Raw genomic sequence first — 57,671 nt, 5'->3', positions numbered from 1 at the left:
CTGCCGGAAGCAGGTACAGCTGGAAGAAATAGATTCCGGCGAGAAACGCAAGACTGGTATAAAACAGCCATCGGATGATGACCAGGTCAGTCCCGGGCCAATCGGATGCGTTGACGACCGTATGCGAGGCATCGCCGGTACTGCCGCCGCCTGTTCCAATTTGAAACGAAAAGGTGCCTTCCACCGGATGACCGTCCGCAGAGACGGCTTTCCATTGAACAGCATAGACGCCTTTTTGCAGATCCGGCTGCAGGTCGGCCTCAAGAACAGAATTTTCTCCTTCCGGAATCCGGCTTTCACTGAGATTTACCGTTTTTCCGGATGAGTTTGTGACCTTTATCGAATGAAAGGCTTTTTGCAGAGGCTCATTAAAATGTATAACTGCTTTGGCTGGCGGCTGGGCCAGCACTTCATTCTCGGCCGGAGAAGACTTGACGATATAAGCATGGGCCGAAGCGAATCCCGGAAAGAGCAGCAAAGCTGCAAGCATCACCGTCATGAATCCCGGAAGAAACCCTAATTTCTTTATCAATCCATCACCTTCTATGCGGAGCTTTGCAAATAGCGAACAGAGTTAAAGCCTCAATTGCAAACATCCTGAGTTGTCTTTAGTGTGCACGCTTTGGCACAGGGTTAGGCGTGAGCGAGCGTAGTATTCAGTGTATTGCCTGAGCCCCAAAATTATTTTATAGCTGCTGCCCGCGGATGGAAATGACCCGAGTGGGCTATTCGGCATGAAGAGAAGTGCAACACTTCCCTGGCGTGGACGTTCAAACAGATGGTTTGGCGGTATAATAGGATCAGGACAATCATTGCGAAAAAAAGGAGAGGGTGGACCGATGCGTTTATGGCATGAGGCGTTGATTTCCAGGCTGCCACGCCCGCAGTTGCTTGGCCAACACCGGGAATGCTGCGCGCTACGCGGCAACGGTTGGGGCAAAAAACACGCTACCGTAAACTATGTTTTTGAACACAATCCGATGATGTTGGTTCGCTATCATGTGCTGATTATGAATGAAATGAAGAGCAGATCTTATCATGTGGACAATTTGTGGCAAAATTCACTTTATCGTGGTAAGTCCTGCGAACCATGGTCGGAAGCAGAGCTTGTTGCACTGGATGAAGCATCATCTTATCCCGAGCATGATGAGGCATATCTGCAGGAATGTCTGGATAATCTGGCGCAAAAAGGCCTTGTCATTGCCCTTTTATAGATGAATAAGGGATTTTTTAGTAGGTAATTTGCTGAATGAGGTGGTATACCGGAGGATTCGGGAGTATCTTTTCGGCTGATACCGCTGCAGCAACCCTCCTGCAAGCTCAGCTGGGTCAGGGGATGATCAGGCTTTTTCTGAACATTTTCAATATTTTTCATAACGCTTTATAATGATAAAGAACTTCCCGGTAAGTTCAAAAAACGATCCAGGAGTGATTTAATTTTATGAGTCAAGCTGTATTGGAACGCCGTAGTGAACTGCTGAAGAAAAACATTCAACAACTGCTCATTCAGGATAACCAACACGGAATCAGCCGTCAGGAAAACATGTTTCTGCAGCAAATGATTAAAGAGCTGCATCAAACTTCCCACGAAATGAACGGCCACAAGTAGACTCTTTTGCAAACATCTTGATTATTTTCATAGTAAATAGACAAGGGCTGTCCACCGCTGAATCCTTCTGCGGTGGTACAGCCCTTTTGAATTATAAGCTGGATTCGGCCTGAGCCGGTTCCAGTCCGGTTTTGCCTTCAATATAGGCAATGAACAGTTCGGACAGCTCTGGATCAAACTGGGTTCCGGAACAAAGCCGGAGCTCCTCGATGGCTTCCTTGATGGATTTCGTAGCCTGATATGGCCGTTCTGAGGTCATCGCGTCGAAGGAGTCAATAATGGTGAGCATCCGGCAAAGCAGGGGGATTTCTGCGCCTTTGTAGCCATGGGGATAGCCGTGTCCGTCATATCTTTCATGGTGAAGCTCAATGTAAGGGGCAAGCCCCTTGAATTTGTCGTTGGTCATGGCCATTTCCTTGCCCCAGTTCACATGCTTCTTAATCGCTTCCCATTCTACAGGAGTCAGGGCATCCTTTTTGTTCAGGATTTCCCAGGGGATTTCGAGCTTTCCGATATCATGGATCAAGGCGCCAAGCACGAACTGCTTGCGGGTGTTTGCATCGAGCTTCAGGAGAAGGCTCATATCCATGGCATAACGGAATACGCGTTTGGAATGCTTGAACGTATTGATATCCTTGTAGAGAAATAAATTGAGCAGCTGCTCGATGTCCCGCACATCCTGGGCGATTTCGATTTCCTGTTCGATCGGGACGGAACTTCCAAAGATGTAGGCAATGTTTTTACCCTGCTTTTTGGCATCATACAGTGCCTGATCCGCTTGGAGCACAAGGAGTGATTTATCATGGATGTCAATGTGATATGAGGAAATGCCCGCCGAGAAGGAAAGACATGCATGCGGAAGGATCTCTACCCCTTCAAACGCGGTGTCATTAACCATTTTACGTAGTCGGTTGACGAGAATCAGCGCCTCTTGTTCCGTATATCCCGGCATCAGCAGCGTAAATTCCTCGCCGCCGTAACGTGCAGCCGTCACCCCGGCCCGGGCAGCCTCCTCTTGCAGAATTGATCCGAGTAAACCGAGCAGCTTATCTCCTTGTAAATGGCCAAAATGATCGTTATAGCGCTTGAAATCGTCAATGTCGATCATGGCGAGTGAGAGCGGGGTAGATTCACTGCGGGCATACCTGATTTCCTTTTCGAGAAGGTTTTCAAAATAGCTGTGATTGAAGAGACCCGTACGCTGATCGCGAATGGCCCGTTCCTGAAGCTGCATGTACATGTCAAACAGCTTTTTAAAAAGATGAGAAAGGAATATGCTGATCCCGAGGAACAAAACAAGTCCGGTAATCCCGTTGTTTACGATCAGGATGGTCAGCACAAGCGACAAAATCAGAATGCACAGGTAGACCAGTACCGATTCCTGAAGAAGTCCTTTTACCATGCGGTAAATATCGCTTCGGTCGATCATATAGTAGTAAATTCCGATGCATAGCACGTTGATGGCGAAGTATATGATCAAGGCTCCTACATAAGACAGTAGATGTACATTTTGCAGCTGTCCTTGCTGTCCGCCAAGCCCCTGGAAAACCGTCCCGGCTCCAAAGATCATGATGGTATATATCGCAAAGTTGGTTAAATGCTTCCACCATGAAACTTTTCGTTCCAAAAGCGCAAAAAGCAGCGAACTCAGAAGCAGAAGTGCCAGCGCAGCCGGAGTTCCGAAAATGAAGAGACAGGCCAGGTAAACGGCTGAATCCATCGACTGTTTGCTGCCTTCAGGAGGGATCTGAAAAGTATAAAAATAAAGGATCAGCGACGCGCAGAACATGGAACCCAACAGCAGCCATTGGTCGGATGAATAGTGGAGGGACAGATGTCTAATACTGAACAAAAACAGGAAGGTGCCGAGCAAGCTGAACAAGAGGGCATTCATATTCCTTGATATCAAGGAATTCGTAAAAGGGCGTTTTCTAAACATGGCATCTTCTCCTGTCGTTCATGATGTGTTCTGAAGCTGAAGCCCGTATGTATGATGAATACATGTATCAGTATGGAAGAGGGCGCGCTAAATCAATATAAGTGAAACGGTTTCCACACGCAAATATCCCTGAGAATTACATTGAATTTTAATTCCTCTGCATTCATATTCTCTTAAAAGGGATGCTTATCTAATCGTATTATTTTATCTGAGTGAACCCATAGCGATAAGGTGAATTATTCGACCCATGAATTGGCAATTCCTTCTAGGTGGGAGGTTTTTTTAAAAAGGTTAAAGGGCGGAGCGAATGTTCTGTTTTATGTCTCTTGCATACCTAGAGGGGGTATAGTATAATGTTGTTGTGGCTTCGATCAAAGGAGGAGTGGATTGAGATGATTGCTGAGACAAATCAGAATGACCATGTTCAGGCCAGCCCGGACAATGCAGCTGCCCTGCAGAATGAAACCGAAACCTGTGAGGCTGGATGCAGCGAGCGGCATAGCCATCATTCCCAGCAAACGAAGAATAATCTCATAACCCGTCTGAATCGCATCGAAGGGCAAATCCGCGGCATCAAGGGATTGATCGAAAGAGATACCTACTGCGATGATGTCCTGAATCAGATTGCAGCCATCCAGGCCGCTCTGAATGGGGTCGGCAAGCTGCTTCTGGAGAATCACATGCGAAGCTGCGTGGTGGAGCGAATTGAGTCCGGTGATCATGCCGTGATTGATGAATTGTTGGTTACGGTGAAGAAGTTGATGAAATAATATTCCCTATATAAAATGAAATATGGCTTGTTCTGCCATCTCATGAGCGGCTATTGCTTCCGATGAGAGGATGATTCTTTTCTTTATTTCAATTTATATAGCAGGGATTGTACAATTAGAGGAGGAATATATCATGAAAAGCGTAACGTTGAATGTTCAGGGAATGTCTTGCAATCATTGTGTAAATGCTGTTGAAGGTGCTGTGAAAAATGCAGGTGCAACCGGCAAAGTGGATCTGTCTGGAAACAAGGTTACTGTGGATTATGACGAAAACAAAGTAAGCCTCGACACCATTAAAGCAGCCATCGAAGACCAAGGCTACGATGTAGTAGTCTAAGCTTAACAGCTTAAGATATCCCGTAACGAATACCGGGCAGCCCCAGATCCGATGAGGTCTGAAGTCGCTGCCCTTTTTTATAGAAAGTATATACCCCGTAAGGGTATATTTCTGGAAAGGAGCCGAGGTCATGGAACAAAATACGGGAAACCGGGAGAACGAACATCAGGCGACGCTGCAGATTACCGGAATGACGTGTGCAGCCTGCGCGACCCGGATTGAAAAGGGACTGGGCCGAATGGAAGGCGTCAGCTCGGCCAACGTCAATCTGGCGCTGGAGCAGGCCACCGTCACGTATGATCCGAAGCAGTCGGATTTACGGAAGATGGAAGAGAAAATCGAGTCTCTCGGCTATGGCACGATGAAGGAAACGATGGATTTTGAAATTACCGGTATGACCTGCGCAGCCTGCGCCACGCGGATTGAGAAAGGGCTCAGCAGAATGCCGGGCATATCCCAGGCGAATGTCAATTTGGCCCTCGAAACCGCCCATGTGGAATATGCGGCAGGCATGGTTACCGTTAAAGATATGATGAAGAAGGTCGAGCAGCTGGGCTACAAGGCTCTCCCGAAGCAGGAAGCCAAGGACAGCGCGGAGCTGCGCCGGCAGGAGATCAATCATAAAAGGTTCAAATGGATGATGGCGGCCATTCTCTCGCTGCCGTTGCTATGGGCGATGGTAGGGCATTTCTCTTTTACTTCTTGGATTCCGGTACCGTCGCTGTTTATGAATCCATGGTTCCAGCTGGTGCTGGCGACACCGGTTCAGTTTTTGATCGGCGGCCAGTTCTATGTCGGAGCGTACAAGGCGCTGCGCAACAAGAGCGCAAATATGGACGTGCTGGTCGCGCTCGGGACATCAGCAGCGTACTTTTACAGCTTGTACCTGACGATTCGCTCTATTGGGATGGAAATGCATCATCCGGTAGAGATGTACTATGAAACCAGCAGCATTCTGATTACGCTGATCCTGGTCGGCAAATGGTTTGAGGCGCTCGCGAAAGGCCGCTCTTCCGAAGCCATTAAGAGCCTGATGGGTCTGCAGGCCAAGACTGCGCTTGTTCTTAGGGACGGCCAGGAGGTCAGCATTCCGGTTGAAGACGTGGAAGTGGGCGATACGGTCATCGTCAAGCCGGGAGAAAAAATCCCGGTGGATGGAAAGGTGCTCCAGGGGCTGTCTTCCGTGGACGAGTCCATGCTGACAGGTGAAAGCCTTCCTGTCGAAAAGCGTGAGGGCGATGCAGTGGTAGGGGCTACACTGAATAAAAACGGGATGCTGCGCGTCCAGGCAACCAAGGTCGGCAGTGAAACCGCATTAGCGCAGATCATCAAGGTCGTGGAGGAAGCACAGGGCTCCAAGGCTCCCATCCAGCGGATTGCCGACGTCATCTCCGGCATTTTCGTCCCGATTGTGGTCGGCATCGCGGTCGTGACGTTCCTGATCTGGTATTTCGGCGTGGAACCGGGACAATTTGCATCGGCACTCGAAAAGGCCATCGCAGTACTCGTCATTGCATGTCCATGTGCGCTGGGTCTCGCGACTCCAACATCGATCATGGCCGGATCGGGCCGGGCGGCCGAGTTCGGCATTCTGTTCAAAGGCGGAGAACATCTGGAATCGGCACAGGCAATTGAAGTCGTCGTGCTCGATAAAACAGGTACAGTCACGAGCGGCAAGCCAGTTCTGACCGATGTCATTCCCGCGCCGCTGATGACGGAGCAGTCCTTGCTCCGCACGACGGCTGCCGTGGAGCGCCAGTCTGAACATCCGCTCGCGGATGCCATTGTCGCAGGGGCGCTTGACCGTAGCAAGTCCCTGCCGCTGCCTGAAGCGAAGGATTTCGAGAACCTGCCGGGCTATGGTGTCTCTGCTAGAGTAGACGGCAGGCTGGTACTCGTCGGCACACGTAAGCTGATGGCGGAGCGGGGCGTTCCGGTAGAGGCTGCCCTGAACGCGATGCGTCAGCTGGAGGACGCAGGCAAGACGGCCATGCTGGTAGCCGTGGACGGCAAGTATGCCGGTATGGTCGCCGTCGCGGATACGATCAAGGAAACCTCCCGTGAAGCGGTATCCCGTCTGCAGGAGATGGGGATCGAGGTCATCATGATCACTGGCGACAATGAACGCACGGCGAAGGCCATTGCGGCACAGGCTGGCATCCATCAGGTTCTGGCCGAAGTGCTGCCAGAAGGCAAGGCAGAGGAAGTGAAGAAGCTGCAGCAATCCGGCAAGCGCATCGCGATGGTTGGCGACGGCATCAACGACGCGCCGGCGCTGGCCACTGCCGATATCGGCATGGCCATTGGTACCGGGACGGATGTCGCCATGGAGGCGGCGGATGTGACGCTGATGCGCGGCGATCTGAACGCGATCGCCGACGCGATCCTGATGAGCCGCCGCACGATGGGGAATATCAAGCAGAATCTGTTCTGGGCACTGGCGTATAACACGATCGGTATCCCGATCGCCGCGATCGGCTTCCTCGCCCCTTGGCTGGCCGGTGCGGCCATGGCCTTCAGCTCGGTGTCGGTGGTGTTGAATGCGCTGCGGCTGCAGCGGGTGAAACTGTGAATTCATAAAAAATAGTCAGCAGTCTTGGACAAGTCGCGAGTCGAACTCGCTTCCTGTTCCAAGGCTGTTTTTTTATTGTAGAATATGATTTGTGATGCCAGAGCTTCTTTTATCTCTCCATTTGTAAATTCCGCTAAAGTATAATATTCATATGGGGTAATACTACGATGGGGAGAATTACATAAGAATTCATCCATTGTGACAGCTATGAGAAGGAGGAGATTTCCAAATGAATGATACGTTGACCCTACTTATGAATCACCGCTCGATTCGTAAATTCACAGATGCACCGGTTTCCGGGGAGCAGCTGCATGCGATCGTCTCTGCGGCGCAAATGGCCTCTACGTCAAGCAATGTCCAGGCTTACAGCGTTATCGCCGCTACCGATCCTGAGCTGAAAAAGCAGCTGGCCGTACTGGCAGGCAATCAGGCTTACATCGAGGAATGCCCGGTATTTCTCGTATGGTGCGCGGATTTGTACCGCTTGAAGCAGGTAACGGCAGAGCCCCTGCAGGAGCGGGAATCCTATGAAACGACAACGGAAAATTTTGTTGTGGCGACAGTGGATGCCGCGCTCGCTGCCCAAAACGCGGCCATTGCCGCAGAATCTATGGGACTTGGCATCGTTTATATCGGAGGCGTACGCAACCGCATCGCTGAATTGTCCAAGCTGTTGGATCTGCGGAGCTCGTTTATCCGGTATTCGGCATGTGCATCGGCGTGCCCGACCAGGAGCCTGGACAGCGTCCGCGCCTTCCGCTGGAATCCGTGCTGCACATGAATGGCTATTCCGAAGAGCAGAGCGTGGGGCCGGTGAAGGATTATGACGCGACCATGAAGGCTTATCTGAGTGAACGTACAGGCGGCAAAAAGGATACGCCTTGGACGCAGGTGATGGCCGACAGGCTGGCGGAACCGATCCGCATGCATATGAAAGAATTTTTGGACGACAAGGGCTTCATGAAAAAATAACAAGGTATAGCGAAAACGGCTCGAACACTTCCATCTCGCGTTGGATGTGGCTCGGCCGTTTTCATATTTTAGATGCCGTAAAAGCGTTTGGCATTGTCATACAGCAGACGGCGCGCTTCAGGCAGAGGCAATCCCTGAATACGGCCCCAGGCTTCAGCCACATCGGCCGTCATCCGTGGATGCGTCATTTGCCCGGCAAAAGGTCCCTCGAAAGGCCAAGGTCCGTCGGTTTCCGACATGACGAGAGAACGAGGATATACGCTTGCCAGCTCCTGAATCTCTTTTTCATATACAATATCGGGTGTGAAAGATACATAGTAGCCTTGCTGCGCCATATGCTGCAAGGTTTCAGCCGGACCCTTGAACCAGTGGAAATGGGCACGCTTGATCTTATACTGTGCAAGCAGGCGGCAGGCGATAGCGGCATCCTCATAGACGGCATGAAGCACGATGGGTTTGTCGTGATGCTGGGCAAAGGCTACGAATCGCTCAAGCAGCTCCTCATAGGGACGGGAGTCAAAAGGGTGGCCTGCCTCTTCGGCTTCCATACGGGTGTAATAAGGTAAGCCAACCTCGCCGACGGCAATCATGTCCCCGCTATGATAGTCCATCCAGGCGAAGAGCTTATCCATCTCGGCTTCATCAGGAAGCGGCTGCTCGGGATGGAACCCGAAGGCTGGATGGATGTGGGACGGATAACGCTGAGCCAACTTCAGATGGGTACGGGCGGAATCCAGGTGCATGGAGACGGCAATGACGCTTTCCACACCGGTATCTTTAAGCTCGGACATGATTTGCTGCTGCTGGGCTTCTTCATAAGAGTCGAGGTGAATATGCGCATCGATCAGCGGTGGAAGGGATTCAGTCATATCTAATGCATGAGCTGTTCCCTTGCTGTGAATGTTGGTATGTGTGTTGTTCTTGTCATCGGTTTCTGGCGAAAAGCTCATAGTAAGGCACCTCCGGATGCAGATGTGTGTTGAAGTGAATCGCGCTTATATAAAATTTAACAGTTCATCGTTTGCTGATCAACGCCTCATATGCTACAGTAATACTCAAGTGACTACATAGAATTTCTATATAGATAATTTGCAAAGCATTAGGCAGGTGAAAGAGGTTGTTTAATCGGGATTTGGTTAAAGGAAGCATATCGCTGGCACTGCTGCAGCTGCTGAGCGAGCAGGACATGTATGGTTATGCCTTGTCCAAGGAAATGGAGAAGCGGAGCGACTCGCATTTGTTGTTGAAAGAGGGAACGTTGTATCCTGCATTGCAAAAACTGGAACAACAGGGCTTCATCTCATCCTACTGGAGTGCGCAGTCCAAGGGGCCTGACCGTAAATACTATAACATTACAGCTGAAGGCAGGGAGATGTTGGAGGACAAGAGCCGGGAGTGGAGCCGCTTTGTTGCCGTGATGTCCAAGGTGCTGGGGGGAAGCGCGGATGAACGCTGAGCTGGAAAGCTATCTGGAAGTTGTTTATCGTCATCTGCCCAGGTCGATCAACCGGGAAGACGTGGTAGCGGAGCTTCGTGCACATTTGGAGGAAGCTGCCATGGAGCTGCGGGCGACAGGCATGGGTACGGCAGAGGCTGTAAATTTGGCCCTAAGCCAAATGCCGCATCCGCGAAAGCTGGCCTTGGCATACAGGAGCGGGAGGCCTTTACCGGCAGCGGTATGGAGCGCAGCGCTGCTGTCGGTCAACGGTTTATGCTTTGCAGCGGGTACGTGGTTTATCATTAGTCATCGCTTAGGATCAACTCCTGCTTCGTATGGATTCCAGCTGCTGGCGGCTCAGAAGGAATGGGTGCTCCTTATGTATACGCTGATTTGGCTGCTTTCGGGATTTATGCTTGGACGCAAATATGGGGCTCAGGCAGAGAAGTGCATCCGGCGTATTATAATCCTTCCACTGTTGCCTAATTATTTGTTCATGCTTCTAGTCTTATTTCGAATAATACCGGAGTATTGGTTTGACTCCCTGTTAAGTCTGCCGTTTATCCTGCTGTGCGTTGGTGCTACATTCATGTTCGGCCATTTAGTCCGCATGGGCTGCAAATGGGGGAAATCGGCTGCACTGAATCATGGATGATGCTCTTTTTCCCGCGAATGCACGCAAGTTCTTTCCATAGCTTATCTGCGGACTGTTGTGGAATGGACTCGCTACGAGTAAGTACATAGAATATCTACTTAGAATGGAGTGAGCACAACCATGAATCCGCGATACCAGGTTCATCTGATCACGGCCGAGTCCGAGGATTCCCGGCGTGTACGGCACCGGAGAATCATCCGTTTTCCGCAGCTGACCATGCCGCTGCTTGCGGCATATACGCCGGATCATTGGGAAGTGACGCATACGGATGAGATTGTACAGAAGGTCCGGTTCGACCGTCCCTACGATGTTGTGGGCATTACGGCGAATACCCCCGCTGCGCCACATGCATATGAGTTAGCGGCAGCGTATCGCAAACGGGGCGTCAAGGTCGTTATTGGTGGACCGCACGCGACATTAATGCCTGAAGAAGTTCAGCTTCATGCCGACGCGGTGGTGGTCGGAGAAGGGGAGTTGGTCTGGCCGCAGCTGCTGGCGGATGTGGAAGCAGGCTGCCTAAAGCCTGTATACCGCTCCTGCCAGCTTCCTGATCTGAAGAATATGCCTGCGCCTCGCTGGGATCTGATCAAGGGAAGAGTCTACGGCAAGGGCGTTACCATTGCGACAAGAGGTTGTCCTTTTGGATGCGAATACTGCACCATTCCCCAAATGTATCAGCGCCGGATGCGTTACCGTCCGGTTGCGGACATCGTTGAACATATGAAGCGGATGCCCGGAAGGGCCCTGATCTTCTGGGATGATAATATCGGCGCGAACAAGGCCTATGCCAAGGAGTTGTTTAAGGCGATTGCGCCTTACAAACGCTGGTGGACAAGCCAGGCCACAGCAGACGTGGCTTTTGACGATGAATTCATGGAGCTGGCTGCGCAAAGCGGCTGCAAGGCGCTTTTTCTGGGCCTCGAAACCATCTCGCAGCAAAGTCTCGATTCCGCGAACAAGGCGCATAATCATGTGGACCGCTATCGAGAGATTATCCGGCGGTTTCATGATTACAGCATTGCCGTTCAAGCTGGAACGGTATTTGGGTTTGATCATGACGATAAGTCCATTTTCCGTACAACCGTGGAATTTTACCGCGAGGTTGGTCTCGACTCGGCAACCATCAGCGTGCTGATTCCTTTTCCCAATACTCCGCTGTTCAACCGGCTGGACGCAGAAGGACGGATTTTGACCCGGGACTGGTCCAAATACAACGGTAAGAAGGATGTCGTGTACCAGCCAGCCCTGATGTCTCCCGAAGAACTGCTCATGGGGATGGAATGGGCGGCAAGGCAGTTCTACTCGGTACCTTCGATTATCGAACGGATGTGGAAGTCGAGAACAGGGCTCTGGTGGAATATCATCCGCAATGCCGGATACCATCTGGCCCTGCGGAATTTCGGCCGCGTCGGCTGGAACCCGGAAACGAAAGAACCTTAGGAGCTGGAATGCCGATCACGGTGTTCCGTTCGTACTCTTCAGCATCTCCTGCAGATTCGGAGGCAGCTCGAAGGTCTGCAGATGCCTGAAGGCAATCAGTTTGACTTTATCGGGGAAGAGAGGGGAGACTTCAAAGGTCATCCGGTCTTTTCCGACCGCAATATGAGGCCCGAGGACAGGCGTGGTCTCCAGCGTAATGGAAAAGTGAAAGCCGCGGTCTCCCGGCCCACCGTTGACTCTTTTGGCCTGCTTGATCTCGATTTGATACGGATACACGAGCGGATTGTCAGGAAGCCGGTTCTGATAATAGTCGTTAACGGCTTGTTGAACGTCAGGAAGAAGAAACTCCATCACCATGTCTTGGTACAGCAGCAATTTTGGCTCTTTGGACTGAATAACGGAGGCTTCAGCATTAAGTGGAATGAAGAATAGAAGAATGGACATCAGCAGCAGAACCGATCGTAATCGGGTTTTCATAGATTCACCTCGTATACAACGATCCCCAGCTTTGCGCGAAATTATTCTGCGAAGTAAAAAATGATATATATCCTGTGAACAAAAAATGAAACTTAGCCATTAGGAGCGGAAAAGCTGCACCTGTGGTATCGATCTCTCTTCTAAAGTGCTATAGTACTTAGATCAAGATGCTTGCCATATTTGCCATAGCAGATGATTAAAATAGGGTTTGCATCCGTTTTAGAGGAGGAAAGAGCAGTGAAGATTCATTTATATGGACAAATCAGCGGACTTATCGAGGGCATGGCAGAGCTGTCGGAAATATTACATATAGAGCTGCATGAGAATGGGCTTCCGGTTGAAGTGGTACAGGCGCCTGGAGCGCTTCAGGCTAAACTTCAGGGCGGCAAAGGCATCATTCGCTATCAGGATAAAATACACTTTTTCCGAGCGCTGGGCCTGTTTGTGCAGCATGCTGCGGAGAAAGATCAATTCGAAGTAGCCGAAGAGCCGAGTTTTAGCTTTAACGGTACCATGCTGGACGTTTCCCGCAATGGCGTGCTGACGGTTCCGATGGTCAAGCGGTTCATTCGCTATATGGCTTTGATGGGACTGAACGGACTGATGATGTATACCGAGGATACATTCGAAGTTGAGGAGCAGCCTTATTTTGGCTACATGCGGGGACGGTATACAGTGGAAGAGCTGCAAGAGTGCGACACGTATGCGGACATGCTTGGCGTTGAAATGATTCCCTGCATCCAAACGCTTGGCCACCTGGCTCAAGCGCTGAAATGGGGTTATGCAGCGGGCATGAAGGATCATCAGGATATTTTGCTGGTCGGCGAGCCGAAGACCTATGAGTTCATTGAGCAAATGATCGCATCCGCCGCCAAAACCTACCGTACGAAGCGTATCCACATCGGCATGGACGAAGCGTTCCAGGTCGGGCTCGGAAATTATTTGCGGAAGCACGGTTACCACAACCGCTTCGAGTTGATGAACGAGCATGTGGCGAAGGTGCTGGAGATTACGGAGCGCTACGGCCTGAAGCCGATGATCTGGAGCGATATGTACTTCAATCTGCTGTCGAATGATACACAGGGCGGATTGTACAACATTAATGCCGACTTTTCCGAGGATAAAATGGACCAGATCCCGAAAGGCGTCCAGTTTGTATACTGGGATTATGGCAAGGCGGATGAAGAAGGCTACGGACTCATGTATGACAAACACCTGAAATTCGGTTCCAAGCCGATTTTTGCAGGGGGTATCCACATCTGGAACAACATCGTTCCAAACTACGGCAAGACGTGGAATATCAGCCATCCAGCGCTGCGTGCGGCCAAAACCAAGCAGCTGGACGAAGTGCTTGCGACTGCATGGGCAGATAACGGGAATGAAAATAACCATCTCACCATTCTGCCGGGACTTCAGCTGTTCGCCGAGCATGGATATGGCCATGAAGCGGATGAAGAGAGCCTGCGGGACCGTCTTCGTATCTGCACGGGCCTCGACCTGTTCAAGCCGGTGGTTGCGCTCAGCAGGATGGATGAAGCGCCTGGCGTCCTACCGGAGAACTACTGGATGGCTAATCCGTCCAAATACCTGCTGTGGCAGGATCTACTGATCGGCTTGTTCGACAAGCATATCGAGCCAGATACGGAAGCGGTTCTGCCGGATTATTACGAGGAGATGGCGAAGGAGCTGGGCGGTTACCGCGTTGCCCTGGACGCACCTTTCGATCAACTATTCGAGATGTACGAGAAGCTGGCGCGCGTGCTTGCGCTGAAGAGCACGATGGGCGTGCAGCTCAAGCGCTTCTATGACAAAGGACAGAAGGACGAGCTGCGCCGTCTGGCGGAAAAGGCGCTGCCTGAGCTGTATCGCCGTGCGGATGAGCTGCGCGTCGCGCACCGCCGCATGTGGATGCAGACGTATAAGCCATTCGGCTGGGAAGTGCTCGATATCCGCTATGGCGGCCTGCTAGCCCGGATTCGTTCGGCGGAGGACCGCGTATTGGATTATATCGATGGACATGTGGACAAGCTCGAAGAGTTGGACGCGGAGCGGCTGCTCTACGACCAGACCGGCGTGCCGGAAGCGGGTCCGCTGAACGTCAATGCGACGTATCAGAGTATCGTGACGGCGGGAGCGTTTGTGTAGAAGAGAATCACATCAAAGAGGGGTGCTACAGGTTAATGAACCTGTAGCACCCCTCTTTTTGGACTTTATCGCTCGAAGCAGTATTATTTCTTCGACCTAGAGCCCTGCATCTTCTGCTGCTCCTCGCGCATCCAGCCGGAGAGTTCCCGTCTGAGCTTGATAAAATCCGGATGCTCGATGATTTCCTCCCGGCGCGGGCGTGGAAACGGCACATCAACGACCTGAAGCACCGAGGCCGGACGGCCGGAGAAGACATAGATACGGCTGGAGAGCAGGAGGGCTTCTTCAATATTATGCGTGATAAAAAGCACGGAGCGCCGGCTTTCCTCCCAGATATCCAGCAGCCAGCGCTGCATGTCGCTCCGCGTCAGCGCATCGAGCGCGCTGAACGGCTCATCCAGGCACATCAGCTCCTGCGGGCTGAGCAGAGCGCGCAGAAAGGCCGCCCGCTGCTGCATACCGCCTGACAGCGTATGGGGATGGGCTTTCTCGAACCCGCCTAAGCCGACCTTATCCAGCCAGTAGCGGGCATTTTCCCGGGCGGCCTGGTCGACGCTGCCCTGCACCTCTTGCGAGAGCAGCACGTTATCTTCAATGGTCCGCCATGGGAAGAGCGCGGGCTGCTGGGGCATATAGCTGATATGCCCCTGCTCTCCGGTCACATCCGTCCCGTTCATCCGCACGGTTCCGGCATCCGGCTTCACAAGGCCGCCAATGATATGGAACAGCGTGCTTTTGCCGCTGCCGGACGGGCCAACGATGGACACGAACTCACCCTTCCGGACGGTCAGCGTGATATCGTCGAGCACCTGCAGGCTGCTGCGCTTGGCACGGAAGGACTTGCTGATGCCCGATGCTTCAAGGGCAGGCGGGAGCTCTGTCTCCGCTGTAGCGGGTTTGGCATCCGACCGTATTTCTTCAGTAATTGACATGGGTTACAGCTCCTTTCTTCATCCCGGGCATCAGCTTTCCTGCTTCGGCTTCCAGCGTACGAGCCATTTCTCGAGCAGGGCGATCAGCCCGAACATCAGCAGGCTTAGCAAGACAATGATCATAATGGCGACAAACATGCGGTCGGTGCGGTAACCGGCCTTTTGCAGCATCATATAGTAACCGATGCCTTTATCGGCTCCAATCCATTCCGCAATGACAGCACCCATGACGCTGTACGTAGCCGCGATTTTAATGCCCGAAAAGATCGAAGGCAAGGCATGCGGCAGCTCGAGCTTGGCAAAGATCTGTCTTTTATTTGCCCCAATCATCTGCATGTAGTTCAGCATGATTCGGTCTGTTTGCTTCAGCCCGCCCATCGTTGCGACGGCAACGGGGAAGAAGCAGACGAGCGTGATCACGATAATCTTAGGCAGCAGGCCAAAACCGAACCAAATCATCAGGAGCGGTGCAAGGGCGATGGTCGGAATATTCTGGCTTAAGATCAGCAGCGGATACAGCGCCGACTTCAGGAAAGGAACCATATGAAGAATCAGTGCAATTACGAGTCCGACCAGCGTTCCGATGATAAAGCCCTCCAGCGTCAGCCTGACTGTGGCCAAGACATGACCCCATAAATCGGCTCCGCCGCCAGTGGTCTGCTCAGCAATATCTCCCGGAGAAGGCAAAATCCATTTTTCAATATGAAACAGCGATGTACACAGCTGCCATACGATCAAAAAGAAGAGGACCGCCACGACGGGCGGCCACACCTGACTCCACCAGCGTCTCATGGACGGTATTTCTCCGTGAGACGCTCCATGCTGATACCGCTGGGATTATGGGCGATTTTGATCTGGGAGATAATGCTCTTGCTGCCTGCTTCCACAAGAGCCGTATGCATGTTGCGTACAACCTCCAGCAGTTCTTCCAACTCGCCTTCCATCGTCGTCTCTAGCGGATGAACCTCGTATTTCACACCGGATTGTTGAATAACTTCGATCGCGCGGTCTACGTAAGGAATGGAATCTTCATTATTAGGGGTCTTTGGAATGACCTGAATGCTGAGCAGAGTATGTGCCATAATGAATCACGTCCTTCTGATAAAATGTATTACTCGATAACTTGAGTGAATCATGGGGTGTGACTAGCTGCGAAAGGTAGCGGAGGGGGCGGAATCGTTCTGGAGAAGCGCAGCGGTCGCCTTTGTCTCCGAATTTCTACCTTACAGATAATATAATCAGGAAATTTGGAGACAACAGCGATTGGAAGAATGATCCGCCACCGGAGCGGCCTCGGGTCTCCATACACCTTAAGGCAAGAAGCCATTTGTATATGCGCTGCTGACATCCAACTGCTTGTCGAGCAACTTATGCTCATACATCCAATCGGAATAACCTTGCCATACTTGTTCCTTCTGCTCGCCCCAACGCGCTGCATCGTCCTTGTATTTCGGACTGAGCCATTTCTGGCTGGCCATAACCAGATCCTTATCAAGCTCAGGCACGGCTTTGATCAGAATGTTAGCTGCATCCTCCGGATGGTCGATCGCATACTGATATCCCTTGGAAGTAGCGCTCATAAAGGCTTTGACAAGCTCCGGATCGTCCTTGATCTGCTTCTCGTTCGTTACGAGCACCGGTGTGTAATAATCCAGCTTGTCGGAGAAATCCTTCACGTACAGCATATCAAGCGGCTGTTTTCGCAGCTCGGCTTCAATGCCGGTCCATCCGTAAAAGATCCAGGCAAAATCAATATCACGCTTCACGGCTGTAAAATAATCCGCTTCACCCATATTGACGATTTTAACTTTGCTCACATCGGCCTTGTCGATGTCCATAATGGAATCGATCACCGCTTGCTCGACAGGAGAGCCCCAGCCGCCGTAGGTCTTGCCTTCAAAATCCTTCGGCTTCTTGATGTTCCGGTCCACCGGCGCAGCAAACCCGGAAGTATTATGCTGGATGACGGCCGCGATGGACACGAGCGGTACCCCTTGCGTCCGCGCCTGGGTCACGTTCTCCTGAACGCTGACGCCAAAGGGCACTTTGCCGGATGCTACCATGGCATCTGCTCCACCGGAGCCAGGCTGCACGATTTCGACATTCAGGCCTTCTTCTTCGTAGTAGCCTTGGTCCTTAGCCACATACAGTCCGGTATGGTTCGTATTTGGCGTCCAGTCGAGGACAACCTTTACATCCTTGAGCTTCTTGGTTTCAGTTCCATCCGCAGCAGAGGATGATTCACCGGATGGTTTGCCCGCATCCGTCGTTTGGGTGTTCTTGCTTCCGCAGCCGGCAGCAACCAGCATGAGCAGGAAGGCTAGTAGAAGCAGCCCGATCTTCTTCGTTTTCATTGTTTCTCTCTCCTTACCAGTTTTCTCCCCTTCATTGCAGTAGAATCGTTTCTTTCCATATCTGAGAGATGAATAACAGGATCATGACGGATATGTATTCCGATGACTCTATCATTCAACAAAAAAGCGCCCCGTATACGGGACGCTTAAGTAGCGCAAGATGGGCATGGCGAAGCGCCATGACGATGCTTTCCTACGCTGGCATTACCCAGATCAGGTTTAAGGGTCAGTATCTTGAAGGGATACAATCTCAGCCGGCCAATTCCAGCACCCCGGATTCTTATGAAGTTACGGGTATATCAATGAGTATTATAGTCTTATCTCTGGAGGAATTCAATCCATTCCCGCTACGCCCCTAAAAGAAGGCGTATAAAGCATCAGAAAAATGCCATTATAAGGATGGAGGAGAGGGCTGGTCTATTTAGGAGGATGAGGAAAATAAAAGCACCCATTTCGTTTGCGCAATCCATCATGATCATTATGCTAAGTACAGGCCTTCTGAATCATGTTATTATCCTTCCTATTATGCTGGATGCAGCTAAGCGAGACGCCTGGATTTCAGTGCTGCTGGCTGGCGCATGTGCGCTGGTTTGGATTTTTATCCTGCAAATCAGCAGCACCAAAATCAATAAGCAGCACCTGTTTGAATGGCTTTCGAAAGCTTACCATCCCATTGTAGGGCGCATGTTTGCAGGGATCGCTGGCGTATATCTATTTGCCATATGTATGCTCACAACCAGAGACACGGTGTACTGGATCCATCTGACCTTCTCTCCGGAGACGCCCATTGTGGTTTTCACCTTCTTGTTCCTTTTGATTTCGGCGATAAACGCTTATTTGGGTATTCATTCCCTGGCCCATACCGCCGGCATCCTGCTGCCGATTGTGGTTGTTTTGGGCTTTTTTGTAACGTTATCGAACACACCTCATAAGGATTATTCCTTATTACAGCCGATGCTGGAACACGGCATCCAGCCGGTTTGGAACGGGGCTGTATACGCAGGAGCCGGTTTTGTTGAGGTTATCATGCTTCTGTTTTTGCAGCATCACATCAAGTCGCGACTGACATATTTATCCTTTATGATCATGATTCTGCTTCTCTTGGGTCTCACGATCGGTCCGATTATCGGCGCGATTGTTGAATTTGGTGCCGATGAAGCCGATAAGCTCCGCTTCCCCGCGTATGAGGAATGGAGATTGCTGATGATTGGCCGCTACATCGAGCATCTGGACTTTTTCAGCGTGTACCAGTGGTTCAGCGGTGCATTTCTGCGGATTTCCCTGGCCATGTTCCTCATTCTCGATGTATTTCAAATTAAGAGCAAAAAGGGGAAGCTATGGGTGCTTGGCTGCATATTTTTGGCCATTATCGTGTTCTCGACCATTCCTTTGAGCGATCAATTTTTCTTGAAAATGTTGTCTTATTACGTGCTTCCATTTTCTTTATGGGGAATGCTGATATTTTCAGTGATTATTGCCGGGCTGATCGGGTTGGCCCACCGAAAGGGGAAGGTGACGTCATGAAAGAGCTTGATCAAAAGAAAACCCAAACGCTTGAGGATACAGCTTCACGGTTATTCAGTTCAAGCGCAGATATTCAGAGAAGGACAATCTCCCTGTCGAATTCGGACTATACCGTACACCTGGTTTATTGCGAGGGAATGTGCGATGTCAATAAAGTGGAGCAATACATCATACCTGAATTAAAAAATATTCCAGAGGATATTTTCCAGACGAGTGATATGGATTTGGAGCAAAAAATTCCATTTCATATGAATCCCCTTCAAACGGATCAGGTGGAAGCATCCATGAAAGAAACCGTGCTAAACGGTGATCTCCTACTGATCTTTAAGCCTTCGAATCAACTCTTCTCCGTGACCTTGTCCAATCCACCCAAACGGACGCCGGAGGAACCGAATACGGAAGTGTCAACAAGAGGACCCAGAGATGGCTTTACGGAAGATTCATTCACCAATATTGCTCTGATTCGGAAAAGAATCAAGACCGACTTACTGGCGGTTGAAGAATTCACGATTGGGTCCCAGACGGCTACGAAAGTTCATCTGTTATACCTCAAAGACACGATCCAGCCGCATGTTCTTGATGAGATTAAGACAAAACTGTCCCGCGTACAAATCAAAGGACTCATCAGCTGTACCCAGCTGGAAGAAAATCTGATGGGGTTCTCTTTTTTTCCGCTGATGTCTTATACGGGAAGGCCGGACTATGCCGTCAGTTCGCTGCTTCACGGCAAGTTTCTGCTGGTGATGGGTGGTGCACCGACTGTGATTATTGGACCGGCGACTTTTAATTTTCTGCTCAATACTTCGGAGGATGCCCATTACGTTAATATCTTTGTTTCATTCACGAGGTTTTTAAGGATATGCGGAGTGCTGCTCTCCATATTTCTACCCGGGTTTTGGACGGCGATCACGACGTTCCACCAAGACCAGATTCCTTTTACATTACTGGCAACCATAGTAAATTCCAGACAAGGCGTGCCTCTTCCAACTCCTTTGGAAGCCGTGGTCAGTCTCCTTTTGTTCGAGATATTCCGGGAGGCGGGAATGAGATTGCCCTCTTCGTTCGGACAGACGCTTTCGGTTGTGGGCGGGTTAATTATCGGTCAAGCAGCCATCAGCGCCGGCATTGCTGCTCCCGGCACCATTGTGATTACAGCGATTTCTGTACTCGCCACATTTACGCTTGTGAATCAGCCTTTGGTCAGCGTTGTCAGCTTGGTTCGTATTGCCGTACTCTTAATCAGCGGAATTCTAGGGCTGTTTGGTACGTTAATAAGTCTGTTGGCTCTGGTCCTCTTTCTGGTTAATCTACGTTCTTTCGGCACCTATTATCTGTCTCCTATATCTCCGCCGCGCTTTAAGGACATATATAAAGTGTTTTTCAGAATGCCATGGGGCAAGGGGAAATTCACCGACAACTCGGAAAATAAAGGATGAGAATGAGCATGAAAATAATTCGATGCATTCTTGTCACCGCGCTTTTCTCCATGCTGCTTACGGGCTGCTGGGGTGCAAGGGAAATCGAGCATATGATTTACGTCAATACAATCGGTGTCGATTATGTAAAGGGCAAAGTCGTGGTTTATATCCAAATGGTTAACTTCAGCGGTATTGCCAAGAAAGAGTCGGGGCAGACCCAGGCGCAGAAAACGTCCCTAGGGAGAGCGGAAGGCGATTCGTTTGATACCGCGATCTTTAATTTGTACAGTTCAAGCCCGCAAAGGATTGTCTGGAGCAATGTGAAAACGATCGTATTTAGTGAGGCAGCCCTGAAGAATGGCGTGATCAAACAGGTTATGGAAGTGTGGGACCGGTATTATGAATTTCGTTATACTGTTTGGACCATGGGGACCAAGGAACCTATCGAAAAAGTACTCAATACGGCGTCAATCAGTGATTTATCCGTGATTTACTCGCAGCTTAATAGCCCCATGCATACGTATGAACAGAGCTCAATCATTGCTCCGATGTATCTGTACAACTTTATAAGAAAGTGGAAAGAGAAAGGCGAGACGGTGCTATTGCCTTATCTGGAGATTAAGCCAGGCTGGTACGATAACAAACAGCCATCTCCCAACATTAGCATGACCGGAGTCTGTTTTTTGGATAATCAGCAATACCGGGGCTGTCTGGAGGGCAATGATATTTTGGGGCTTCGATGGCTGGAAAAAAAGACGCAAAGAACGCCCCTGGTGCTCAAGGAAGGTAATAAAGTAAAGGCATTGATGGTCATGAACAAGCTTAAATCATCCATACATCCAAAGCTGAAACAGGGCAAGCCCGCGTTCGACATCAAAATATCCATGCAGGCTACGCTCCCTCAATTAAACACAAGTCTTCATAAGAAACAGCTTGAACTGCAAGCGACAAAGGAAATAAAAGATGAAATTATGGAGACTTACTTGAAGGGCTTGAATATGGAGGTAGATGCTTATGGGCTATCGGCACAATTCTATCGCAGTATGCCAAAGAAATGGCACAAGCTGAACACCAAGGAAAAAATCGCTCTGGATCCAAGCAGTATCGATAACATTGATATTAAGGTGAATCTCATCAGCGGTGGAATATCCAAGATGAGGTAAGGGTTCTTCAGTAAAAAAAGCGTCCCGGACCCGGGACGCTTTCTTATCTCTGGAAGAATTCAATCCATTCGCGCTCCGGACCGTAAATGAAGAAGTAGCGGTACTCGTTGGATGGCAAAATGATGAACGGTTCCTTCTGCCGGAAGGGTATCACTGTAGCCTTGCATCAGCTCGATTTCCGTTTCGTCGCTGTCTCCGAAGCCGAGGAATGCGAGCTGGAATACGCCATTATCCGTCTACAAGCCAGCCTGAATCACTTGCTGCTCTTTATATCCGCGCTGTTTGCGCTGAATCTGGAAGGCCGCGAAGCTTAAAATGACCATGAAGAGCGTAAACAGTGCTAGCATCCAAGAGGTTTGATTTACCTTCAAATGATCCATGCTCCAGCCGGTTAGCAGCGGAATCAATGCTCCCCCAACGCCTCCGGAAGCAATCAGAATGCTAGGCGTGGACTCTTCGCTTCCTGCAAGCATTTTGCTGGCAAACACGAGTGCAATCGAGAAAATGCCAGACATGAACAGGCCGAGCAGGAGGATAACGACGAAAGAAGACCAGATGCTGGCGGTAAAAGGAAAAATCGCGAGCAGGATCAGCGCCGCTATGCAGCTGACAAATACATACACACGGTAGTGAATGCGCTCAGCGATGGTTCCCGCAAAGATCCGGCCAATGGACATGGCGACCCAGAAGCAGGTTACGCTGAGTGCGGCTCCGGCTTCCTTCATGCCGATTTTTTCAATTAAAATGGCAGGCATGAAATTGGCCAGGCTCATCTCGGTGCCGACATAAATGAAGAAGAACAGCATGAACATCAACAGAATCCATAAGGACTTGCCCTGATAGGGGAAAGCCTTCTTGGGCATGGAGTCCGAGCCGCTGAGACTAGCGGTTGCCTTCTTGACACCAAGCTCGGCATTGATGGTTTCGCCGAAGGAGCTCTTGGACCAGAACAGTAAGGTAACCAGGGCGAATAGGGATATGACGAGAAATGAAAAACGCCACAAGCCCTGCGTAATCATTCCGCTGGCAATCAGCGGCATAACCATAGCCCCGACACCGAAAAGGACCTCAAGACGGCTCATGGCGACAGCTGTTTTTTCTTTGATGGCTGCAATGATAATGGTTCCAATGACCGCTTCAATCATGCCGAAACCAAAGCCCGCGCATGCGGCAATCGGGTACAGCCATTCCCAAGGCAGGAGGAGCATGTAAGCCAGTTCGGCAGCGCAGAGCATCGAGACCGCGATCAGCAGACCGCCTCTTTTGCCGAATTTCTTGTTCAGTATAGGGGAGACAAGGACTCCACCCAGAAAGCCGGCGAATTGCGTGAAAATAAGCGTTCCGCCTTCGCTGTATTCACGCCCGTAATGCTCGAGAAGCACGGGAAGAACCGAGCCGAGCACGACATGGGCCAGACCAATCAAAAAGTAGGATAAGCATCCTATCCATATTAAGCGTTTCATGATGAACTCCTTTACCTATATAGTATGCTGAGATCGTATCATCTTTCATCATACCAAGCTGCCGCTTCGGCGTATATCGATTCATAAAAAAATTTCCTGTACGGTTCATCCAATTTCGGAAAGGGTACACTACATATACGCGCGTTATGCTAATCAACAACGGATAGGAGCAGATAGAGATGGAAGCTAAAATTGTTATGGAACAGAATCTTGCGAAAGTCCTGGATCACAATGAATTCTGCGCATTTGCCACCATTGAAGGAAATCGGCCCAAGCAGCGCTACATGGCGCTTTACAATCAGGGGCTCAGCATACATTTGGTTTCAGACCGGAAAACTCATAAGGTGGAGGAGCTCCAGGAGAATCCGCATGTCTCCTTGCTGCTGGGATATGAGAAGGGCGGAACCAAGGATGTCGTGGAAATTGAGGGTACTTGCACCGTTTCGGATAACAACGAGCTCCGCAAGCAGGTGTGGAAGCCGGAATTCGAGAAGATGTTTTCCGGTCCGGACGACCCCGATTATGTGATTCTCCAGGTCAAGCCGGTGCGTATCGAATTTACCTCAAGCAGCGGCGAAAAGCACGAATGGGTCGAGTAAAAAGCGCATCTGCGAATAGGGTTTTTAGGCCTATAAATAGTATGTAAGATCTTATATAATACCTGGGACAGGGTCCCAGGTATTATTTTTTAATAAATGGGTGTATTTGTCTTTATTTCAGCATGAAATCGATATAAACTACTAATGGATCGACGAAGGATTTAACCGATGGTTATTTTAAGAGAGCGGTTACAAAATGGTCCGCGCCGGTACATTTTAGGTACATATATTTAGGAGGGGTAAAATGTCGAAGTCCCGTAAAAAAGTAGTAAAAAGCATTACCGCAGCCGCCGTTGCCATCAACGTTCTGGCACTTCCGTACATGGCTTATGCCGATGGAAACACGCCGAACTCCAAAGTGAAGCTCCGCTTGATGGAAACATCCGATTTGCATGTCAACATGGTCAATTATGACTATTATGCAGACAAGCCTACGGATGAGTACGGATTTGCCAAAACGGCCAGCCTGATTAACGCAGCGCGCAAAGAAGCAAAAAATAGTCTGTTGTTTGATAATGGCGATCTCCTTCAAGGCAATCCGCTTGGAGATTATGTGGCTAAAGTGAACCCGCTGAAGCCGGGGGAAACTCACCCTGTGTACAAAGCCATGGATTTGATGAGTTATGATGCAGGCGGCGTTGGGAACCATGAATTTAACTACGGGCTCGATTTTCTGAAACTGGCTGAAAAGGGAGCCAATTTCCCGATCGTTAACGCGAACATTTATAAAGACGACGGGGATCAGGATAACAGCAATGATGTGAACTATTTTACCCCTTATACCATTCTGAACAAGAAAGTAATTGACGAGAACGGTCAAGAGCAAACCGTGAAGGTTGGCGTTATTGCCTTTGCTCCTCCTCAAATCATGCAATGGGATAGTGCAAACCTGGTAGGTAAGGTTATTACCAAAGACATTATCCAAACCGCTAAAAAATTCGTTCCGCAAATGAAAAAAGAAGGAGCCGACATTATCGTCGCGATCCCTCACTCCGGCTTTGAGGATATTCCGCAAACCGATTTGATGGAAAACTCCGTTCTGTATCTGAGCCAGGTAGAAGGCATCGACGCGATCATGTTTGGACATGCGCATAAAACCTTCCCAAGCGCTGAGTTCAAAGGCAAAAAAGGCGTTGACCTCGATAAAGGCACCATCAACGGCGTACCTTCCGTAGAGCCAGGATATTGGGGGGATCACCTTGGAATCATCGATCTTGATCTCGAAAAGGTCGACGGCAAATGGAAAGTAAACAATTCGACAACCGAAACCCGCGCCGTATATGACGTAACCAACAAAAAGGCTTTGGTGGATGCTGACCAGAAGATCGTTGATGCGGTGAAAACCGAGCATGATGCAACCATTGATTATGTTCGCGGCCCTGTCGGCACAACGACTGCGCCAATCAACAGCTATTTTGCCCTTGTACAAGATGATCCTTCGATCCAAATCGTCACCAATGCACAAAAATGGTATGTCGAGAAGAACCTGAAGGGTACCGACTACGAGAATCTCCCAGTTCTCTCCGCTGGAGCTCCATTTAAAGCAGGCGGACGTTCAGGCGCTTCCTATTATACAAATATTCCTGCGGGAACCATTGCAATCAAAAACGTTTCCGATCTTTACGTATATCCGAATACCGTACATGCGGTGGTTGTAAACGGGGAAGAGCTGAAGAACTGGCTCGAGTGGTCCGCAGGACAATTCAACCAGATCGATCCTTCCAAAACAACGGAACAACCGCTTATCAATAACGACTTCCCAACGTACAACTACGACGTTATCGATGGTGTAACATATCAAATCGATGTCACGCAACCGAACAAATACGATCTTAAGGGCACTGTGGTTAACGCCGATGCCAACCGCATCAAAAACCTGCAGTATAACGGCAAACCGATCGATTTGAAACAAAAATTTGTCGTGGCAACGAACAACTACCGCGCATCTTCTTCGAAGCTCGCAAATCCGGACGGCAAGCGCATCATTATGGCAGCTCCGGACGAAAACCGTCAGGTGATCATCGACTACATCCGTGACAATGGCACAATCAACCCTGCCGCGGACAACAACTGGTCGTTTGCGCAAGTGGACAAGAAGCTGAACGTTACCTTTACTTCTTCTCCGGATGCGAAGAACCTGGTAGAGAAGAGCAATAACATGTCGTATGTTGGCGATGGCGAAAACGGCTTCGCCAAGTACGCTTTGGATCTGTCCGTTAAAGCGGCAGCCCCATCAGAAACAAATCCGCCTGCGACTACTCCGGTGCAGCCAGAGAAGCCAACCACTCCTTCGGTTCCTACGGTTCCGGCTAAGCCATCGCAACCGGCAACCAAACCGGAAACCTCTAAACCGTCTACAAACGGCAAGGTTTACGTGATTAAGAAGGGTGATAACCTCTATCGCATTGGACTTCAGTTCGGCGTGGATTGGGAAAAAATAGCAAAAGCAAACGGAATCAGCAATGTCCGCGGCCTCAAAATCGGACAGCAAATCATCATTCCTTAAGTCTAATGTGACATATGTTATAGTCAAAACAACAAGCCGGCGGTTAAGGTAAACCGTCGGCTTCTTTTTGTTAAAATATTGCTTAAAATTAACAAAACCTCACACACAAACGGTGGGTGCCGTGCTATAATCAAATCAACAATTTTCGGCAAAATATGCCAAGGAGGAACTACATGAGTTGCAGCGGATGCGCCCCCATACAACCAGTAGAAGATCAAGGAAGGGTTCGGTTTAAGCCCAGTCATCATCTAGTATCTGCAATCATTCATGAGAAGCGACTGGCACCGGAAATAGACGCTGAGGATACCGTCGTCGTATCGTACGACACGAAGGACGAACTACTTGAATTGTTGCATCGCATGTATATGCTTCCGGCAGAGATCATTGAAGCAACATCCCTCTCCATTACGGGTCGCGGCCGGGACGAGAGCAGCAGCCAGTGGGTTTCATTGTCCCAGATGAGGGCCAGAATGAATCATTTTAACGTGGTGGATATCATTCAGCAGGGGCAGTTTTCCAGTCATATGCAGCCGATTGTCGATATTTCGGAAAAAATCATCGGCTTTGAATTTTTGCTGCGTCCTGCGCCAAACGGTGTCATGTTCCAGCCCTATCATTTGTTTGAAATTGCCAGGGAAACCGGCATGCATTCCTTCTTGGACCGGGCAGCGAGAATCTCGGCGATCGAGACCAGTGCCGAGTGGCTGCCGCGGGGCATTAAACGTTTTATTAATTTTCTCCCATCTTCCATATATAACCCTGAATATTGTTTGAGCCATACATTTAAAACCATTGATCGGCTGCATCTGGATCCTGAAGATTTTGTGTTTGAGGTGGTGGAAACGGAACGGATCGATAATATGGATCATCTCCTCCAAATTTTCAAGGCTTACAGGGATCACGGCATGAAGGTGGCGCTGGATGATGTCGGCTCCGGTTATTCGACGATGGAAGTGATGTCGATGCTGAAACCGGATTACGTCAAAATCGACCGAAGCCTGATCGATTGCTGTGATCAAGATGCCGCTAAAAGAGAGAAAATTCTGAATATCATTGACCGCGCCGAGAAATTTGGCGGACAGGTGCTTGCAGAGGGGATTGAACGACGAGAGGAATTCGACTTTTGCCGAAACTCCGGCATTCACCTGGCTCAAGGATATTTGTTCGGCAAACCGTCTGATCGGCCTCCGTTTGATGCGCTGCGTGCTGTGTGAGTCTGCGGTATAATGGTAAGGGACCGTAATCCTATATAGGATTACGGTCTTTTTTAGGATTCCGCCGAAAGTCATTTTCTTTGAATGCTAATGTCTTGTGAACTCCGTGTTGATCAGCTCGGATTCCTGACGGAAGCGGTTAATGAAATAAGCGTATAGAGGGGAAGGCTGCTTGTCCGACCAAACCCAACCGAAATGAACCGGCTGCTGCGAGAAATGCTCAATATCAAGCATGACCAGATTGTCCCTGATCAAGTGCTGCACCGTATAAAAGGAGTAGTCATGGCCAATCGTTAGCGCCAGTCCTTCCTCCAGCGCTCTTTGCACGGCCGATCCGTTATTGGTACGGAACAAAACGTTGATGGGGCCGAATTTGCGGCCGAAATCCTCGATGAACCGGTCCACATAGTCATCTTTATAGACCACAAAGGGATACTGCTGGATTTCCTGCGGTGTAATTGAGTGCCTGGCATGAGGCCATAACGCTTTGCCTGCGGCAATCATCATCCTGCCTTTAAAAAGGGTATGAAATTGCAAACCGTGAAGGGGAAGAAGGCTTTCGGGCAAAGCGACTAATCCGAGATCGGCCTTGCCGGCCTGGATTTCGCTGATAATCTCTTGCGATCCCTTTTCCAGCACCTCAATATGAAGATCGGGATGCTCCTTGTTAAGCTGCGAAATGACCCGGATCAGCGTGATCATCTCCGTCGGCATGGTCGAGATGCGAAGGTGGCCGCTCAGGCTGTTTAACCGGTTGTCCGCCTCCATCCGGATCTCTTGGACCAGCTTGGACACCTCGAACATTTTCTTGATCATGCCTCTGCCTTCCTCCGTGGGAAAGCTGCCCATGCGCGAGCGCTCAAATAATTTCACGCCAAGCTCGTTTTCAAGACTCGAAATGGCCTGGCTGATTGCGGATTGCGTCACATGGAGATTCTGGGCCGCACTGGCCAGCGACTTTACCCGAGCGACTTCGACAATATAGTTCAGCTGATCCAGGTTCATCCTTAGGACCTTCTTTCTATAAGCTGTGCTTATGTTAATATAACAATATTTAAATTTATTTAATCATAACATAGGCGTAGAATATTGGCTGTAAGACATGCTTTCGCGTTTTATGATTTACGGAATGTATACGCTTCAGCGAAGCTGTATGTTCTTAGATCCTAAAGAATAGAAGCCTTCGAATAAGGCTCGTTTTATGTGAAAGTACGTTTACACTTCTTATTATTTTATATATTAACTTTCTTCATAAAGGAGAGAATAGATCAATGAAAGCAGCTGTATGGCACGGAACCAAAGATGTACGCATTGAACAGGTGGATGTACGCGAAGTACAACCCGGTGAAGTGAAAGTTAAAGTGGAATGGGCCGGCATTTGCGGCAGCGATCTTCACGCGTATCACCATGGCATGGGCGTCCAAGTGGGCGGACCGCATCCGTTGACAGGAGAACAAGCTCCGCTGACGCTTGGTCATGAATTTGCCGGAACCATCGCCGAGCTTGGAGAAGGCGTCAGCCAATATCAGGTAGGAGACCGCGTGGCTATCGAACCGTTGATTTATTGCGGTGAATGCAAATACTGCCGTGAAGGACATTACAACCTGTGCGAAAAGTTTGGTTTTATCGGACTGAATGCAAACGGCGGTTTTGCTGAATATGTGGTCGTGAAGAAGCATATGCTGCACAAGCTTCCGGATCAGGTTACGCTTGAAGAGGGCGCACTGATTGAGCCAACGGCCGTTGCTTTTCAAGCTGTAAGAAGCAGCAAGATCAAAGTCGGTGATAATGTGGCTGTCTTTGGTGCGGGTCCGATTGGACTGCTTACGATTTTGTGCGCGAAGGCAGCAGGCGCTGCGCAGATCATTGCGGTAGATATCTCGCCGGAACGTCTGGAAAAGGCCAAAGAAGTTGGCGCGACAGCAGTCATTAATGCGGCTGAAGCCGACACGGTGAAGGAAATCATGGCTTTGACCGGCGATGGCGTGGCTATCTCTTATGAGGCTGCCGGTGCACAGCCAACCTTTACAAACGCCGTGATGGCACTGAAAAAGGGCGGGGAATGTATGGTTATCGCGGCATTTGCCAAGCCTGCCCAGCTGGATATGACCTCACTTCTGGTGAAGGAAATCAATGTCACAGCAAGTCTGGCTTACCGCCACGTGTTCCCGGAAGTCATCTCACTGGTAGAACAAGGCGCACTGGATGTTAAGAAAGTCATCACGAAGAAAATCAAGCTGGATCAAATCGTCGAAGACGGCCTCGAGCTTCTCGTTCAGGACAAGAGTCAGGCGAAGATCCTGGTACAGATCCAGTCCTAATACAAAAGAGCCGTCCCGCATGGGACGGCTCTTTTTAAGAAAGTGAATGTATGATTTATCAGCGGTGCGGAAGCATAAGCATTCGATCATTCCAAGAAGACGGACCCTAATATACGGTCCGTCTTTTTGCGAAATTCATTTGATACGAGCTTCTATCTTAGTGGGCAACTTTCACATTGCCCATGCCGCCTACGGTGTAGTCTTGACCGTAAACAAGAATGTCGGCAGGTACTTCCGATTCGTTGGTGACGAGTACGTCATGTTCACCGACAGTTACCTTCAGGCGCGAGCCGCGGAACATCACCTTGAAGGAGAAGGATTTCCAGTGACCCGGATTGAACGGATTCAGATGCAGAGCGCCATCCTTGACCTTCAAGCCGCCGAAGCCGTGAACGACGGACATCCACGTACCAGCCATACTGGTTGTATGGCAGCCATCCTCAGTGTCATTGTTGTAATTGTCCAGATCCAGGCGCGAGGTACGCAAGTACATTTCGTAGGCCTTCTCTCTGTAGCCGAGCTCACAAGCCATGATGGAGTGAACGCAAGGCGAGAGGGAGGACTCATGCACCGTCAGCGGCTCGTAGAAATCGAAATTCCGTTTTTTCGTATCCAAATCATAACGGTCTCCTAGGAAAAAGAGGCCCTGAAGTACATCCGCCTGCTTGATATAAGCGGAGCGCAGAATCCGGTCCCAGGACCAGTTCTGGTTTAGCGGCAGATGCTTCGGATCAAGATCCTTTACAGGTGTAAGATCCTTGTCAAGAAAGCCGTCTTGCTGCAGGAATACTTGGCGCTCCGGATCAAACGGATAATACATTTTATCGATGATTTCCTGCCATTTTGCCGTTTCCTCTTCAGTCAAATGCAGTTTCTCGACCAGTTCGGCGTAGCGGGAAGGTTCGTTCTCACGAAGATAATCAAGTACATCAAGCGTATACTCCATCGTCCACGAGGCGATGCGGTTGGTATACCAGTTGTTGTTGACGTTATTCTCATATTCGTTCGGGCCGGTGACGCCGAGCATGACATACTGATCCTTGGCTGGCACGTAGTTTACGCGTTCTTCCCAGAAGCGGGCGATTTCTGCGAGAACTTCCAGACCGTATTGGCCCAGGTAATCCAAATCTCCTGTGTAGTTTACATAGTTGTAGACAGCATAGGCGATAGCACCATTACGATGGATTTCCTCGAAGGTGATCTCCCATTCGTTATGGCATTCTTCACCGTTCATGGTCACCATCGGATAGAGAGCGCCTTTGGTAAAGCCAAGCTTGCGCGCGTTTTCCTTTGCTTTTTCCAGATGCTTGTAGCGATAGATGAGCAGGTTGCGGGCGATGGCAGAATCAGCGGTGCTGAGGTAGAAAGGAAGGCAGTAGGCTTCCGTGTCCCAGTAAGTGCTGCCGCCGTATTTCTCACCTGTAAAGCCTTTAGGGCCGATGTTGAGACGGTCGTCTTCGCCGCTGTAGGTTTGGTTGAGTTGGAAAATGTTAAATCGAATCGCTTGCTGCGCAGCCACATCGCCTTCAATCACAATATCGCTGTCGCGCCATTTGTCAGCCCAAGCTTGAATCTGTTCCTTGTGCAGCTCCTGGAAGCCTGCCTCTACAGCGCTCTGAAGTGCGGAACGACCGGCATCAGCCAGCTGGCCAAATCCGTAGTCACGGGATGTGACGTTCGCTACATACTTGTAAATGACAATTTGCTCGTTCTGGGCAGCTTCAACCTGTGCGCGGAAGCCCACGTATTTGTCTTTTTCGATGTGCTCAGACTCGAATGTCACAGGTTCGCCGTTTTTGCTGATCTCAAACGTCATGACCGAAGTCAGGTGAAAGTCGAGCTTTTTGGTTTTAACGGTCAGCAGAGCGTCATTTTCACCGAATTCTTTTGCGACCTCAACCCAGAATTTCTCCTCATAATTGGAGTCTTTGTTCTGTACGTCGCCGTCCAGATAAGGAGTTACGGTCAATGTTCCGCTGAAATTGAGCGGGGTAACCGCATAGCGGATTGCGCCGATCTCGTGGCGGGTCATGCTGACAAAGCGCAGCGCCTCAACGCGGATTTCCTTGCCGCTTTCCAGTTCAGCCGTAAAGCTGCGGGAGAGCGTGCCTTCCTTCATGTTCAGTACCCGCGAGAATTCCTTCACCGTGCAGGTGGCAAGATCCAGCGGCTGGCCATCGATTTCGATATGGATGCCAATCCAGTTGGTGCTGTTCAGCACTTTGGCAAAATACTCCGGATAACCATTTTTCCACCAGCCTACACGGGTTTTGTCCGGATAGTATACGCCAGCCATGTAGCTTCCTTGCAGCGACGGACCGCTGTAGGATTCTTCAAAATTGGCGCGTTGCCCCATATATCCGTTTCCGATACTGAAAATACTTTCAGAGATTTCATGCTGGTGCAGCTGGAAATCCTCTTCGATAATGTTCCATTTATCGAGTTTTAAATATTGCTTCACAGTAACCGGCTCCTTTGAAGGCGTAATATAAACTATTTTGCCAAAACTTGATGTCATTTATTTTCAATTTCCGGGGAAATATCCCGAAATTAGTGCGTCATAAACTTCGTAATCAGGCGGCTTACCGACATTTCCTGCAGAGAAGAAACCACTTCGTCGGCGCGGCCAAGAGTATCCTTGGAGCCTACTCCAACGCTGCGCATCCCTGCGCGAATGGCTGCTTCAACGCCTGCTTCGGCATCCTCGAATACGACGCACTCGGAAGGACTGACGTTCAGTTCCTGAGCCCCCAGCAGGAATACCTCCGGATCTGGCTTGGCACTGGCGGTTTTTGTACCATCGATAATGGCATCGAAGTAAGGTACCATTTGGGTGTTGTTCAGGATTGTCATGGCGTTTTTGCTGGCTGAGCCAAGGGCAATCAGAATACCGTTTGCTTTGAGCTCCTTCAGAAAAGCGAGCGCACCGGGCAGAATCTCTGATTCATCCATGCGGGAAATGTAATCGACGTACCAGCCATTCTTTTTCTCAGCGAGAGCCAGCTTGGTTTCATCGTCCAGCGTCACACCGCCAACCTCTAGCAGAATATCAAGTGAAGCCATCCGGCTCACCCCTTTTAATCGTTCATTATCCTGTTCGGTAAAGGTAAAACCCAGTTCACCGGCAAGACGTTTCCAGGCCAAATAATGATATTTCGCGGTATCGACGAGCACACCGTCCAGATCAAACAGACAAGCTCGAATTGGAGTATGAAGAGTCATGGAAGAAGTCCTCCTTATCATTTGTGCAAACGTTTGAACAATTTCTGAAAATAAAGGAAGCACCTAAGATGCTCCACTTTTTGGGATTGGATTCGAATCCGAGATCGTATGCGTAATTTCCCTATGTACACTACTGGCACGATAAGGAATGCTTCTTCTGTGAAAATAACGTCAAACAGGCCCGGACGTCAAGAGGAATTTTTTGAAAGAGTCTGCCGGACGGATCCAAGCGGCAATTATGATGGTTTAGGCGGCGTGTATATCGATGACTCTCTGATGACCAGTCGATGCGGGATAATATGGCGCTTCTGAAACTGCCTGTCTCCGACATGCTGAATCGATTGAATCAAGGCCTGCGAGGCGGTATATCCCAGATTATATATGCCGATATCGATGCTTGTGACTGGTGGGCTCGACAGTTCGGCAATGGAAAGATTATTAAAGCTGACAATGCATAAATCCTCGGGAACTTTGTAGCCAAGCTCATGCAGTCCACGCAAAACGCCGAGAGACACCAGATCATCAACGACAACGAGGGCGGTTGGCCGCTCCGGAAGATTCATGAAAAAGGACATGGCGCGGTAGCCGCTTTCCTGCAAAAACTCTCCTTCGACGATCCATTCCTTGCGCATTTCAAGTCCTGCTTCCTCGAGCGCGGTAACATAACCCTTTAAGCGGTCACGTGACACAATGTGGTTCGGCGGTCCACTGACAAAACCGATGCGCTGATGGCCAAGCGAGATGAGATGCTTGGTAGCGTCGTAGGCTGCCATGACATTGTCATTATCCACGGACAGGATTTCGGGAAACTTTTCGCTGCGTCCGACGAGAACGAATGGAAACTGGTTCGTCTTTAAAAATTCAACCACCTGATCGTCCTTGCGGGAGTACAGCAGTATGGCCCCATCAACCCTTTTTCCCTTCAGAAGACGCGATACCGCTTCGACTTCTTCCTGTTCGCTTCCACCTGAACTGATCAATACATCGTACCCCGAACGGTTGGCCTGGGTGACAATTCCGCGGATCAGCTCCATGAAGAACATATTCAGAAACAGCTCTTCGGCCGGCTTCGGCAGAATCACGCAAATGCTTTCCGTGGTCCGCGAGACGAGGCTTTTGGCCATAATGTTCGGATGATATCCGAGCTCCTCCATCACATCCCGCACCTTCTGGGACGTTTCTCGGCTGATTCTGGTGTTGTTCGACAGCACACGGGACACGGTGGAGGGGGAAACGCCCGCTTTTTTGGCGACATCTTTTATCGTTACAGACATTGTTACCTCCCTGTGGAACCGTTTGCGTTCCTGGATGAACGTTGAACATTTGTTCACCGTTTATATTAAAGAATGATAGGCGCTTAGCGAAGTTGAACCCTTCGATAGTTGCCATGAGAACTTCTGCTAATGCGAATAATCGCCTGATCATGTAAAAGCGACATCACTATTTTCATATGCTATTTTTCACTTGCTATCTTAATCCAAAGGTTGAAGCTTGTAAATACGGTTCATTACGGCTTGGAAATTATTCAAGAAAAATAGCGGGAAAACACGGATTGTAAGATGGGGAGGCCGATGAAAATGCCGGAATTGAAGATTATGAAAAGGCGGAGGCTAATCTTTCAGGTTATACAGACCCTCCCGGGGCTATCAGTTTAGTTCAAGAAAAAAATGGTTGCGCACACGTTTTTATACAGCGTATTCTGCGTAGTAAGGAACAACGATATACTCCCAGGCAGGAAGGATGAAATGAGAATGAAGTTAAAAAAATCACGCAAGGCCGTAATCAAACTTCTGGGGACAGGCGTGACGGCGGCGATATTAACGGGTTCCTTGCTTGCAGGCTGCAGCGGCGGTGAAGAAAAGTCTGAGTCCGTAGACAAACAGACGGCACAAGGAACAGAAGGCAAGCAGCCCGAGGGGTTAGACAAATCAAAAGAGCAGTCAGCAGACATGTCAGAGCAAGGAAAAACGGCAAAAGCCGATGTCATTCATGAGCAGCCTTCGACGGTGTATTACGAGGTGTTTGTCCGGTCTTTTTACGATTCAAACGGGGATGGCATCGGTGATCTAAAGGGATTGACGGAGAAGCTGGACTATCTCAATGACGGTAATCCCGATACTCATGATGATCTGGGTGTGGGCGGCATTTGGCTCATGCCGGTAAATCCTTCGCCAAGCTATCATGGTTACGATATTACCGATTACCGGAACATCAATCCGGATTACGGAACGCTGGAAGATATGAAGAAGCTGGTGGAGGAGGCACATAAACGCGGAATTAAAGTCATCATGGATCTGGTCGTGAATCACACCAGCGTGAAGCATCCTTGGTTCATCGATGCCGGCAAAGGTCCAAACAGCCAATACCGGAATTGGTATGTGTGGTCAGAGGATGAGGGAAAGATTCCTACGGGAACCAGTGCAGCCGGCAGCGGCAATCCTTGGTATGAACGCGGCGGGACGCATTATCTCGGCACATTTTGGGAAGGCATGCCCGATCTGAACTATGATTATCCGGAGGTTCGCAAGGAGATCGAGGATGTCGGACAGTTCTGGCTGAAGCTTGGCGTCGACGGTTACCGTGTGGACGGGGCCAAGCATATTTACGAGAATCTGCAAAGCGATCGCGGCTCGGCAACGACAGCCAAAAACGCGGATTGGTGGCAGGAATTCCGCAACAGCTTGAATGCGGTGAACAAGGATGCTTATATGGTGGGTGAGATATGGGAGAAATCGGCGGCGGCCATCGCTCCGTATGTAGACGGGGCTTTTGATTCCGCGTTCGATTTCAGCCTGGCGGACAACATCATGAGTGCGGTCAAGCAGGAGAAGGACAACAATCTCGGCTTTACCCTGGAACGCACCAATCAGTTTTACATGGAACAATCCAAGAACAAGTTCATCGACGCCATCTTTTTGTCCAATCATGATCAGGATCGTATCATGAGCCAGCTCGGTAATGATTGGAATCATGCGAAAATGGCGGCTGCGCTGCTGCTCACTCTTCCGGGCAACCCGTTTATTTATTATGGCGAAGAGATCGGCATGCAGGGGAAGAAGCCTGACGAGCATATCCGGGAACCGTTTGCTTGGACCAAGAGCGGACAGGATAAAGGGCAAACGACCTGGGAGAAGGCGAGCGTCAGCGGCGCGGATCTGGCGAATGCCAATGTGGAAACCCAGACAGGACAAGAGAATTCGCTGATCTCCGCGTACCGGAAACTGATAGAGTGGCGAAATGAGCTGCCGGCACTCCGCAATGGTGATCTGAAAAGCGTAGATACCCGCAATGAGGCCATCATTTCTTTCGTGCGCAGAAGCGCACAACAAACTGTGCTTGTGTTGCACAATTTATCCGGTCAGCCGCAGGAAATTAAGCTGGATTCTTCAGATTTGTCGATCTTCTCCCAGATGGTTAGAAACAGCAGTAATACTGCAACTATTCACGAAAATGTTGTAAGCATTCCAGCTTATTCCAGCATTGTCTTGCAGTGAATAAGAGCGAAAAACAAAGTAATATTGTGATACTCGGAGATATAACCTGATAATGTTGTTGAAATTACGTGAAATGGCCCAAAATACAATGTGCAAACGTTTTTACAAAGTATTACGTGTTGTGTATGATTAACGCATGATTAAAGCGCTTACTTGACATATATTTCATGATATATGATCCAAATACATACGAAATGGGTCGGTCATTCTTTTTGTGAAATCGTTTGCGCTAGATCAGGAACGAACAAGTTTATATCTGGGAGAGGGGTATTTCGAAATGAAAATGAAACAGGTTATGGCACTGGCTGCGACGCTGACCATGGCATTCTCCATTACGGCATGCGGCAGCTCAAGCAAAAATGCTGAGGAGCCTACATCAAGCAACACCAATACGGAGACTACTGCTCCAGCTGCGGATAACAAAGATCAAACTACATCTACGGATGAACTGAAGCCCGAAGATGGTGCTAGTTTGGTTGTCTGGGAAAGTAAAGAAGAGAGAGCTTTCACGGATGAAATTGCTAAGCAATTCACTGAGAAATATAATGTGCCGGTTAAAGTTGAAGAAGTTGCAGCCCCTGATCAGGTTACGAAATTGACTCAAGACGGCCCTTCAGGTCTGGCAGCAGACGTTGTGATGTTCCCGCATGACAACTTGGGTAAAGCGGTTGAAGCAGGTCTGCTTCTTCCCAACGATGTATTCGGGGAAGAAACGAAGAAAAATAATACGGAGGCTTCCGTACAAGGCGTAACGATTGACGGTACGCTCTACGGCTATCCAAGAGCAGCTGAAACCTATGCGTTATTCTATAATAAATCACTCGTTCCTGATGCGCCAAAAACATTTGATGAAGTGTATGATATCAGCAAAAAGCTGGTCGATAAATCCAAGAAGAAGTACGGCATCATGTGGGAAGTCGGCAACATGTACTTTAACTATCCGTTCGTCGCTACGGGAGGCGGCTACATCTTCGGCGATAACGGCACGAACAAAGACGACATCGGTGTCAACAACGAAGGAGCTCTTACCGGCTTCAAAACGTACGTGAAACTGAAAGACGTTCTGCCTGTAAAGAGCGGCGACATTAATCCGGACATCAAACGCGGCCTGTTCACGACAGGTGACGTAGCTATGGATATCACGGGTCCTTGGGAGCTGGCGAATTACAAAACCGCCCTTGGCGATAAGCTCGGTCTGGCTCCAATTCCATCCATGGACGGCAAACCGGCGATTTCCTTCTCCGGCATCAAGGCTTTCTATGTCAATTCCTTTACGAAATATCCGGATGCTGCCCAGTTGTACGCCAACTTCGCATCCAGCAAAGACGCGCAGCTTCTTCTGAACACGAAAGTCGGTTCGATTCCTACGAATCTGGAAGCTCTGCAAACCGATCAAATCAAGAACGATCCATACCTCTCTGCTTTTGCGGAGCAAACCAAGAACTCCCAGCCAATGCCTACGATTCCTCAGATCGGCAATATGTGGGATCCGATGGGCGCAGCTCTTGCCGAAATCTGGGATAACAACAAAGATCCGAAAGCCACGCTAGACAATGCAGCCAAGCAAATACAGGACCTCAACAACGGCGCTGGCAAATAAAGAGCCGCATGAACGGCTGATGGTCTAAGAAAAACCCTAGGGATGTGCCCGCTCGCATACTGCGGCGGGCCATTTGCACCGGGGAGAGGAGACAGACGGCTATGGACAGACTCCGCAATCGCGCTACCGCGCTATCGGTTTTGAGCATGGGTCTAGGGCAGATGTATAACCGACAGTTCGTCAAAGGCTTGCTGATGCTGCTGGCATGGGCAGCCGGTTTGTATTACCTGATTAACAATCTCGGAACGGCTCTGTGGGGGATCAGCACTCTTGGCGAGGTAACCCGTCATCGCGTCAATGGAAAATTCGTCGATGGAGACCATTCCATTTTTATTTTGGTTCAAAGCTTGATCACGCTGATGTTTTTCTTGATCTTCGCGTACTTCTATGTGATGAACATTAGGGATGCACGCCGGATCGCGGCTGGAAGAGAAGAGGGCACCGAGCCCAACAATTTCGAACAAACCGTGCGTTATATTCTGGATTACAAATTTGCGCAGACCTTTTTGATCATTCCGGGCATCGGTATTTTGTTTTTTACGATTATGCCGATCATTTTTATGGTCATGATTGCATTCACCAACTACGCCTCCCCGAACCATATTCCGCCAGCGAAACTGGTGAACTGGGTCGGCTTTCAAACCTTCAGGGATTTGCTCCTGCTCAAAACGTGGAGCCATACCCTCTTTGGCGTATTAACCTGGACAATTATCTGGGCGATCCTGTCTACAGTAACCACCTATTTCGGAGGCCTTCTTGTGGCGCTGCTGATCAATCAGCAGGGAATCAAGTTTAAGGGACTGTGGCGGACCATCCTGATTCTACCTTATGCCATTCCGCAGCTGGTATCGCTGCTTGTCATGAGAAATATGTTTAACGGCGAGTTCGGGCCGATCAACCAATACTTGCAGTATTTCGGGCTTGGCGGCCTGCCGTGGCTGACAGATCCATTCTGGGCCAAGGCCACGGTTATTCTCGTGAATATGTGGGTTGGTATCCCGGTATCCATGATTTTGATCATGGGCGTACTGACCACCATACCCCGTGATATGTACGAAGCTGCCGAAGTGGATGGGGCAAGCGGTTTTCAAAAGTTCCGTATCGTTACGCTGCCGATGATTCTATTCACGACGGCGCCGACATTGATTATGCAGTTTGCCGGCAATATCAACAACTTTAACGCGATCTATCTTCTTACAAGCGGCAACCCGGTCAAGGGGGATTATCAATACGCGGGAGCGACGGATTTGCTCGTCACCTGGCTCTACAAGCTCACGCTGAATCAAAATAAGTACAATATGGCGGCTGCGGTCGGCATTATCATTTTCGTCATTATTGCGTCATTCTCCATTTACAATTATCGCCGTACCAAGTCGTTTAAAGAGGAGGATATGATCCAATGAACAGCCTGAAGACGAAAAGAAGGATTCGCTTGTCGCTGAGTTATGTCCTGATCATCCTCTTGTGTGTCTGTGCGGTTTATCCTGCGCTGTGGATTCTGATGGGCTCCTTCCGTCCAGGGAAATCGCTGTACAGCAAGACGCTGCTGCCGGAGCATTTTACACTGGAGCATTACCGTGAGCTGTTTAACAGCAAAAGCATCCTGTTCGGACAGTGGTATCTCAATACGCTGAAGATTGCTACCTTTTCCATGATTATCGGCGTGCTGCTGATTCTTCTGACGAGTTATGCGCTATCGCGCTTCAGATTCAAGGGCAGAAAGAACGCAATGTCCATCCTGCTTATTCTGGGCATGTTCCCGGGCTTCATGAGCATGATCGCGATTTACTTGCTGCTCAAGGAAATGCATCTCATGGATACGCATTTGGCCCTGATCATCGTGTATGCGGCGGGTGCGCCCCTGACGGGTACATTCATCGCGAAGGGATTCCTGGATACGATCCCAAGGTCGCTGGATGAGGCGGCCAAAATCGATGGGGCAAGCAACTGGACCATCTTTACGCGGATTATCCTGCCGCTGTCGCGTCCTCTGATCACGTATGTTGCTCTGACGCAGTTTGTGGGCCCATGGGTCGATTATATTTTTGCGCGACTGGTACTGCGGACCAAGGAAAACTGGACGCTGGCCGTCGGTCTCTACGATATGGTCAGCACCAACCAGAACAGCAACTTTCCGGCCTTTGCGGCAGGTTCCATTCTGATTGCCGTTCCAATTACCATTCTGTTCATGTTCCTGCAGCGATTGCTTGTGGACGGACTGACATCGGGTGCCAGCAAAGGTTAAACCGCATAGATGACAACAAGGTACGGCTGTCGCATTTTCAATGCACGCTGTATCTTTTTTTGTCTGAAATCAGAAACGGGGGCCCCACTTAGCCGAGCTGGAGGATATCTCCCGGCTGAATATACCAGGGAAAAGAGCAGATCATGAAGGGATGCTGCTGCTCTTTTTTAGTGGAACGATAAGATGACAGGAAATTATTCTTCCAATAAAATACAACATTCGGGTACAATAGGGACCACAAGGGGGCGTATGATGAAGATTCGTGTGCTGATAGCCGATGACAATTCATTCATCCGGGAAGGGATGAAGATTATTTTAAATACATTCGGGGAATTTGACGTGCTTGCTACCGTTGGTGACGGCCAAGAGGCTGTGGACTATTGCCTAACGCATGAGGTGGATGTAGCCCTGCTTGATGTGCGGATGCCGAATATGAACGGCGTGGAGGCTACGAGGCTGATTAGCGGGCAAACGGCAACCAAGCCGCTCATTCTAACGACCTTTGATGATGATGAATATATTTTGGACGCGATCCGGTTCGGAGCGAAGGGGTACCTGCTTAAGAACAATGACCCGGAACGCATCCGCGATGCGATTAAGAGCGTACATAACGGACACAGCGTCCTGCAGGATATTGTGCTGGATAAGCTGAAGTCGCAAATGGTTGGCGGCCAGCAGCTTAACGCAGATTCGAAGCCTTCCATCCCGTCTGCAGCGAGCAAACAAGAAGCTTCCACGGTCACTTCCGAACAGGGAGGCGTATCCGAGGGCGCGAGTCCTTTCGACCGCACCCAATTTACGGAACGGGAGCTGGGTGTCATGGCGTTGATCGCGCAGGGGCTGTCCAACAAGGAGATATCCAAGGAATTGTTTATTTCCGAAGGAACCACTGCCAACTACATCACGTCCATTTTGAATAAAACGGCGCTTTCGCACCGGACGCAGATCGCGATCTATTATCTGACGGGCAAAACCCGCTAGAATGGGAGGGACGTGACTGCTCATGGAATTGTGGACTGTCGGCAATAAGACGATCCTGCTTCTTTTCGTCGTGATTGCTTCATATTTTACGGCGGTCACGGCTGACCCGTGGCTGGTCCTCTTTTTTCTGATGTATCTGGCGCTGAATCTGGTTCTGCATATTGTCACGAAAAACACCGCCAAAAAGGCCATCATCCTGGCGATTATCCTTTACCTGATCGGATGCGCGATTTATCATCCCTACTTCACGCTGCTGCTGCCGTCTAGCTGTTATGAACTGGCTTCATTTTATACCCGCAAGAAAGGTCTTCTGCTGGCTATCGTGCTGCTTCCTGTGCTGTTTCTCCGCGACACCATGATGATTTTGTATGTCTTTATTGCAGTGCTGAGTTTTTTTAACTATGTGATGATCCGACATTACATGGGCAGGGTGAACAAACAAGAAGACGAGATCGAGCAGATGCGCAAGGACATGCAGAAGCTGGCCAAAAGTTTGAATGATAACCAGGATTTTGCCAGGGCATCCGCCTATATGGTCAAGCTGGAGGAGAGGAACCGCCTCACCCAGGAAATCCATGATGGTATCGGACATGCCATGACCGGCGCCTTGATTCAGATGGAGGCAGCCAAGCGTTTGCTGAACAGCGATCCCCCGACCGCGGAGACGCTGCTGCAAAATGCCATCGGTATATCGAAGGAAGCCATCGAGGAAATCCGGATTACGCTCAAAAGCAATAAGCCTCCGGTGGAACAACTGGGGCTCAGCCGGCTTAAAACGGCCGTAGAAGCATTTGGAGGCAAAACCGGCCTGATGACTTCGGTCGTCCATGAAGGAAACATGGAGATTATCACTCCGCTTCAATGGAAAATCATTTATGAAAATGTCACCGAAGCACTGACCAATAGCGCCAAATATTCCGGTGCATCGACCGTTCACGTGGAGCTTAGGGTCTTGAACAGACTGATTAAGGTGGTCGTATCCGATAACGGAAAAGGCTCCATGAAGATCGTCAAGGGACTGGGCCTGATCGGGATGGAGGAGCGGACCGCGGCCGTGAACGGCACCGTCATTGCAGATGGAACCAACGGTTTCAGCGTCACGACTCTGATTCCGTATGGGAATGAATGAGATTTCTCATCTGCCCAAAGCATTCATGCTCTCAACAATATATGAAATTTCTCATGTACAAAGGATGAACTTATGCACTGTCATAAGGGCATCCTTTTTTCTTACAATAAGATCATCAAAGAGAACAGTGAAACGGAGTGAATGAATGATGAACGTATTGGATATCCGCGGTCTTACGAAAAAATTTGATGATTTTGTTGCTGTTGATAATATATCGCTAACGATTCGGGAGGGTGAGATCTTCGGCTTTCTCGGAGCTAACGGTGCCGGTAAAAGTACGACGATCAACATGGTCTCATCGCTGCTGCGCCCAACCAGCGGTGAAATCCGGATTCTGGATAAGGACATTATGAAGCAGAGTCGTTTTGCCAAACTCAACTTGGGCATCGTTCCGCAGGATCTGGCCATCTACGAGGATATGACCGCATATGAGAATGTAAGTTTTTTTGCGGGACTCTATGGACTGCGGGGTTCCCAGTTGAAGGAACGGACCCTTGAGGCGCTTGAATTTGTCGGGCTCAGTGACAAGGCGAAAAGCTTTCCGAAAAATTTCTCGGGCGGCATGAAACGCCGTCTCAACATCGCTTGTGCCATAGCGCATAAGCCCAAGCTGATCATTATGGATGAGCCGACGGTCGGGATTGATCCCCAGTCGCGGAACTATATTCTGACCTCGGTGCGCAAGCTGAATGAATCCGGCTGCACGATCATTTACACGAGCCATTATATGGAGGAAGTCGAGGAAATCTGCTCGCGCATCGCGATTGTGGATCATGGCAAAATCATCGCCGAGGGAACGAAAGAGCAGTTGAAATCAACGATCACCGATGTGAAAAATATCCGGATTGAATTGAAGTCCGCGATAGGTGCTGAAGGGGAGAAGCTGAAATCGATTCCGGGCGTTCGTACCGTTCATCAGGAGGAGAATATCATTCATGTTCACAGTGATGCGGCGGTCGATAATCTGAACCGGATTTTGAAGCAGCTGATGGAAGACGATAAGGAGATCCGGTCGGTCGAAGAGCAGGAGCCCAATCTCGAAACGGTATTCCTGACGCTAACCGGACGTAATTTACGGGATTAAATATCACGCGGAAAAGGAGGTTAACACGGTGAATATTTTATCGATTGCACTTAAAGAGATTAAGCAGGATTTCCGCGATCGGCGCACGCTGCTGTTCTTGCTGGTATTTCCGATTGTACTTATGCTGATCCTCGGTCTGGCTTTGACGAATGCGTTCAGCTCCGATGTCAGTATCGGAGATCTGAAGGTCGTGGTTAAAGACGCTACCGGCGGCGGTGAATTATCTCAAGCTTTTACAACCTTCACGAAGGAAGTGGGCAAGACGGGAGTAGTCTTTGAATCGCTTCAACCTGGAGAAAATGGACGGGAAGAAGTAGAAAATAACCGGTATACGGACTATGTCGAGCTGACCAACCAGGGAATCTCTGTATACGGCAGCAGCCGCGACCCGATCGGAAGCAATATCGTACAGGGCATGCTGGCCTCCTTCACGGATAAATATAACGCGGCGGCGGCGGTGGCCCGGATCGAACCGGCCAAGACGGAAATGGTATTCGCGGGCGGTAAGCAAGATTATATTAAGGAACTGTCTGTAGATCCGGACCGGACGCCGGGCTCCATCGATTATTATGCGCTTGCCATGACCGTAATGGTCGCGATGTGGGCGGCCATGCCGGCAGGCGGGCTGATTCAAAGAGAGATTGGACGTGGGACGGCTGTGAGGCTCGTCACGGCTCCTGTCCGCAAGAGCGAGATTTTCATCGGTAAAATTTTAGGCGGCATCGTGACGAATCTATTATGCGTTATCGTGATTATTTTGTTCAGTAAATATGTGTTTAAGGCGTATTGGGGAAGCCACATGGGAATCGTCCTCGTTGTTCTGGTGTCGGAAGTCGTCATGGCGATGAGCTTGGGACTTGCCGGAGGTTATTTGCTGAAAGGAGCAGCATCCCGTGGCATCATTAGCCTGGTCGTACAGTTGATGTCTTTTTTCGGGGGAGCGTACTTCCCAATCGGCAATGATTCCGGCGGGGGGTTTATGGGTTTCCTTGTTAACCTGTCACCGATCAGATGGGCGAACCGTGGTTTAACGCAAGTCATATACGGGAATGACGTGTCGGCAGCGTGGCCGGTCGTTGGCATAAATATCGGCTTCGCCGCATTGTTCCTGGGAGCTTCAATGATCATGATGAGACGCAGGGAGGGACTGTAACATGTGGAGAGATATATGGTTTCTGGTTACCCGAACGCTGAAGAAGACGTTCTGCAAACGCAGCACGCTGATTCTATATTTCGGTCTGCCGATTGTCGGTATCCTGGCTTCCGTTCTTCTCTATGGTTCGCAGGGAACGACAGAGCTTCGGGTCGGCATCGTTAACGAGGACGCAGGCCAGCAAATCGCGGCCGATACCATCGGTTTCGTGCAGAGTCTGGATCATGTGAAAATGGTAAACGTAACGCTAAGCGACCTTAAGGATCAGCTTGCTGCCAGCAAGCTGGACAGCGGCCTGATCATTCATTCCGGCTACTCGGAGAGTGTGCTCAGCGGCAGTCCGGGCCACATTGCCATTGAATCGGTGAAGGGTGCGCAGGTCACTGCTTATATGAAATCGATGCTGTACGGATATATCGATAATGTATCGGCAATGGGCAAGATCGCCGGAGGCGATTCGGCAAAGTTCCAAGCGCTGTATGATCAGTACCGCTCAGCCGACTTAAAACTGACATCCGAGTCGGTAAACGATACGGCTACCACCAAGGATATGTCATACCAATCGATCGGCTTTCTGTTGCTGTTCATGATGACCTCCGCTGTAGGGCTATCGGAGCTTATTCTGAAAAACCGGGAGAACCGCACTTATTTCCGGGTACTGTCTTCTCCGATTAATGCGAGGACATATGTTACTGCGAATATTATCATGAACTTGATTGTCATGGTGGCCCAAATCGTAGTCGCACTATTCTTCATGCGGGTCGTGTTCAATCTGGATCCGGGCATTCCAATGGGAGAGATGCTGATACTCCTGGCGCTCTTTGCTCTAGTATCGGTCAGCATATCATTGGTCATTGTGGCATTCTCCAAAAGCTCAGGGATGGCTGGAGCGCTCCAAAATTTAATCGTTACACCGACCTGCCTACTCTCCGGATGTTTCTTTCCGATCAGCATTATGCCTGCGGTGCTCCGCCGGATTGCGGACTTTTTGCCGCAGAGCTGGGTGCTGCAGTCCATCGAGAAACTCCAGTCAGGAGAAAGCTTGGGTAGCATATGGTTTAATCTGTCGATTTTGTTTGCCTTCGCGGTTGTCTTCTTTTTGATCGCGACCTATAAGTTCGGACGGAATAACGACACGAGGAATTTCGTGTAAATCTTATTATTCGAATACAGGAAGAGGCTGCCTCAAGTATGAATACTTGCGGGCAGCCTCTTTTTTTGTGAGTTATAGGATCGGCAATGCTATGACACTCTAAACGACTCTTAGCATCACGCAGCCGTAAGCTGGCAATTTGATATTTAATGCTCCAAGACGGGCAGATATCGCTTCGCCGCTGCGGATATCCTCCCAGCTGTCTTCCTCCACCGCGACTTCGATATTCTGTGGTTTCGCGGCGTTGTTCATGAATACCACGATTTTATCTTTTGCGTCCTCCCGCGTATAAACGAGGTTCGCGCTGCCTTCCTCTGCTGACAAGAAGGTCAGATTGCCGGTGCGCAGGGCACTGTATTTCAGACGCAGACGAATCAATTCCTGGTAGAAGGAGAACAGCTCCTGATCTTGTTTCGCTTCGTCCCACTCCATACATTTGCGGCAGTCCGGATCATGACCGCCTGTCATCCCGATTTCGTCTCCGTAGTAGATGCATGGGGCACCCGTGTAGGTGAACTGGAACTGGGCGGCGAGCTTCATTTTATCCTTGTTACCGTCGCATTTGGTCAGAAGTCTGGCCGTATCATGGCTATCGAGCAGGTTAAAGGCGACTTCATTCGCCTGACGCGGATATCGGGAAAACTGCTTGCCGATCGCATTGGCAAAGTTTCTTGCATCACCGATGCCATCCACGAAAAAGTCCAGCACCGCATTGGTGAACGGATAATTCATTACCGCATCAAACTGGTCGCCCATCAGCCAAGGGGAGGACTCATGCCAAATTTCGCCGAGAATGTAGGCATCCGGTTTGAGTTTTTTCACCACGCGGCGGAATTCGCGCCAGAATTCGTGATCGACCTCATTGGCGACGTCCAGGCGCCAGCCATCGATATCCGCTTCCTCGATCCAATAGGCCGCTGCCTTCAGCAGATATTCCTTCACTTCCGCATTGTCCGTGTTCAGTTTCGGCATTAGCGGTTCAAAGGCAAAAGTGTCGTAGGTGGGGATGCCGTCTTGAACCGCAATCGGAAATTCGCGTATGTAGAACCAGTCCTTGTATCGGGAATTTTCCCCGTTCTTTTGCAGATCTACAAACGGTGCAAACGTTCTGCCCGAATGATTGAAGACGGCGTCCAGCAGGACGCGGATCCCGCGTTCGTGACAGATTCCCACCAGTTTTTTCAGCGTTTCAATATTCCCGAATTGCGGATCGATCTGCATGTAATCTTCGGTATCATATTTATGATTGGTCGTGGCCGTGAAGAGCGGAGTGAAATAAATAGCGTTGACTCCAAGCTTCGACAGATGATCCACATGATCAATCACCCCCTGCAGGTCGCCTCCGAAGAAGTTGTCACGCTCCGGAGTGCCGCCCCAAGGCAGCGCGCCTGTGGGATCAATGGACGGATCGCCATTAGCGAAACGTTCAGGGAAGATCTGATAGAACACGGCATCCTTTACCCATTCCGGGGTCTTGAACACATCAGCCGGATTAATGAACGGATACTCGAACAGACGGTCCGGATTTTCAGGAGGCTGCTTCAAGAAGTCATACTCCGTCATCCAATACTTTTCGGGTCCGTTCTCCAGCAGAAATCCATACTTGAGCCGTCGGTATTCCGGAACAATCTCGCATTCCCAGTAATCAAACAGCTCGTCGGCAGCCAGCTTATGCATAGGCACATAGGACATGGACTGATCCCAGATATATTTGTCACCCGCCATGGCGGATACAGCGGTTACATCATCCCGTTTCGTACGGATTCTAAGATGGATGGTGTGGCCGTCATAAGCATAACACCAGTTCAGTTTGGGGCGGTGATACACGGCTTCTAGCAGCATTTGTTTTCCTCCTCATATATAGATGATTTCTGGGATGCAAAAAAGGTACAACCTGGGGACTCTGTTGGAGTCTTCGAGGTTGTACCTTGATTTTAAGGTAGCATAGCCTTTAAATTGGTAGTGTCGGCATGCACCGCTGCGCGGGGCTGCTTAACAGATAAAATATATCATGATTAGGGTTGTCGCACAACCCGAAAAATGGCAAGACTGTATCATTATTGATACCTTCGCAAGCTGTCGGATCTAAGTCTAGACATGGCTTGGCTGGAAAGGACGGGAGACCGTGGGAATTCATTTGTTATATATCGAAGATGATGCCGAAATTGGCAATTGGGTCCATGAAGATTTGATTGGACGGGGATACGAGGTGACTTGGCTGCAAAGCGGTGAGCATGCTTTGGAAAAAGCGGCTGGCAGCCGCCTGGTCATACTGGATGTGATGCTGCCTGGACTCGATGGTTTTACGGTAGGGCAGCGTATTAAGAAAGCATATCCGGATTTGCCGATTCTCATGCTGTCCGCCAGAACCTCTATCGATGACAAGCTTGAGGGTCTGCAATTCGCGGATGATTATTTGACGAAGCCGTTCCATCCGGATGAGCTTGCCGCCCGGATTGAGGTGCTATTGCGTCGTTCGGGCTCTTTTTCTTCCGAACCGCTGGTATTGAAGCATCTGCTCGTCTATGAACGGGAGAACCGGATTGTAAACAAGGAAACGGACGAGGAAATTCTGCTCACAGGCAAGCAGTTTCAAATTTTTACGTATTTGGTCCGACATCTGGGTCAGATTTTGACCAAAGAACAGATCTATGAAGGTGTATGGGGTGATCCATATCTGGATGGGGACAAAACGCTGATGGTTCATATCCGGTATCTGAGAGAGAAGCTGGAGCGGGATCCGGCAAGTCCGGAGATTATTGAGACCATCCGCGGTGTCGGCTACCGGGTGAAGGCATGAGGGAAGGGAAGCGGCCCAAATCCCGTTTTCGCGGCACGCTGCTCTCCAGATATTTGCTGATTATCGTGGTTGCGCTGCTGTTCATTCCGGTCGTGTTCCCGGTCTCGCTTATCGGCTATCAGCTGGTCCAGGGCGTAGTGCTCGGCAATCTCGTTCCAAAACCGGAGGAGCGAAATGATCCATACAGGACAAACAACCTCGAATCGATGTGGCATAGGGAAGCCCAAAAGCTGAAGGGGAAAACACCGGATCAGATTGATGCAAAAATGAACGAACTTCACGCGGCCTATCCGAAAGTCGACATGTTCTGGGTCGATGCGAAGTCGCGGGTGAGGCAGCCCGGGACGAGCAGGCTCGACCTTCCTCCAACCTGGGAAGCCGCGGATGCCGTCGCCTACTTGAAACGATACAAGGAAAACACGTCGCAACAGTTTTCCGTCATCGCGTTTATCGGCGACGATAAAAAGCTGAGCCAGGGCTTCATGGTCATGCAGGTGGCAAGATCGGAGCTGAACACAGGCGGCTATGAAATGTCCGCACAGACCTCGATGATTTTCTTCGGCATTATTATGCTCATGTTTCTGCTGTTCATCGCGGTGTCCTGGATGTTCTTCGTGAATATGCGCAGACGGCTGCTTCGCCTCCAATCCGCCATGACGGTGCAGCATGACAGCGGACTGCCGGAGCCGATCATCATTAAAAAGGCCGATGAAATCGGTCAGCTGGAGTATGCCTTCAACGGCATGGTCTACCAACTGGGCAGCAGCCTGAAGCGTGAACGCGAAGAGGAGGAGCTGCGCAAGCGGCTCATCGCCAATCTGTCGCATGATTTAAGAACACCGCTGACGGTGGTCCGCAGTCACGTGTTTTCGCTGCAAAAGGAACAGTTATCGGATAAAGGCAGGGAATTGCTGAAGTTAACGGAAACGAAGCTTGGCGATTTATCCGGCCTGATCGATAATCTGTTATCCTACAATCTGCTGACAAGCGGCAAATATACGCTGCATCCCGAATCAACGGATGTTCTCCGGATTGTTCGGGAAAGCGCGGCAGCTTGGTATCCGCTCTGGGAAAAGGAAGGTTTCGAGGCGGATATCGAATTGCCGGAGAATCCGCTATTCTGGACGCTGGATGCGCAGTGGTTCCGCAGGATCCTGGATAATCTGTTTCAAAACGTGGTCAGACATGCGCACAGTGGACGTTACATTGGCATTCATGCGGAGAGAGATGCGGCAGGCAAGTATGCTATTGTGATCTCGGATAAAGGGAAGGGCATGCAATCCGCCTCCGGTGATAAAGGAGCGGGAATCGGCCTTGCCATTGTCGGTTTTCTGACAAGAGAAATGGGACTTGCCATGGATATCAGCAGTACCGGCGGAGGTACTAGCGTTCTCATCTATCCCGCCTCCGGAAGTGAGCCCGGATTGAAGCTGAAAGAGAGAGTTTAACAGTAGGGCAGCCCCAAGTTTAAACGAAATTTAAACTTGGGGCTGCCTGTCTTTTAACCTTGGGGAGCTAAGATTGTTTCCGAGGTGATGAGTTGTGAATGAACTCGTAATTCAGACGAGAGATTTAAATAAGAAATACGCCGGCCGTTATGCCGTGCGCCATTTGAACCTGGAGATTGCCAGAGGGGAAATTTACGGATTTCTTGGCCCTAACGGCGCAGGTAAAACAACGACAATTCGAATGCTCCTCGGCCTGATCCGTCCAACGATGGGATCGATCCACATCTTCGGTAAGGATTTGAAGAAGGAGAAGATGAATATTCTGCGCAAAATCGGTTCGCTGGTCGAGTACCCATCTAATTACGGGCATTTGACGGCGATTCAGAATCTGGAGGCAGTTCGCCGGATTCTGGATGTACCCAAATCGCGTATTGATGAAGTGCTGGATATTGTCTCCCTGACCAAGGAAGCGAAGCGTCCGGTGAAGGGCTATTCGCTGGGCATGAAGCAGCGTTTGGGCATCGCTACCGCTCTTCTGGGCCATCCGGAGCTGCTGATTCTGGATGAACCGACGAATGGACTTGATCCGGAAGGGATTCACGAGATCCGCGAGCTGATCCGCAGCATGCCGAAGCAGCATGGCATCACTGTGCTTGTCTCAAGTCATCTCCTTTCCGAGGTGGAGCAGATGGCGGGAACCGTCGGCATTATCCGTGAAGGTGAGATGGTTTTTCAGGATACGATCAGCAACCTGCAGCAGCAGGCATCCAGCGGATTCCACCTTGTTGTCTCCGAGCCGCAGGAAGCGCTGCAGCTCGTGCGTGGACAAGGTTATGCCGGGCAGCTCGAGAATGGCGGCCTGAAGCTGGATCAGCTCAGCGATCCCGAGGTGGCCTTGCTCGTGAAACGTCTGGTGGATAACAACCACGCGATTTACCGGGTGGAAGAAAAACGCCGGACATTGGAGGATATCTTCATGCAGGTGATCGAGCAGGGGGGATTCCAGTGATGGTCCTTAGAGCGCTGTCGGCAGATCTGCTCAAGTTGCGCAGGAGAGGCGTGTGGTTTCTGGTCCTTCTGGGCTCGCTCGGACTGGTCGCGCTGCAGGCGTTGAATTTCGGCCTCCGTTACGACTATCTTGTAAGACACTTGTATAAGGAGGATGCGTGGGGAGGTCTAATTGGTGAAATTGTCGACTTTGTCCCCATCGCCCTGGTTCTCGGAGTAACGCTCATCGCTTCCCAGATTGCGAACGTGGAGCATCTGAACAATTCCTGGAAGCAGCTGCTGGCGCTGCCCATATCCAGAGCTGCAGTCTTTACTTCGAAATATTTGGTAGGCGTCATTGCGTTGACCGTAGCGTGCGTGCTGCTGTTTGCCGGTACGATCGGACTCGGGCTGGCTTTTGGTTTTGGCGCAGAGCATATTCCGTACCTGAAGATTCTGAAGCTGGCGTTCTTCCCGTTTCTGGGAGCTCTGCCGATGCTTGCGCTGCAGCTGTATCTGTCGTTAACCTTCAAGAATCAGGCCTTGCCGATTATGATCGGTATCACGGCTGCCATTGCGACGATTTTCGCCGGGAACTATCCGGACTTCCTGCCGCTGGCGTGGCCGTTTCTCGCTTACTATGCCAAGCCTGCTGTGCCCGTGGCGTCCGGAATTGTCCTGTTCATCATCATATATCTGCTGGGGACGGGCCATTTTGCCAGAAAGGATGTGGACTAAATGGGAGGCTACTTCAACATATTATCTTCAGAACGGCTCAAAATGTCGCGTTCCTATATCGTTCTTCTCGTGCTGGTGAGCCCGCTGATCGCGATATTGACCGGGCTGCTCTTCGATCTCGACAAGTCAACCACGCCTTGGATCTCGCTGCTGATGGTGATGAGCATGGTGCATGCCTTGCTGTTCATGCCGATCATGTCGGGGATCTTTGCTGCCTTTATTTGCCGTTACGAGCATAGTGGAGGAGGGTGGAAGCAGCTGCTGGTTCTGCCGGTCACGCGTACAGGAGTCTATTTTGCCAAGTATACAGTCGTGATTGCTATGCTAGCGATCACCCAGCTGTTGTTGGCGGGATCCGTATTTTTGGTGGGATTCATCAAGGGGATTCATGCTCCGGTGGAATGGGATATCATGCTGCGGAGTCTTCTGGGAGGCTGGATTGCCTGTCTGCCGCTGGCGGCATTGCAGCTGGCTGTATCCATGATGTGGAGCAGCTTCGCCGCGCCGCTTGCGCTGAATGTGACGTTTACGATTCCGAATATTCTGGTGGCGAACTCGGGCACGTACGGTCCCTTTTACCCGTGGGCTCAACCGCTCCTGGCTACTATTCCGGGGAGTCAGATGGATGGTGGAGGCTTCGGCGCGCTGAACCTTCCGTTTGAAAGCCTGATGATTACCGTGCTGGGCAGCTTCGTCGTCTTCTTTATCTTTGGGTGGGTCTATTTCAAAATGAAAGAAGTATAGGAATTGCGTAGAATTTTCAGAAAAGTGGTTTGAATTCCCAACATGACGGGTAAACCATGGCAAGGGCGTCTTCGGGACCGAGGGCGCTCTTTTCATGGTTGCAGGTTTTCATTTCATATTAAAATTGGACGACTCCCGGATAAGCAGCTCGGAGTCCACGACAAATACCCGCTTATCCTCAAACTGATTCTCATTCATCTGATCGATAAACCTTTCCACAATAATGGCACCCATCGTATATTTTGGCTGATTCACTGTGCTTAAGGAGGGGGTGACATACTTGCTAATCCGGTTGTTGTCGACACCGACGACAGCGAGCTGGCTTGGAATGGAGATGCCCCGTTCAGCGCACGCCTGGTATACGCCAAGCGCCATCTCATCATTGGCGGCAAAGACGGCCGTGAAATGGAGGTTCTTGGCAAAGAGCCGTTTCATCGCTTCATATCCGCCGGTCTCATTGAAGTCGCCATTCTCCACGAGTTCCGGATGGAAGGGGATCTGGTTGTCCTTGAGTGCTTTCAAATATCCCTCAAGCCGTTCGTAGCTGTCGACAGCCTCCGGATAGCCGTTCAGGAACACGATATCCCTGTGCCCGCATGACAGCAAATGTTCCATAACCTGGCGGGAGAATTTAACGTTATCCGTGTAAACGCAAGGGATTCGCGGATGTTCAATATTGCGTCCGATCACGGCAATATAGTAGCCCTTGTCCGCCATTTCGCAAATCTCCTCATCCGAGAGCTGCGGAGCAATCATGATCACGCCGTCCATGGTACGATCCATCAGCATGGTAAGGTATTCGCGTTCCTTCTCAGACTGATTCTCGGCATCGCAGATGAACACCCTGTACTTTTGGGCGTAAGCCATATTTTCAATACCTTTGATGATCTCGGTGAAGTAGGCGTTATTGATATCCTGGGCGATGACGCCGATGTTCATGGTCTTCTGCTGGCGTAGATTTTTGGCTGCGGCATTCGGATGATAGTTTAGCTCATCGACAGCCTTCATGACCTTATCCCTTGTTTTGGAGGTAACGCCGCTGGCCTGATTCAGCACGCGGGATACGGTAGCGGGGGAGACTCCGGCCTTGGCGGCTACGTCCACGATTTTTGCATCCATAAGATTCAACCTACTTTAATTTATTTTTTGGATTTATTAAAATCCATGTTTGACAAATGTTTCTTGCGTAATTATAATTCAAAATGAAATCGATTACAATATCTGCTAAGGGGCTAAGTTTTAACCTGCTGCAAACATTAAACCAGCCTGATCTTCCACCAAAAGACGAGGCTTTTATTTTAGATTAAAAAGAAAACGATTTCATTTTATGGGAGTTATATTGGATAATCGTTAAAAGGGGTGGTTATTTACATCATTTTTGCATTTTAATGAAATCGATTACATTTACGGATATGTCTGAATCCCATTTCTTAAATCCTGACTTTATTTTGCGAACCGAGGTGAAGCTAGATGCGGGAGTTTTTCAAAGAGCTGGTTAAAAACAGGACGTTATTCCTCATGATCCTGCCGGCGCTGGTGTTTTTCGTTGTTTTCAGCTACATACCGATGGTGGGCGTTTATTATGCGTTTACCAATTTCAGCTTTGATGGCGGCTTGTTCGGAAGCCCGTTTGTCGGTTTGCAGAACTTCAAGTTTCTGTTCGAATCGGGCGCGCTGTACAACCTCACCAAAAATACGGTGCTCTACAATCTGGCCTTTATATTCGTCGGCAACATTTTGCAGCTGGTCTGCGCGGTGTTCCTGAGCGAAATGGCCGGCAAATGGTTTAAGAAAACGACGCAGTCGATCATGTTCCTGCCTTTCTTTATTTCCTTCGTTCTGGTCGGTGCGTTCGTCTACAACCTCTTCAACTTCGATACCGGCGCGGTGAACACGCTGCTGCGTGAGATGGGGCTTCAGCCGTATGATTTCTACCTGCATGCCGCCCCCTGGAAATACATCATTGTTTTCTTCAACGTCTGGAAAGGTCTCGGTTATGGCACGGTGATTTACCTGGCAGCGATTATGGGCATCAGCGACGAATACCACGAGGCGGCGAAAATCGACGGAGCCAATATCTTCAAACGCATCCGCTACATTACGCTACCGCTGCTGAGACCGACATTCATTCTGTTGATTCTGCTCAGCCTGGGAGGCATTTTGAAGGGGCAGTTTGATCTCTTCTGGCAAATCGTCGGCAACAACGGCATGCTCTATGACGCGACGGATATCATCGATACCTATGTGTACCGCTCACTTGCCATCAATTTCGATATCGGCATGGGGACAGCGGCGGGATTGTTCCAATCCTTCTTCGGCTTCGTTCTGGTCGTGACCGTCAACTGGATCGTCCGCAAGGTGCAGAAGGATTATGCGTTATTTTAAAGCCAGGCCTAACTTTTGAATGGAGGTGCCGTATATATGCGTGCTGAGCGCTCGACCATCGTTTTCAACATGATGGGCTACATCGTCATTTCGGTCCTGACCCTGCTGTGCCTGCTGCCGTTCTGGCTGATCATTTCCGGCTCGCTCTCGGCGGAGGACGACATTATCAGGGATGGCTTCAAGCTGGTGCCGGACCATTTTTCCGTCGACGCCTATAAGGCGGTATTCAGCAATCCAATGCAGATTTTCAAAGCCTACGAGGTGACCATTGGACTGACTCTGACGGGGACGGTACTGGGATTGTTTTTCACATCGATGGCTGGCTATGTCCTGTCCCGCAAGGATTTTAAATACCGCGACAAACTTGCGTTCTTCATCTATTTCACGACCCTGTTCAGCGGTGGCCTGATTCCATGGTACATCATGATCGTCAACTATTTGAGCTGGAAAGACAGCTATTTGGCACTGTTGGTTCCGTCCTTGCTGAGCGCATGGAACATTATCTTGATGAAAAATTTCATGAAATCGATTCCAGACTCCATTGTGGAGTCAGCCAAAATCGACGGCGCAGGCGAGTTCACGATCTACTTGCGTTTGATTCTGCCTCTATCGACACCGGGGCTGGCCACGATTGGCCTGTTTCTTGGGCTGGCGTACTGGAATGACTGGTTTTCCGCCAACATTTTCATTACAACCGAGTCAAAGTATCCGCTCCAGTTCCTGCTGTATAAAATCCTGGCCAGCGCGGCGGTGCTCAAGACCAATATTGCCGGCAATCTGGGCGCAGATTTCAAGGCACCTGCCGAGACGCTCAAAATGGCTGTGGCGATCGTCGTTACCGGTCCGATTATTTTCCTCTATCCGTTTGTGCAGCGATATTTCGTTAAGGGTCTTACCATTGGCGCTGTGAAGGGCTAGGTCGTATAAAAGCCTGTCCGAACCAGATGCCATGATCCACATAAATTCAAAATCAGGGGGAGTATCTCATGAAAAAGAGGTTATTCAAGCTGCTGTCCATCTGCATGACGGTGGCCATGCTGACCGCGATGCTGTCTGCTTGCGGCGGCAGTGGAGGAAGCGCAAGCTCGGAAGAAGGCAAGGGAACGGATTCATCCTCGAAGGAAACGACCGCAACAACGGATGACGGCAAGCCAGACACATCCAAAAAGGTTGTGCTGAACTGGTACCTGCTGGGCGATGCCCATGCGGATACGCCAAAGGTCGTGGCTGAGTGGAACAAAATGCTGGAGAAGGATCTCAACACGACCGTGAAACTGAACTTCACGACATGGAACGACTGGCAGACCAAATACAACCTGCTGCTCGCATCGGGCGAGAAGGTAGATATGCTGTTTGCTTCCTCATGGGCCGACTTTTTCAAATACTCCAAGCAGGGAGCGTTCCTGGATTTGAAGGATATGCTGCCTAAGTATGCGCCGGAAACCTGGAAAGAGGTACCGGAGCAGGATTGGAAGGACGTGACGGTAGGCGGCAAAATTTTCGCCGTGCCGAGCACCTATCCCGAATATACCCCGGATGGTCTGGTGTACCGTGAGGACTGGAGAGAAGAACTGAATGTTCCTGAAATCACCGATCTCGATTCGATCGAGAAATACCTGGAAGCGGTGAAGGCCGTCAAGAAAGTAACGCCGATCAAAGGTAAGGCTTGGAACGAAGTGAACACCCTCTTCCACAGCTATTATGACTTCAAAAATATCGGCGGCGACAGCGGCGTGATCGTGGCCAAATCTTATGACACACCTCGCGATGTCGTAGCCTATCCGTTCACGACGGAGTTCGAAGAGTGGGCGAAGCGCATGAAGACATGGGCGGACAAAGGGTTCTGGACGTCCAACACGCTTTCGATCCAGCAGGAGTCGGGCGACTTTATCAAAACAGGAACCGGCGCCGTTTACTGGCGTAATGCTCCTGGCGCATCCGGCTTTATTTCGGATATCGAGAAGAACTATAAGCAAATCAAGAAAATGGGCTACTTCCCGTTCACCCGTTTCCATAATTATGCGGTGCCGAACCTCGGCATCAACAACGGCATGGCTATTCCGAAAAACTCGGAGAATCCGGAACGCTCCCTGATGGTGCTGGAGAAGCTGCGTAACGATCCGAAGTACTACAACTTGATGACGTACGGTATTGAAGGCGAAAACTACACGCTGGACGACAAGGGAGAAATTACTTCCCCACCGGCAGGCAAAGATCCGAAAAAAGGCTACAGCATCGCAAGCTGGGGCTGGAGATACGCCAAAAACGATCATCCGTCTTCGTCCCGTTGGGCAGGCGAGGATCAACTGATCGCTGAGTTTAAGGCGGAGAGCAAGCCGGAAATTTTCTCCCCGATCCTGATGGACTACCAGCCTGTTAAATCCCAACTGGCAGCTGTCAACCAGGTGTACCAACAGTTCGGCATGCCGCTGATGATGGGGCTTGTACCGGATGTGGATAAGGCGATCGAAAATTACCGCAATAAACTGAAGGCGGCCGGCGTGGATGATGTGCTGGCTTATGTGCAAAAGGAAGTTAACGCGTACGCAGATGAAAAAGGCTTGAAATAGGGACTTTGTAAAAGTCTGAATAATATCAGCGCAGGCAGCGCATCGAATTCTGACGGAAGCCGCAAAAGCGAGAAGCTCATAATGGTTTGC

General features: G+C 50.0%; 48 protein-coding genes, 2 pseudogenes and 1 riboswitch (1 of these 51 only partly in view). Of the genes and pseudogenes, 34 read left to right on the top strand and 16 right to left on the bottom strand.

Annotation, left to right across the window (positions count from 1 at the left end):
- On the bottom strand, positions 1-532 hold the beginning of the coding sequence (locus tag GRF59_RS20015) for a copper resistance protein CopC (protein ID WP_160499482.1). Its footprint begins 1,145 nt before the window's first position; 532 of the gene's 1,677 nt are visible here — the first part of the coding sequence; it begins with the start codon at positions 530-532; the stop codon falls past the left edge of the window.
- Positions 533-839: 307 nt separating this feature from the next.
- Here GRF59_RS20015 and GRF59_RS20010 point away from each other — a divergent pair, with 307 nt between their 5' ends.
- Both GRF59_RS20010 and GRF59_RS29470 read left to right on the top strand, forming a co-directional pair.
- On the top strand, positions 840-1,214 hold the full coding sequence (locus GRF59_RS20010; RefSeq protein WP_160499481.1) for a TIGR02328 family protein: 375 nt from the start codon (positions 840-842) through the stop codon (positions 1,212-1,214).
- Positions 1,215-1,441: 227 nt separating this feature from the next.
- Positions 1,442-1,609 carry a hypothetical protein gene (locus GRF59_RS29470; RefSeq protein WP_202128771.1) on the top strand — a complete coding sequence of 56 codons (168 nt, stop codon included), beginning with the start codon at positions 1,442-1,444 and terminating at the stop codon, positions 1,607-1,609.
- Between the two features lie 91 nt (positions 1,610-1,700).
- On the opposite strand, the gene GRF59_RS20005 is transcribed toward GRF59_RS29470, so the two are convergent.
- Positions 1,701-3,548, bottom strand: a complete 1,848-nt coding sequence (locus GRF59_RS20005) for a bifunctional diguanylate cyclase/phosphohydrolase (protein ID WP_160499480.1) — start codon at positions 3,546-3,548, stop codon at positions 1,701-1,703.
- Between the two features lie 392 nt (positions 3,549-3,940).
- Between GRF59_RS20005 and GRF59_RS20000 the strand changes: the two genes are divergently transcribed.
- The 4 genes and pseudogenes from GRF59_RS20000 (at position 3,941) to nfsA (ending at position 8,199) form a co-directional block, all read left to right on the top strand.
- On the top strand, positions 3,941-4,318 hold the full coding sequence (locus GRF59_RS20000) for a metal-sensitive transcriptional regulator (protein ID WP_160499479.1): 378 nt from the start codon (positions 3,941-3,943) through the stop codon (positions 4,316-4,318).
- Between the two features lie 133 nt (positions 4,319-4,451).
- Positions 4,452-4,655, top strand: coding sequence for a copper ion binding protein (locus GRF59_RS19995; protein WP_160499478.1), 204 nt, complete (start codon positions 4,452-4,454; stop codon positions 4,653-4,655).
- Between the two features lie 130 nt (positions 4,656-4,785).
- Positions 4,786-7,227 carry a heavy metal translocating P-type ATPase gene (locus GRF59_RS19990; RefSeq protein ID WP_160499477.1) on the top strand — a complete coding sequence of 814 codons (2,442 nt, stop codon included), beginning with the start codon at positions 4,786-4,788 and terminating at the stop codon, positions 7,225-7,227.
- A gap of 229 nt (positions 7,228-7,456) precedes the next feature.
- Positions 7,457-8,199: pseudogene (gene nfsA / locus GRF59_RS19985) on the top strand (oxygen-insensitive NADPH nitroreductase).
- Between the two features lie 68 nt (positions 8,200-8,267).
- Here nfsA and GRF59_RS19980 read toward each other — a convergent pair.
- Positions 8,268-9,068 carry a TatD family hydrolase gene (locus tag GRF59_RS19980; protein WP_160499734.1) on the bottom strand — a complete coding sequence of 267 codons (801 nt, stop codon included), beginning with the start codon at positions 9,066-9,068 and terminating at the stop codon, positions 8,268-8,270.
- 248 nt (positions 9,069-9,316) lie between these two features.
- Between GRF59_RS19980 and GRF59_RS19975 the strand changes: the two genes are divergently transcribed.
- The 3 genes from GRF59_RS19975 (at position 9,317) to GRF59_RS19965 (ending at position 11,732) form a co-directional block, all read left to right on the top strand.
- Positions 9,317-9,655, top strand: a complete 339-nt coding sequence (locus GRF59_RS19975; RefSeq protein ID WP_160499476.1) for a PadR family transcriptional regulator — start codon at positions 9,317-9,319, stop codon at positions 9,653-9,655.
- A complete protein-coding gene (locus GRF59_RS19970; RefSeq protein ID WP_160499475.1) occupies positions 9,645-10,292 on the top strand; it encodes a permease prefix domain 1-containing protein in 648 nt (215 codons plus the stop codon). The genes GRF59_RS19975 and GRF59_RS19970 overlap by 11 nt, the downstream gene beginning before the upstream one ends.
- Positions 10,293-10,412: 120 nt before the next feature.
- On the top strand, positions 10,413-11,732 hold the full coding sequence (locus GRF59_RS19965; protein ID WP_160499474.1) for a B12-binding domain-containing radical SAM protein: 1,320 nt from the start codon (positions 10,413-10,415) through the stop codon (positions 11,730-11,732).
- A gap of 15 nt (positions 11,733-11,747) precedes the next feature.
- Here the strand turns inward: GRF59_RS19965 and GRF59_RS19960 are convergent, their stop codons facing one another.
- Positions 11,748-12,209: a DUF3888 domain-containing protein gene (locus tag GRF59_RS19960; RefSeq protein ID WP_160499473.1), complete on the bottom strand. Its 462-nt coding sequence runs from the start codon at positions 12,207-12,209 to the stop codon at positions 11,748-11,750.
- Between the two features lie 237 nt (positions 12,210-12,446).
- Between GRF59_RS19960 and GRF59_RS19955 the strand changes: the two genes are divergently transcribed.
- The gene (locus GRF59_RS19955) at positions 12,447-14,354 is read left to right on the top strand and encodes a beta-N-acetylhexosaminidase (RefSeq protein WP_341480114.1); all 1,908 of its coding nucleotides are present in this window, start codon (positions 12,447-12,449) and stop codon (positions 14,352-14,354) included.
- A gap of 83 nt (positions 14,355-14,437) precedes the next feature.
- On the opposite strand, the gene GRF59_RS19950 is transcribed toward GRF59_RS19955, so the two are convergent.
- The 4 genes from GRF59_RS19950 to GRF59_RS19935 form a co-directional block, all read right to left on the bottom strand.
- Positions 14,438-15,286 (bottom strand): ABC transporter ATP-binding protein, encoded by an 849-nt coding sequence (locus GRF59_RS19950; protein ID WP_160499471.1) that lies wholly within the window; start codon positions 15,284-15,286, stop codon positions 14,438-14,440.
- Positions 15,287-15,316: 30 nt separating this feature from the next.
- Complete coding sequence (locus GRF59_RS19945; protein ID WP_160499470.1) at positions 15,317-16,078, bottom strand: ABC transporter permease; 762 nt, start codon at positions 16,076-16,078, stop codon at positions 15,317-15,319.
- On the bottom strand, positions 16,075-16,368 hold the full coding sequence (locus GRF59_RS19940) for a thiamine-binding protein (protein WP_160499469.1): 294 nt from the start codon (positions 16,366-16,368) through the stop codon (positions 16,075-16,077). Before GRF59_RS19940 ends, GRF59_RS19945 begins: the two co-directional genes overlap by 4 nt.
- 228 nt (positions 16,369-16,596) lie before the next feature.
- Positions 16,597-17,640, bottom strand: coding sequence for an ABC transporter substrate-binding protein (locus GRF59_RS19935; protein ID WP_202128770.1), 1,044 nt, complete (start codon positions 17,638-17,640; stop codon positions 16,597-16,599).
- Between the two features lie 172 nt (positions 17,641-17,812).
- Positions 17,813-17,925: riboswitch (TPP riboswitch) on the bottom strand.
- 144 nt (positions 17,926-18,069) lie between these two features.
- Here GRF59_RS19935 and GRF59_RS19930 point away from each other — a divergent pair.
- The 3 genes from GRF59_RS19930 to GRF59_RS19920 are packed head-to-tail and all read left to right on the top strand — an operon-like array spanning position 18,070 to position 21,745.
- Positions 18,070-19,164: a GerAB/ArcD/ProY family transporter gene (locus tag GRF59_RS19930; RefSeq protein ID WP_160499468.1), complete on the top strand. Its 1,095-nt coding sequence runs from the start codon at positions 18,070-18,072 to the stop codon at positions 19,162-19,164.
- Positions 19,161-20,600 carry a spore germination protein gene (locus GRF59_RS19925; protein WP_160499467.1) on the top strand — a complete coding sequence of 480 codons (1,440 nt, stop codon included), beginning with the start codon at positions 19,161-19,163 and terminating at the stop codon, positions 20,598-20,600. The genes GRF59_RS19930 and GRF59_RS19925 overlap by 4 nt, the downstream gene beginning before the upstream one ends.
- A gap of 8 nt (positions 20,601-20,608) precedes the next feature.
- Complete coding sequence (locus tag GRF59_RS19920) at positions 20,609-21,745, top strand: Ger(x)C family spore germination protein (protein ID WP_160499466.1); 1,137 nt, start codon at positions 20,609-20,611, stop codon at positions 21,743-21,745.
- 119 nt (positions 21,746-21,864) lie between these two features.
- On the opposite strand, the pseudogene GRF59_RS30310 reads toward GRF59_RS19920, so the two are convergent.
- Together GRF59_RS30310 and GRF59_RS19910 are read right to left on the bottom strand one after the other, a co-directional pair.
- Positions 21,865-21,975: pseudogene (locus GRF59_RS30310) on the bottom strand (VOC family protein); the annotation flags it as partial.
- Positions 21,976-21,981: 6 nt separating this feature from the next.
- Complete coding sequence (locus GRF59_RS19910; protein WP_160499464.1) at positions 21,982-23,208, bottom strand: MFS transporter; 1,227 nt, start codon at positions 23,206-23,208, stop codon at positions 21,982-21,984.
- 179 nt (positions 23,209-23,387) lie between these two features.
- Here GRF59_RS19910 and GRF59_RS19905 point away from each other — a divergent pair, with 179 nt between their 5' ends.
- From GRF59_RS19905 to GRF59_RS19895, 3 genes are all read left to right on the top strand, one after another.
- Complete coding sequence (locus GRF59_RS19905) at positions 23,388-23,807, top strand: pyridoxamine 5'-phosphate oxidase family protein (protein WP_160499463.1); 420 nt, start codon at positions 23,388-23,390, stop codon at positions 23,805-23,807.
- 244 nt (positions 23,808-24,051) lie between these two features.
- The gene (locus GRF59_RS19900) at positions 24,052-26,313 is read left to right on the top strand and encodes a bifunctional 2',3'-cyclic-nucleotide 2'-phosphodiesterase/3'-nucleotidase (RefSeq protein ID WP_160499462.1); all 2,262 of its coding nucleotides are present in this window, start codon (positions 24,052-24,054) and stop codon (positions 26,311-26,313) included.
- A 173-nt stretch (positions 26,314-26,486) separates the two neighbouring features.
- On the top strand, positions 26,487-27,527 hold the full coding sequence (locus tag GRF59_RS19895; RefSeq protein ID WP_160499461.1) for an EAL domain-containing protein: 1,041 nt from the start codon (positions 26,487-26,489) through the stop codon (positions 27,525-27,527).
- 87 nt (positions 27,528-27,614) lie between these two features.
- Here the strand turns inward: GRF59_RS19895 and GRF59_RS19890 are convergent, their stop codons facing one another.
- Complete coding sequence (locus tag GRF59_RS19890) at positions 27,615-28,532, bottom strand: LysR family transcriptional regulator (RefSeq protein ID WP_160499460.1); 918 nt, start codon at positions 28,530-28,532, stop codon at positions 27,615-27,617.
- Between the two features lie 266 nt (positions 28,533-28,798).
- Here GRF59_RS19890 and GRF59_RS19885 point away from each other — a divergent pair, with 266 nt between their 5' ends.
- Positions 28,799-29,848, top strand: a complete 1,050-nt coding sequence (locus GRF59_RS19885; RefSeq protein ID WP_160499459.1) for a 2,3-butanediol dehydrogenase — start codon at positions 28,799-28,801, stop codon at positions 29,846-29,848.
- A gap of 157 nt (positions 29,849-30,005) precedes the next feature.
- On the opposite strand, the gene GRF59_RS19880 is transcribed toward GRF59_RS19885, so the two are convergent.
- The 3 genes from GRF59_RS19880 to GRF59_RS19870 all read right to left on the bottom strand — a co-directional run bounded on the left by GRF59_RS19880 (position 30,006) and on the right by GRF59_RS19870 (position 34,344).
- The gene (locus GRF59_RS19880; protein ID WP_160499458.1) at positions 30,006-32,309 is read right to left on the bottom strand and encodes a family 65 glycosyl hydrolase domain-containing protein; all 2,304 of its coding nucleotides are present in this window, start codon (positions 32,307-32,309) and stop codon (positions 30,006-30,008) included.
- A gap of 89 nt (positions 32,310-32,398) precedes the next feature.
- Positions 32,399-33,070 (bottom strand): beta-phosphoglucomutase, encoded by a 672-nt coding sequence (gene pgmB / locus GRF59_RS19875; RefSeq protein WP_160499457.1) that lies wholly within the window; start codon positions 33,068-33,070, stop codon positions 32,399-32,401.
- Positions 33,071-33,306: 236 nt separating this feature from the next.
- The gene (locus tag GRF59_RS19870; protein ID WP_160499456.1) at positions 33,307-34,344 is read right to left on the bottom strand and encodes a LacI family DNA-binding transcriptional regulator; all 1,038 of its coding nucleotides are present in this window, start codon (positions 34,342-34,344) and stop codon (positions 33,307-33,309) included.
- A gap of 477 nt (positions 34,345-34,821) precedes the next feature.
- Here GRF59_RS19870 and GRF59_RS19865 point away from each other — a divergent pair, with 477 nt between their 5' ends.
- From GRF59_RS19865 to GRF59_RS19825, 9 genes are all read left to right on the top strand, one after another.
- On the top strand, positions 34,822-36,564 hold the full coding sequence (locus tag GRF59_RS19865) for an alpha-amylase family glycosyl hydrolase (RefSeq protein ID WP_237391930.1): 1,743 nt from the start codon (positions 34,822-34,824) through the stop codon (positions 36,562-36,564).
- A gap of 277 nt (positions 36,565-36,841) precedes the next feature.
- Entirely contained in the window at positions 36,842-38,164 is a 1,323-nt protein-coding gene (locus GRF59_RS19860; protein WP_160499454.1) for a sugar ABC transporter substrate-binding protein, read from the top strand.
- 101 nt (positions 38,165-38,265) lie between these two features.
- Positions 38,266-39,567 (top strand): carbohydrate ABC transporter permease, encoded by a 1,302-nt coding sequence (locus tag GRF59_RS19855; RefSeq protein ID WP_160499453.1) that lies wholly within the window; start codon positions 38,266-38,268, stop codon positions 39,565-39,567.
- The gene (locus GRF59_RS19850) at positions 39,564-40,409 is read left to right on the top strand and encodes a sugar ABC transporter permease (RefSeq protein ID WP_160499452.1); all 846 of its coding nucleotides are present in this window, start codon (positions 39,564-39,566) and stop codon (positions 40,407-40,409) included. Before GRF59_RS19855 ends, GRF59_RS19850 begins: the two co-directional genes overlap by 4 nt.
- Before the next feature lie 252 nt (positions 40,410-40,661).
- Complete coding sequence (locus tag GRF59_RS19845) at positions 40,662-41,390, top strand: response regulator transcription factor (RefSeq protein WP_160499451.1); 729 nt, start codon at positions 40,662-40,664, stop codon at positions 41,388-41,390.
- Positions 41,391-41,412: 22 nt separating this feature from the next.
- The gene (locus GRF59_RS19840; RefSeq protein WP_160499450.1) at positions 41,413-42,519 is read left to right on the top strand and encodes a sensor histidine kinase; all 1,107 of its coding nucleotides are present in this window, start codon (positions 41,413-41,415) and stop codon (positions 42,517-42,519) included.
- A gap of 148 nt (positions 42,520-42,667) precedes the next feature.
- Positions 42,668-43,603, top strand: a complete 936-nt coding sequence (locus GRF59_RS19835; RefSeq protein WP_237391955.1) for an ABC transporter ATP-binding protein — start codon at positions 42,668-42,670, stop codon at positions 43,601-43,603.
- A 28-nt stretch (positions 43,604-43,631) separates the two neighbouring features.
- Complete coding sequence (locus GRF59_RS19830) at positions 43,632-44,756, top strand: ABC transporter permease (protein ID WP_160499448.1); 1,125 nt, start codon at positions 43,632-43,634, stop codon at positions 44,754-44,756.
- 1 nt (position 44,757) lies between these two features.
- Entirely contained in the window at positions 44,758-45,909 is a 1,152-nt protein-coding gene (locus GRF59_RS19825) for an ABC transporter permease (protein ID WP_160499447.1), read from the top strand.
- A 99-nt stretch (positions 45,910-46,008) separates the two neighbouring features.
- Here the strand turns inward: GRF59_RS19825 and GRF59_RS19820 are convergent, their stop codons facing one another.
- Entirely contained in the window at positions 46,009-47,751 is a 1,743-nt protein-coding gene (locus GRF59_RS19820; protein ID WP_160499446.1) for an alpha-glycosidase, read from the bottom strand.
- 283 nt (positions 47,752-48,034) lie between these two features.
- Between GRF59_RS19820 and GRF59_RS19815 the strand changes: the two genes are divergently transcribed.
- The 5 genes from GRF59_RS19815 to GRF59_RS19795 all read left to right on the top strand — a co-directional run bounded on the left by GRF59_RS19815 (position 48,035) and on the right by GRF59_RS19795 (position 52,626).
- Complete coding sequence (locus GRF59_RS19815; protein WP_160499445.1) at positions 48,035-48,709, top strand: winged helix-turn-helix domain-containing protein; 675 nt, start codon at positions 48,035-48,037, stop codon at positions 48,707-48,709.
- Positions 48,706-50,157, top strand: coding sequence for a sensor histidine kinase (locus tag GRF59_RS19810; protein ID WP_160499444.1), 1,452 nt, complete (start codon positions 48,706-48,708; stop codon positions 50,155-50,157). The genes GRF59_RS19815 and GRF59_RS19810 overlap by 4 nt, the downstream gene beginning before the upstream one ends.
- 94 nt (positions 50,158-50,251) lie before the next feature.
- The gene (locus tag GRF59_RS19805; protein ID WP_160499443.1) at positions 50,252-51,166 is read left to right on the top strand and encodes an ATP-binding cassette domain-containing protein; all 915 of its coding nucleotides are present in this window, start codon (positions 50,252-50,254) and stop codon (positions 51,164-51,166) included.
- Positions 51,166-51,882 carry an ABC transporter permease gene (locus tag GRF59_RS19800; protein WP_160499732.1) on the top strand — a complete coding sequence of 239 codons (717 nt, stop codon included), beginning with the start codon at positions 51,166-51,168 and terminating at the stop codon, positions 51,880-51,882. Before GRF59_RS19805 ends, GRF59_RS19800 begins: the two co-directional genes overlap by 1 nt.
- On the top strand, positions 51,883-52,626 hold the full coding sequence (locus GRF59_RS19795; RefSeq protein ID WP_160499442.1) for an ABC transporter permease: 744 nt from the start codon (positions 51,883-51,885) through the stop codon (positions 52,624-52,626). It begins immediately after the preceding gene.
- A gap of 108 nt (positions 52,627-52,734) precedes the next feature.
- Here the strand turns inward: GRF59_RS19795 and GRF59_RS19790 are convergent, their stop codons facing one another.
- On the bottom strand, positions 52,735-53,745 hold the full coding sequence (locus tag GRF59_RS19790; protein WP_160499441.1) for a LacI family DNA-binding transcriptional regulator: 1,011 nt from the start codon (positions 53,743-53,745) through the stop codon (positions 52,735-52,737).
- 351 nt (positions 53,746-54,096) lie between these two features.
- Between GRF59_RS19790 and GRF59_RS19785 the strand changes: the two genes are divergently transcribed.
- From GRF59_RS19785 to GRF59_RS19775, 3 genes are all read left to right on the top strand, one after another.
- Positions 54,097-55,011 carry an ABC transporter permease gene (locus tag GRF59_RS19785; RefSeq protein ID WP_160499440.1) on the top strand — a complete coding sequence of 305 codons (915 nt, stop codon included), beginning with the start codon at positions 54,097-54,099 and terminating at the stop codon, positions 55,009-55,011.
- A 36-nt stretch (positions 55,012-55,047) separates the two neighbouring features.
- Positions 55,048-55,929 (top strand): carbohydrate ABC transporter permease, encoded by an 882-nt coding sequence (locus tag GRF59_RS19780; RefSeq protein ID WP_160499439.1) that lies wholly within the window; start codon positions 55,048-55,050, stop codon positions 55,927-55,929.
- Positions 55,930-55,997: 68 nt separating this feature from the next.
- Positions 55,998-57,581 carry an extracellular solute-binding protein gene (locus GRF59_RS19775; protein ID WP_160499438.1) on the top strand — a complete coding sequence of 528 codons (1,584 nt, stop codon included), beginning with the start codon at positions 55,998-56,000 and terminating at the stop codon, positions 57,579-57,581.
- Positions 57,582-57,671: the final 90 nt, after the last annotated feature.

Origin of the sequence: Paenibacillus dendrobii (genome assembly GCF_009807035.1) — a bacterium.
Classification (GTDB): domain Bacteria; phylum Bacillota; class Bacilli; order Paenibacillales; family Paenibacillaceae; genus Paenibacillus_AQ; species Paenibacillus_AQ dendrobii.
This window is presented reverse-complemented; position numbering and strand designations above follow the sequence as displayed.

Bases quoted from the DNA above. Each gene is read 5' to 3' on its own strand.
- GRF59_RS20010 (WP_160499481.1), top strand. From the start codon at position 840: ATGCGTTTATGGCATGAGGCGTTGATTTCCAGGCTGCCACGCCCGCAG.
- GRF59_RS29470 (WP_202128771.1), top strand. From the start codon at position 1,442: ATGAGTCAAGCTGTATTGGAACGCCGTAGTGAACTGCTGAAGAAAAAC.
- GRF59_RS20005 (WP_160499480.1), bottom strand. From the start codon at position 3,548: ATGTTTAGAAAACGCCCTTTTACGAATTCCTTGATATCAAGGAATATG.
- GRF59_RS20000 (WP_160499479.1), top strand. From the start codon at position 3,941: ATGATTGCTGAGACAAATCAGAATGACCATGTTCAGGCCAGCCCGGAC.
- GRF59_RS19995 (WP_160499478.1), top strand. From the start codon at position 4,452: ATGAAAAGCGTAACGTTGAATGTTCAGGGAATGTCTTGCAATCATTGT.
- GRF59_RS19990 (WP_160499477.1), top strand. From the start codon at position 4,786: ATGGAACAAAATACGGGAAACCGGGAGAACGAACATCAGGCGACGCTG.
- GRF59_RS19980 (WP_160499734.1), bottom strand. From the start codon at position 9,068: ATGACTGAATCCCTTCCACCGCTGATCGATGCGCATATTCACCTCGAC.
- GRF59_RS19970 (WP_160499475.1), top strand. From the start codon at position 9,645: ATGAACGCTGAGCTGGAAAGCTATCTGGAAGTTGTTTATCGTCATCTG.
- GRF59_RS19965 (WP_160499474.1), top strand. From the start codon at position 10,413: ATGAATCCGCGATACCAGGTTCATCTGATCACGGCCGAGTCCGAGGAT.
- GRF59_RS19960 (WP_160499473.1), bottom strand. From the start codon at position 12,209: ATGAAAACCCGATTACGATCGGTTCTGCTGCTGATGTCCATTCTTCTA.
- GRF59_RS19950 (WP_160499471.1), bottom strand. From the start codon at position 15,286: ATGTCAATTACTGAAGAAATACGGTCGGATGCCAAACCCGCTACAGCG.
- GRF59_RS19945 (WP_160499470.1), bottom strand. From the start codon at position 16,078: ATGAGACGCTGGTGGAGTCAGGTGTGGCCGCCCGTCGTGGCGGTCCTC.
- GRF59_RS19940 (WP_160499469.1), bottom strand. From the start codon at position 16,368: ATGGCACATACTCTGCTCAGCATTCAGGTCATTCCAAAGACCCCTAAT.
- GRF59_RS19935 (WP_202128770.1), bottom strand. From the start codon at position 17,640: ATGAAAACGAAGAAGATCGGGCTGCTTCTACTAGCCTTCCTGCTCATG.
- GRF59_RS19930 (WP_160499468.1), top strand. From the start codon at position 18,070: ATGAGGAAAATAAAAGCACCCATTTCGTTTGCGCAATCCATCATGATC.
- GRF59_RS19925 (WP_160499467.1), top strand. From the start codon at position 19,161: ATGAAAGAGCTTGATCAAAAGAAAACCCAAACGCTTGAGGATACAGCT.
- GRF59_RS19920 (WP_160499466.1), top strand. From the start codon at position 20,609: ATGAAAATAATTCGATGCATTCTTGTCACCGCGCTTTTCTCCATGCTG.
- GRF59_RS19910 (WP_160499464.1), bottom strand. From the start codon at position 23,208: ATGAAACGCTTAATATGGATAGGATGCTTATCCTACTTTTTGATTGGT.
- GRF59_RS19905 (WP_160499463.1), top strand. From the start codon at position 23,388: ATGGAAGCTAAAATTGTTATGGAACAGAATCTTGCGAAAGTCCTGGAT.
- GRF59_RS19900 (WP_160499462.1), top strand. From the start codon at position 24,052: ATGTCGAAGTCCCGTAAAAAAGTAGTAAAAAGCATTACCGCAGCCGCC.
- GRF59_RS19895 (WP_160499461.1), top strand. From the start codon at position 26,487: ATGAGTTGCAGCGGATGCGCCCCCATACAACCAGTAGAAGATCAAGGA.
- GRF59_RS19890 (WP_160499460.1), bottom strand. From the start codon at position 28,532: ATGAACCTGGATCAGCTGAACTATATTGTCGAAGTCGCTCGGGTAAAG.
- GRF59_RS19885 (WP_160499459.1), top strand. From the start codon at position 28,799: ATGAAAGCAGCTGTATGGCACGGAACCAAAGATGTACGCATTGAACAG.
- pgmB (WP_160499457.1), bottom strand. From the start codon at position 33,070: ATGACTCTTCATACTCCAATTCGAGCTTGTCTGTTTGATCTGGACGGT.
- GRF59_RS19870 (WP_160499456.1), bottom strand. From the start codon at position 34,344: ATGTCTGTAACGATAAAAGATGTCGCCAAAAAAGCGGGCGTTTCCCCC.
- GRF59_RS19865 (WP_237391930.1), top strand. From the start codon at position 34,822: ATGAAGTTAAAAAAATCACGCAAGGCCGTAATCAAACTTCTGGGGACA.
- GRF59_RS19860 (WP_160499454.1), top strand. From the start codon at position 36,842: ATGAAAATGAAACAGGTTATGGCACTGGCTGCGACGCTGACCATGGCA.
- GRF59_RS19855 (WP_160499453.1), top strand. From the start codon at position 38,266: ATGGACAGACTCCGCAATCGCGCTACCGCGCTATCGGTTTTGAGCATG.
- GRF59_RS19850 (WP_160499452.1), top strand. From the start codon at position 39,564: ATGAACAGCCTGAAGACGAAAAGAAGGATTCGCTTGTCGCTGAGTTAT.
- GRF59_RS19845 (WP_160499451.1), top strand. From the start codon at position 40,662: ATGAAGATTCGTGTGCTGATAGCCGATGACAATTCATTCATCCGGGAA.
- GRF59_RS19840 (WP_160499450.1), top strand. From the start codon at position 41,413: ATGGAATTGTGGACTGTCGGCAATAAGACGATCCTGCTTCTTTTCGTC.
- GRF59_RS19835 (WP_237391955.1), top strand. From the start codon at position 42,668: ATGAACGTATTGGATATCCGCGGTCTTACGAAAAAATTTGATGATTTT.
- GRF59_RS19825 (WP_160499447.1), top strand. From the start codon at position 44,758: ATGTGGAGAGATATATGGTTTCTGGTTACCCGAACGCTGAAGAAGACG.
- GRF59_RS19820 (WP_160499446.1), bottom strand. From the start codon at position 47,751: ATGCTGCTAGAAGCCGTGTATCACCGCCCCAAACTGAACTGGTGTTAT.
- GRF59_RS19810 (WP_160499444.1), top strand. From the start codon at position 48,706: ATGAGGGAAGGGAAGCGGCCCAAATCCCGTTTTCGCGGCACGCTGCTC.
- GRF59_RS19800 (WP_160499732.1), top strand. From the start codon at position 51,166: ATGGTCCTTAGAGCGCTGTCGGCAGATCTGCTCAAGTTGCGCAGGAGA.
- GRF59_RS19795 (WP_160499442.1), top strand. From the start codon at position 51,883: ATGGGAGGCTACTTCAACATATTATCTTCAGAACGGCTCAAAATGTCG.
- GRF59_RS19790 (WP_160499441.1), bottom strand. From the start codon at position 53,745: ATGGATGCAAAAATCGTGGACGTAGCCGCCAAGGCCGGAGTCTCCCCC.
- GRF59_RS19785 (WP_160499440.1), top strand. From the start codon at position 54,097: ATGCGGGAGTTTTTCAAAGAGCTGGTTAAAAACAGGACGTTATTCCTC.
- GRF59_RS19780 (WP_160499439.1), top strand. From the start codon at position 55,048: ATGCGTGCTGAGCGCTCGACCATCGTTTTCAACATGATGGGCTACATC.
- GRF59_RS19775 (WP_160499438.1), top strand. From the start codon at position 55,998: ATGAAAAAGAGGTTATTCAAGCTGCTGTCCATCTGCATGACGGTGGCC.